The organism is Flavisericum labens (assembly GCF_045446075.1).
GTDB lineage: Bacteria > Bacteroidota > Bacteroidia > Flavobacteriales > Flavobacteriaceae > Flavisericum > Flavisericum labens.
Map to the genome: position 1 here is coordinate 57,672 of NZ_JBJJBQ010000004.1, position 57,671 is coordinate 115,342.

A 57,671-nucleotide genomic window follows, 5' to 3' on the forward strand; every position below is an offset into this window, starting at 1 on the left:
AATACCGTTTTTTATTCCTGCTTCGTTCCAACGGTTAGGCCAAGAGTGCGACACAATGTACACCATTGGCTCTTTTTCTTTGGAAACATAATTAGCGCGATACATGTAAAACGCATCGGTTGGCTCGCCCCAAATGGTAAAAAGGCCTTTATAGTTTACAGGACCAACTTTATCGATATCCCGATAGCCTTCACCATTTTGGGTACGCCCCGGGTTTTCGTGCGAATACAACAACCAATGGTACTGCCCTACAATTTTATCGCTTACCGATTCCGCCTCTCGGACTTTAATTTCCATAAGTTGGGCAAAACGGTTTTCACTGTATGCTCCTTTTTGACTGAACTCGCCTTCGGTATGCAAATCCAGCGAACGCCACGCGCCATATTCTCCGTTCAGCAATTGCTCGGTCATTTCCTCTCCGTAATTGTAGGGATCACCACCGTAAGTACCCGACCAGTTTTGAATAACGTTCCAATCGGTACCTTGCCCGCCGTTGCAGGTCGTAACAATACGCTGTTTAGCTGAAATGGGGTCGAGTTCCCGAATAATCTGTGTGCATTCTTCGGCAAACTCTTTTGGTATGGTACTTTCGTTTTGCAATCCCCACATCACAACGGACGGGTTATTTCTACGCTCTTTTATCCAGTCTCTTAAAAGCGTTTTAAAGTTTTCTTTAAACTCCGGTGTGTCGTACCAAATGTGCGCAGAAAACTGACTCCAAAACAAAATGCCTTCCTCATCTAAATGTTCCTGATAACGCAAGTTGTGCGGCTGGTGCCCTTCTCGAAAGGAATTGTAACCGGCGGCTTTAATTTGCTCAATTCTAGTTTTTACTTCTTTATCAGAAAACGAATGACTCTTACCTATTAAATGTTCGTATTCGCAAGTGCCGTTTATAAATACTGGCTTGTCGTTTAAAAAGAAACGGTTATCATCGCCTTCTCGCGTAACGGGCCAGCTTACCCAACGAATACCGTAAGGTGTAGTTAAGGCATCAATTAAATTTCCGTTTTCATAAATTTTTGTTGACAATTCATAGAGATACGGGTTTTCGGGCGACCATAATTCTGGATTGGAAAACTCGGGTAACGTTTGTTTGAATTCCTGTAAATCAGAAAGGTTTTTAACCTCTGTTTCCACTGAAGTGATTTCATCTCCATCACGGTTAAAAAGTGTATTTTCAACTGTGATATTTTTTGCGGAATTACTGTAATTTTTCAATTCGGTGGAAACATGAAGTAATGCTTTTTCCTTTGAAGTAGAATCGTCATTCCATACATGAACCCCAAACGGCTCAATTCTTACTTTGTTAGTAATTACTAGTGAGACTGGCCTAAAAATTCCCATAGGTTGTGACCCCTCAGAGAAACCCCATTCACCAGAACATCCACCGCAAACCCATGGTAAATCGGCGATAAACGCTGGGTGTTCTGCTTTTACTACTATAGTGTTTTCAGTATCAAAATTTACAGCGTCAGAAATATTCAGGGTAAACGTGGTTCTTCCGCCTTTATGGCTACCTACTTTTTGTCCGTTCACCCAAACAGTGGCATAACTTCCCACACCTTCAAAAAACAGGAAATGCTGTTTTTCTGAATTCGATTTATCGAGAGACAACGTTTTTTTATACCAAGCTGTTCCATGTAAGTTGCCATGCTTCATTCGGCGATAACCATAATATTGGTCCCAGTTGTGGGGCACCGAAACCGATTTCCAAACGCTATCGGTCTGTAAGTTTTTTACAAATTCCTCCTCAGGTTGGTTCAAACTGTCCAAATGAATGGTTTCCCAATTATCGTTTAATGAAATTTCTTTTCTAATAGTATTGGAGTCACTATTCGTTTGACAAGAAATTAAGCCTAGAATGGCTATTACAACTATGTATTTAAAACTTTGTTTCATTAAATAAAAATTCTATTTGTAAGATGCTGAAACGAGTTCAGCATGACAAGACAAATACCTTGTCAATAAAATAACCAATCGACGGCCATGCCGTCCTCAGTGTTGGTAATACCGGCATCGTGAATTACGATATCTTCATTACCATCAATAAATCCTAAAATTAAAACACGTCCTTTACCGAGCACCAATTTATGCTCTCCGGGTTCGTAACGGTAACTGTAAATATTTACGGAATACAACTCCGGAATTAACATGGCATTGGCAATTTTTATATCAGCCTGCCCTCTATCGTTGGCATAAGCGTTGGTTTCTAATGTGGGTGGCTCTAAAACGGTGTAACTGTTCGTATTAAAATATCCAACTAATATTTTTACAGGCTTTTCGGTTTTAAAATGTAAAACGGTCCCCGACTCTTGTTGTGTTTTATCTGAAAATTGAACTCCAGAAAGGTTTTTCAATTCTGGGGCAACTTCATCAATTATTGCGTCAGTATCAGTATAAACTTTTTCTCCTTTTTTCAATGGAAAACGTTTCGTGTTATTTAGAACAGTAACATGAGCGGGCACGAAAGCCTTATATGTTTTTGCAGTGTTACCATTATTACCTTCTGTTTTCAACATATCGACATTCCGTTTAAAAACATCCAATTCATTTTGGTAATGGGGCAATAGTTCTTCCCAAGTTTTGTTCTTTCCGTCACGTCCAGAAATGGGTATTCGGCGTTGTGCCGTTTGCATACTGTTGGCGTATAAATAGCTTTCTTTTGTAAGCTCGGTTAAATCGGTATAGTACGCGATGCTTTTTTCTAAATGCTGAATGGCTTTTTCGAGGTCAGCAATGTCATTGGAATACTTATAATTTAAAACCAACATGGCCGCCTTTACTTTTTCAGCAAAAAAGTTAGCAAAAGCGTCATAACAATACACATCGTTTTTTAAACGCTGAAACTCTTCCCTATTATTTCCAATAGAAGCCGAAGCATTATCTATAGCTTGAACGGCAAGTTTTCCGTGGGTAACCACCTCATCAATAATTTGCGGAGGCGTTTCGCCCACATGAGGCTCACCTTTCCATTCCTTCTCGGCATAATCGATAAGGATTTCACCAACGGGTCCGTTTGATGATAAAAAGTTCTTATAAACGTGATATTTAAACGGATTGACCAACTGCCCCATAAACATACCAAGTAACAAGGTTTGTCGGTTGCCATCGGAAATACCAAAGGTTCTTAAGAGTTTTGGAGCGATTTCACCGGTTTGCTCATAAGCCTCCAAAATATCTTTACCACTTTCACCGCAATCGTAATAAACTCCCAATTCATTTGACCAATAATCAACTTCATCACTTCTATCGCGCTCTGAGTTCCAAGCATATCTAGCCCAAGCTTGATACCACATCCAATCCCTATCAATTTGTTTAAGTCGTTCTGGAGTTTTATCAGCGGTATAGGGCCAATCCCAATACGATGATTGAGGATACAGGTGAAGTCCGTTAGCCCCTTGAATATTGTGCATCGCCTTTACACTTTTCTGGATAAATTCTGGCGAACTATATCTGAAAGGCTCCAAATTGGCCAAAACATGTACATTAGAAATATGTACCGACCCCAATTCACTCAACGCTTTTGGAATAGCTTCCCAAGCATCGCGTGGCTGATAAGTTGTTAGCGACTCGCCGTTATATTTAAAAGTGGTGTATAAATTTTTATAAATCGGCAAAGCTGCTTCCATAACACGCTCCGCATCGGTGTCGTGACCACGCAATACAATGGGGGGTTCGTTGGTTAATCCCAACTGTTCCAAGGCATCCTTTACACCGGGGATAATGGTTTCGGTAAACCATTTTACATCATCATCAATGGTGTGCATCGCTTCACCCAAAGTCACCAAAAACCCCACGTTGGGATATTTTTTAATGAATTCGGTAATGGATTTCTGGGTGTAATCAGCAATTAAAGGGGTTATCGGCCGACTCCGCTCTTGCGTTTTTATACCATGTTTTTCTGCAAAAGGTTTTGAAACAAGTATGTTGTAAAACATTTGAATGACCCAAATACCGCGTTTATCGGCTTGCTCGGTAATGAATTTGAAAATTTCTTCGTTCTTTTTAAACGTTTCCTCATCAACCTCAACAGCATAAGGATAATCATCTAACTTCACAAGCGATGCAAAAGGATGGCCATTCCATAAATATAGAGAGTTGTATCGATTTTCAACCATCATATCGAGATACTCTATCCAATGTTCCTTATCATAAAACCACGGAAAACTTTCTGGCGTATATGGATATTCATAAACGGTACGCCCCGGCAAATATTCGGTTTTTTGAAGTCCGATACAAGTACCCCTCAAAACCATTTCTGGTTTATCTTGGATATTTAAATTTGAAGGGATCTTGCCCGATGCTTTAATTCTAGCGGAAAGTTCCAAAGCACCGTACAAAGCTCCAGTAGCATCACTTCCTCCAATAGAAATAATATTTCCTGAAGTACTTATTTGGAAACCCTCTTTGTTATTTTCGTCTTTTTTTTCTGAAAGAATGATGACGTATCCTTTGGAACTTTCAGGTTTCATTGAATCTAAAACCACTTCAAAATTTAGTTCCAAAAGTGTTTCTGAAAGCTTCTGTTTGGCAAAGGCTATTCTTGAAACACTATCATCACCAACAATAACGGCGGATTTCTTTTCTGTGCAAGAAAACAGCAAAACCGTCGCTAAAAAGAAAACCAAATACCTCATTTACTCGCCCTTAAAAACCTCTTTTAAATATTTTACATTGGCACCGTAATTTTTAACCACATTGTGTACATTGGTAGTATCACGGGAACGCTCCACAATTAACCAACCTTTCCAATGCATTTTATCAAGCGTTTCTTTAATTTTCGGTAAATCGATAGCCGGGTCGTTTTCAATCCATTCACCGTCGGTGTTCGAAGCATGAATTTCACCAATATTATCACGCCCCAAGGTTTTTAATTCTTTAGAAATATCTCTGCCATTTTTAATGGCATTGGCAAAATTGAAAGCGATTTTAATATTTCTATTGCCAATTTCTTTTAATAATTCTTTTTCTTCGGCTGCAGATAAAGAAGTCTCCACAGCAATAACCCCGTTAATCTTATCCACCTGCTCACCTGCCCAACGTAAACGCTCTACAATAGCAGGACGCAGCTCTGGATTTTTGACCAAGTCACCCTGAGTTCCTAAGGGTAAATAGGCAACTTCAACATTAAATGTTTTCATGACTTCGATGCAATCTGAAACCATTTGTTTTACAGTTGGACGTTTAGCAAAAGACTGCGCGTAAAACCCCGACATAGCTACAGAACTGATTCCAACTCCTGTTTCTTCTGATTTTTGTTTAAATACTCTAACACTTGCGGTATCACCGTTTACAAATTTACTATCGAATGTTTTGCGGTCCCCTAAACCACCCATGTCCATTTCAATACCATCGGCACCAATTTCCTTCGCACGTTCAAAAGACCCTAATTTTTGGCGTTTTAAAATCATCCAATCGCAAACCGCTATTTTGTAGCGCTCTTTTTGTGGTCCTGGCCAAACCCCATCTTTAATTGGAAAAGTCACCAATTTTGAAGGGTCTATTTCTACATATTTAATTTTTTGGCGTCTCCACGTGTAAACACAATGCAACATACCATCGGAACCCTGAATGATTGATGGGTACGAATACTGACTGATTCGAGAATCTTCGAGTACCAAAGCAGCATTCCAATTGAAACCATCTTCTGAAACAGCAATATTTAACGGACTGCGGTAACTTTTGTTCATATCTTCATTTGGCCAGACGTGATTATAAATTAGTACGTGTTTGCCATTTTTCATGGTTACAGCATCAGTACCTGAACTGTTGTTGGGCATATTCAGTAATTCCAATGGCGACCAAGTTTTTCCGTTATCTTCAGACCAAGTGGTAAATAGTTGACGATTTCTGGTTCTTCCAATTTGTTGCAATTTTCCATTGCCATGGAATAGAATACTCGGTTGAATAGCATTGATATCCTGCGGCCCTTTTGGTAAGGTATCTTGCATATTGTGGGTTTTCCCAAAATCTGGCGTTGATTCCATGCGTAAATTCCAACCGTTTCCTTCCACACTAGACGGCAACAATAACGTACCGTCATCCAATAACTCTGGTTTATTTTTGATGGGACCTAAAAATCCATCTGGTAACTTTTCAGCATCCGACCATGTTTCACCACCATCAGACGAACGTTTTAACATACCCCACCAAGTTGAAGGATGCGGTCCTATTTTATAATACAATAGTAAATCGCCATCAGGAACTTGATACAAAACAGGGTTCCATGTTGGATATCTTAATGTATCATTTTGAACGCCATTGGCCACCTCAACAGGATTGGTCCATATTCCGTTTTTACGTTTACTCACATAAATACATACATCCGGATTACGCTCATGGGTGCCACCAAACCATGATGCTATCAAATCACCACCGGTAGTTTCAGCAATGGTTGCCGCGTGGCATGAAGGATAAGGTGCTTTATCATAAATAAATTCATCTACAACAATGCCCTCTCGCCACGTCTTGTCGGCCAAAGCGATTTCTTGTTCCTCCTGTTTTGGTTGCTGTTTGCAACTTCCTAAAACGACAACGCTTAAGAGTATTATAGTGGTTTGGATTAGTTTCATTTCTTTATGATTTGTTAGTTTGATTCTTTAATTTTCAATTGACTTGTATAGCGTATGTTCCAGATTTTAATTCTAAAACAACTTTTCCATCTATTGTTTCGAATTTTGAACGTATGGTTTCCAATTTGTCTTTATTCACTTTTACTTTTGAAGCCTCACTTGTTGGTAAATAGACCTTAGCGCTTGTATTGGGTGGAATAATGATATTCCAATCCAATTTATTTTTCTTCTTTATCCAGTGACTTTTTATATTGCCATAGCTTGATTCGTATAACGCCTTCACATAGCTTAATCCCGCCTCAAAATCGGGTTTCATGATAATCTCCTTAAATCCGGGATGCTCAGAACTGCTTTTAATTCCGGCCATATTTTCATAATACCAAATCATTAAATCGCCCAAAAGCATCACGTGGTTTTGTGAATTCATTTCGGGGTCTGCCGTATTTCCATTCCACAACTCCCAAATGGTTGTAGCACCATTTTCAACCATATAGCCCCAACTTGGGTAGGTTTTATTTGATGCTAATTTAAAAGCCAAATCACCTCTTCCAAAATCGGTTAAAGTGCGCATTAAAAATTGAATACCCACAACCCCTGTACTTACATGGCCATTTTTAACTACTTCCACTTGGTGTGCCATATTTTGAAACACCTTTTCTTCCAATTCCTTTGGAACCATCCCAAAAGCTAATGGTAGCAGGTTCGCTGTTACGGTATTATTGGCATAGCTAAATGATTCTCGGTTTAAATATTTGGAATTGAATGCCGTTTTAACACGTTCGGCCAATTCGTCGTAATAAGTGATATCGGTGGGATTGGCATCGGCTATTTTTGCGAACTTTTTCATTAATTGAAGCAAATGGTAATAGAATGCGCTCGATAGTACCTCACCATCCGTTAAACGAGTTGGGTCTTTTGAACGGATAATTTCCAAGGATTCCGGAGGAACGCACCAATCGCCATACTTATCCTTAGTCATTAAATCATTTTTCATGTATTGTTGTTCCATATACAACAACCATTTTCTCATAAACGGATAATGATTGACAATACCTTGTTTATCACCAAATTGCTCATAAAGCATATCGGCCACTTTTATATACGCACCTTGCCAAGTTACGCCATCGCCATAATAACGCCAAAATGCAGGTGCTACATCGGGAATACCACCATCTAGAGTTTGTGAAAACTTAATGTCGTCCAGCCATTTAGCGTATAAGGTCTGGTTATCAAATAAGAAGCTTTCGCCGTAAGCACCCGTCGTTCGGTCACCCAACCAAGGCTGACGCTCGTTGCGCTGCGGACAATCAATTGGCATGCCTTTGTAATTTCCACGAATTCCCCAAAAAGCATTTTTAAAAATTTGGTTCATTGTTTCATTAGAGCATTCAAAAGCACCTGTGGTTTTTAAATTGTCGTACACGACTTTTCCAACAAAATCGTTCAAACTGGGTTTGTATTTGTAGCCTTCAATTTCAACAAAACGAAATCCGTGATATACGAATTTAGGTTCCCAAACTTCTTCGCCTTTCCCTTTTAAAATATACTCGTCGGTTACTCGTGCGTCCCTTAAATTAGCGGTGTAGAGCGTTCCGTCATCTTTTAAAGATTCAGCAAATTTCATTTTTATAAGGTCACCCCGATTACCTTTCACTTTAATTTGTAACCAGCCCACCATGTTTTGCCCCATGTCTAAAATGTAAGTGCCTTTATCTGTTTCAGTAATTGAAATAGGCATTACCGAATCCATTACCTTCATATTAGGTGTCATCTGTGCTTCTTGAAATCCACCAGGTTCTTGAACCCACATCATATTTATCCAATCGTCATCGTCAAAACCTACTTTATTCCAGTTGGGCATTTCCATTGTAGCATTATAAACTTCACCATCGTATTCGTTATTGGCACGAATTGGTCCATGTGGCGTAAACTTCCAGCTTTCGTCAGTTTTTATGCGCTCTTTTGTACCATCTTCATATTCAACAAAAAGTTGTAATGCCATTTTTGGAAGGCCAAAACTTTTTATTTTATAAGGTTTGTATTCCTGTCGCATAGCGAAAAAACGACCATTTCCTAGAATGGTGCCAATCACATTTTCGCCTTTTTGAAGTTGTGAGGTCACATCAAAAACATTGTACTTAACGTTTTTGGTATAATCGGTAGGTACGGGAGCCAATACTTGTTCTCCTATTTTTTCGCCGTTAATGTAAAGTTCATAAAGCCCCATGCCCATCAAATAGACTTTGGCTTCCTTTACCTTTTTTTCTAAACTGATTTGCTTGCGAACGTAGCGCGCCGAAAGTCGTGAAAACTGCCCAATACTATCGCCTTCAAATAATTGGTTATAGCCAATCCATCGCGTAGATTTCCATTCGGCATAACTTAAAATACCCATGCTCCAATATGCGGTTTCGCTCCACTCGGTTTCGCCTTTGTTGGTCCATACTTTTACTTTCCAATGGGCTTCATTGCGGCTATCCAATTCATCACCTTTATAAACTACATTGATGGATGCGTTGCTTTCCACTTTACCCGAATCCCATAAATCGGCTTTGTTATTTTTTAATTTTTCTGCGGAAGACGCCACTAAAATATGGTAAGCGGTTTGTTTCACTTCAGATTGATTGGTATCAAACTGCCAACTTAATCGAGGTTGTAATACATCAATGCCCAAAGGGTTTGTTAACATTTCACATTGCAGATTCTTAAGCGCTATTTCATTTTGGGCTATCCCTGAAAATGAAATTAATAAAGTAAATGCTATTGATATTATCTTATTCATTTGTTTAGTTTTTGCATTTCTTTAAAATAAAATGATTTTTTCATCTTTTAATGAGAACCTGAAACAAGTTCAGGTTGACAAATCTTAGGTTATTCTGTAATCACCTTTTCCAACGTTACTGATGAAGCAATTTCTTCACCATTTCTGAACACGCGTAAACCTTGTCCACGATTGTATTTTTCTCCCGTTCTATCCCATAAAATGGTTAAAATATCACTGTGGTACAGCACGTTATCCAAACAGAACCAATCCCATTTGTCTTTAGGAACTAAAGGATTTACTTCTATTTTTTCATCGGTTCGCGGGCGTAACCCCACCAACCCGGTAATGATTAAATCGTTGAACGTAGAGTGGTTGTAGTAGCGGCTACGCTCTCTATCGCCCATAAGCCAATATCCTGTGGTTTCGTCCAAATACTCCCCAATATAGGGTCTGCCGCGGTAGTATTGCGACTCAACGTACAGATTCATTTGTTTGAAATAATCGTCTTTACCAACAACATTTTGGTCATAATTATTTAAAAGGTTGGCCAAGGCCGTAAGAGTTTGCGATGAGGCAAACGGCCAAACCGCGCCATCCCATTCGCAGGTTCCGGTACCGTGGCTTCTAAAACGCGGACTACGGCGCTCGGCCGTCGTTAATCCAAAAGGTGCCGCAAACCCTTCGTCGTCTTTGTATTGCTCCCAAGCTTTTTCAAAACCATTATTTTCTGATGGCAAATTAAAATACCAAGGAATAAACCCAATCGCTTCGCGTACATTTGCCGAGGTATCTTTTTCTGTTAATGTTTCAAAAAATGCGTCACCATCATTCCATAATTTAGTTTCAACTAAGTCTTTAAGCGTATTGGCTTTTGCATCAAAATACGCTGATTTTTCAGCATCACCTTTCATTTCTGCCATGGTCGACAAAGCTTCGGCGTTGGCATACATGTAACTGTTTATGGTTGGCCTTGCATTTTTCACATGGCGACCCCCACTAAGCGATTCTTCCATACCGTCCTTTACATCGTGCTGCCAAAATAATCCGTCGGGGCGTTGGCGCTCTTCTTCCCATTTGGCATAATCTTCAACCAAATCGGGGTACATATCCAATAAGTACGCTTCGTCTTTATTTACCAAATACCTATTGTAAAGGGCATCAGGCGTCCAACTACTAAATTTATGAAGTCTTCCCATGGGTTTTCCATCATTACCCCTATACCATAAATGTACATTTTGCTCTATATATTCCGGATTATGCACCCAACGGAATTCATAAATATGATGCCCCAAAGCACAGGCTATTAAATTGTATTTATCGGCATACGAACGTTCAACCAAAAATTCGGTAATACCATAACCCTGAGGCGTATCGGTAATATGCTTGCGTAAGCTCCACCAACGGTAATAGTACATTTCCTCAAAATTATCCTGCGGACATTCAAATAATGGAATGTTATTCTTCATCCAAGACCACGCACTATCATTCGGTACGGCTTTGGCAATATTTTCATCTTCCATTCGATTGAAATAATCTACATAATGCTTGTAGTCTTCAACGTTTAGAATTTGTGCGGAATGGTCATTTTTTGTTGAAGTTGAACCACAACCTACCAGAGCGATTGTAAAAATTATGAATAATAATTTGGTATAAATAGAATTAAACTTCATGGCTTTTTTTAAAATTTATTTTCCGTAAAATGTATAAGTTTCTCCAGCTTTCATTTGTACGTCGTACTCGTAATATTTTGGCAACTTTAGTTTTTCAATATCAATTTTATCTGAAATAATTGGCTGTTTAACTTCAACATTAAAAACCAAAGGATTTGAATTTTCTCCTTTGGCACGTTTTAACGATTTTCCGTTAGCACCTTTTAATTGGTTTTCTGAACGTAATCGGCAATTGCTATCAAATTTAGACGTGATTTTCAATACCGAAACTTTATTATTTTCCCACGATAAATCGATTTCATAACCACCGCGCGATTTGAGTCCGTTAATTTGCCCTTTCTTCCAAACACTCGGTAATGCAGGTAGCAAATGAATGGCATCTTCATGACTTTGCATCATCATTTCTGCTATACCTGCCGTACAACCAAAGTTTCCATCAATTTGAAATGGTTGGTGGGCATCGAGCATATTAGGATAGGTTCCACCTCCCTTTCGTTGGTCGGCAGTTACTAAATGCAATTGATCTTGAAGCAGTTTATAAGCATGGTTACCATCTAATAATCGTGCCCATAAATTCACTTTCCAACCCATGGACCACCCTGTTGACTCATCACCTCTGAACATTAAAGATGTTTTTGCAGCCTGAAACAATTCAGGTGTTCTAAACGGTGAAATTTGATTACTCGGAAATAGTCCATATAAATGCGATACGTGACGGTGATGGTCTTCTGGGTCGTCCCAATCGATTAACCATTCTTGTAACTGACCGTGCCTCCCAACTTGCATAGGAGCCATTTTTGACAAGGTTTCTTCTAGTTTTTTAGTAAAACTTTTATCCTCTCCAAGAATTTCTGTAGCCTTCATAATATTGGTAAACAAATCGAAAACCAACTGATTGTCCATGGTTGTTCCAGCAGTAATGGTTGATTTTCCATTTTCTCCCGCATGTGTGTTTTCTGGTGAATTTGAAGGCACAATGACCAAATATCCTGAATTCGGGTCTTTAATCATAAAGTCTAAAAAGAAAGTTGCTGCACCCTTCATAATTGGAAAAATGTCCTTCAGATAGTCTTTATTTCCAGTGTATAAATATCGTTCCCACAAATCTTGGCATAACCATGCACCACCTGTAGGCCACATCCCTGAGGCTGCCATATCAATGGGTCCTGTAATGCGCCATATATCGGTGTTGTGATGCAGCACCCAACCATCTGCATCGTACATGATTTTGGCCGTTTCCTTCCCTGTTTCGGCAACCTCTCTTGCCAACTGAATAAACGGCTCATGCATTTCGGTTAAATTGGTTAACTCCGCTGGCCAATAATTCATTTCAGCATTAATATTCATGGTGTATTTGCTTTCCCATGGTGGAAAAAGCATATCGTTCCAAATACCTTGCAAATTGGCAGGCTGACCACCAGGTTGTGAACAAGAAATCAGTAAATAACGTCCGAACTGAAAATACATCGCTGCCAAATGCGGGTCGAATTGACTATCGAATTTTTTAATACGTTCATCGGTAGTTTCTTTTGAAGCCTCCGTAATTCCTAAATCTAAAGTGACGCGGTTGAAGAATTTTTGATAATACTCTACATGCGACTTTTTTATGGTTTCAAAATCATTCTGAATTGCTCTATCTAAAATAGACTTGCTTTTTGATGCATAATCTTCAGATATGTCTTTATAATTTTTAAAATTGGTTGCAATGGAAATATATAAGATAACTTCATCGGCATTTTTAACACTTAAAATACCGTTTCTCACAGCCATCTTTCCACCTTTGTTTTTGGCAGTCATGCAGCCTTGAAACTTAATACGTCCTTTTTGACCTTCAACCGTACTTGAGACCCCAGAAAGGCTGATTTGACCGTCTTCGGTGATGGTTTTGGTTTTATCGAATGGACTATTCATAAACGCATTAAAAGTAACATGTCCCGGTTTATCTGAACTCAATCTTACTACCACCACGTCATCTTTAAAGGACGTCAAAATTTCACGGGTATATGTTACGTCATCCACGGTATACTTTACTGTAGCGGTGGCGTTTTCAATATTTAAATCGCGGTAATAATCAGTGTAATCTTGATGTTCAGGAAACGATAAAAACACACTTCCAAAGGTTTGGTATGGCATACCATTGTTGGTTTGGGAACGAATATCTGAGGTCGCCAACGCCTGAGCTTCGGCATATTTTCCATCGAAAATAAGTTGTCGTACTTTGGGCAATGCTTTTAAGGCTTTGGGATGAGCTATGCTATTTGGTGAACCTGCCCAAATCGTTTCTTCGTTAAGCTGAAGTCGTTCTATAGCCGGGTCGCCAAAAACCATCGCGCCCAAACGTCCGTTTCCTAATGGTAAGGCTTCGTTCCAAATTTCGGCTGGCTCGTCGTACCAAAGTTTTAAATCTTTTGATAATTGTGCCGAAAGCATTTGGCTTCCAATTACTAAAATGATTAAATATAAAAATAGATTACTCTTTTTCGTCATGTTCTCGTAAATTTTTCTCTCCGAATAATTCGTAAAGTTTATCGATATCTTTTATAGCATTTTTAGGTAAACCCTCACCTTCCTTCCCAAAGACATATAAATTTTCATAGGGTTCAATCTTACAGGTAGATTCGTCAACTTTTCCTTGTTTATTTTTAACTCTTTCTAAATCTAAATTTAGATGTTCAGCCATGAACCCATACATGGCCATCCGTTTTGAAAGGCCGTAATCATGACCTTCATTTTTAAAATGAGCATTTTGAACGGCATCCTTTTCACCGTAAAAACCATAAATTCTTTTAACAAAGGGATACTCTAAATCAGGTACGTTTTTCGTCCAGTCTTTTCCATCTGAAATAATAAGCTGAGGCTTTGGAGCCGCCATGGCCGTCACTTCTACATTGTTGGTGCCATTGCCACAAAGGTGGATTCCACGACCACTTTCGCAAGGACAGCCACCAGAATGATTGGCAGATACCATAACCACCGGGACCGAAACGGTAACCCTATCATCTAAAGCCGATAAAAACATGGTTTGCGAACCACCACCAGAGCCTCCTGTTACACCAATGCGAGTGGTGTCGGCATATTTTAGCGTTGTCGCATAATCCAGCAAACGCATACCGCTCAAGACCTGTATGGTGGATGCGATACTGTTACGATGCGCCCACGCCGGAAATTGCAATCGCGATTCTCCCCAGGCAAATAAATCGTAATTAAATACAATAGCACCCATTTTTGCCAACATGGCACAACGGATTTGTTCACTTTCACGGTATCTTCCGTTTCCGAAATGACCGTTTGGTGTAATCACAATCGCGGCATTTTCTTTTAATGGGTAAGGCTTGTAAATAGAGCCCGTAGTGTAAACTCCTGGAAGGATTTCCAATCCAATATTTTCAACACTGTAGCCATCATATATTCTTTCATTGGTTAAAATCGGTTTAGAATTAGGTGTTTGCGGTGCTTTATCCAAGCCAAAAGCCGATACCATACACGTTTTTAAATCAGTTTTTCTAGCTTCCCATTCCTCTTTGTTATGGTATAAATGCGATAAGTAGGATAAACGTTGTTCGGCCACATCTTCTGAAACTCGGTGCGCCTGGAACTTTCTTACTTCATATAAACCTTCTCCTTTTTTAAAGGCTACCAAATTGAAAGGCGCCAAAACATTTACTAAGGACACATCGAGATTATTTTGTTGAATACGCCAATCGCCATATTCCAGAACCTTTTCATCGAGTAAATGGTCGTTGTCTTCAATCTGAACATTGAAAATTGTCTCCATTTTTTTGATGGTTTCCGTTACCGGAACTTGAAAATTGGTATCTGAAGTTTGCGCCGCTATTTGTGCAAATGAGAAGATGAGCAATAACAGGTATGTAATATGTTTATTTCTTATTTGCATAGCGCTATTTTTTATATTGAACATTCTATGGTGTAAACTCCTGAACCTAGTTTTAAAGATGTTTTTCCTGCTTCTGAATAAACTTCATCAAAAGATGCACCATTTACTGTAACGCTTTCCGATTTTGTGGTTGGAAGGACAATCGTGCTCGTTGTGTTAGCAGGAATTTCTATGTTTAAAATAAATTTGTCCGCTTTCTTCTCCCAATCAGATACAATTTTTCCGTACACCGAATTGTAACTAGCTTTTACAAACGACAAATCGCCAACAACTTCTGGCTCGATGAAAAAATGTTTGAAACCCGGATTTTCGGTATCGGGTACTATTCCAGCCAAACTTCTATAAAACCATTCTTCAATTTGCCCCATCATAAAATGGTTCCATGAATTTCCTTTTCGAGGATCCCATTGTTCTGTTAAGGTGGTCAATCCAAATTTAATTTGAAAGCCATACCCAGGCGTATCGTAATGGTTGTTCATTTTGTACATGACTTCGTTTTCACCGTTTCTCGCCAATGTTTGAAACAAATAACGATTCCCCACATCACCAGTGGTCAAACGGTACCCTTTGTTCTCAATATCGCCTAATAGATTTCCCATAACGGCGTCTCTATACTGAGGCACTACAATTTCCATGAAAACAGCAACAGCATTACTAAATTGGCTATTGGTGCCATATTGCTTGGTTTCTTCATTAAAAAATTCATCATTAAATGACTTTTTTATGTTTAAAACCAGTTCGTTGTACTTCGAAGTGTCGTCAGTTTTATTTAAATGTTTTGCTGCTTTTGCAAACAATTTAGCAGCAAAATAATAATGGCTGGTTGCTGAAAGTGCAATCGGACTGTTTTTGGAATACCCCGCAGCGTGCTCGCCATAATCGTACCAATCACCTAAACCATAAGATACAATATAATTATCGGATTTTGAAGTGAGGTAATCCACATAGTCTTTCATGACATCATAGTAGGCTTCAATCAAGGAATCGTCACCATAATACTCATAATACATCCACGGCAGGATAACACCTGAAACACCCCATTCTGGTGAATCGGTAAAATCGCCACCAAAAATTACGTATTCTGGTGCGATGGTTGGAATCATGCCGTTTTCCCGCTGCGCATCTTTAATGTTTTCCATGATGCTCGGTATAAACGTTTCCATATTATAATTGAACATCAAACCTGGGCCATTTAAATGCGCTTCTTCCAGCCAACCCAACTTTTCACGATGTGGACAATCTGTCAATACTGCTTGAAAATTACTTTTTATGGCGTTATTGATTAATTCGTGTGCTTTGTTAAAAATCTCATTAGAACTTTCAAATGAACCAGCTTCACCCGCCGAATTGTAGATAAAATTTGAAGTCACTTCTAAAAGCGTAGGTAACTTCGTGTTTTTTTCTTCTTTGTAATTGATGCTATCCACCTGAATGTATTGATAACCGTAATAGCTGAATTTTGGTTGCCATTCTTCAACGCCATCGCCTTTTAAAGTGTATTCAAAATAATAGGGTTTTCCTGAACGCCCTTGACGGATGGTGCCATCATCTTTTAAACCTTCTGCCGTCCAAAGCTTAATTTTTTGCCCTTTTTCACCTTTTACTTTTATGGTGGGGAACCCTGACAAATTTTGTCCCATATTGAACACATAGGTGTTTTCGGTTGGTTGGTTCACTTCCTGAACTTCGTATTGTTTTTGAATCGTTACGGGCGGTGCAGATTGCGGTTTTAAAGTTCCCTTTGGTCCTTCTTGCATTACCACCGGTTTCCAGTTGGATGCATCAAAAGCAGGCGAATCCCATCCTATTTGTTCTAAATTGGCATTATAATCTTCGCCACCAAACATGCTATTAAAGGTTATCGGGCTGTTATGGTATTTCCAACTTTCATCAGAATCAATTAAGGTTTCGGAGCCATCCTCGTATGTTATTTTCAGCTTAAAAAATAAGGTAGGAGGTCCAAAACTCACAAAAAATTTAGCATAGCGTTTTTCGAGCATGTTGTAAAAACCATTCCCCAACATGACACCAATAACGTTGTTTCCGTTTTGTAAATCCTTTTCAGTTAGTTCGTAAATGTTGTAATTAACCGATTTATCGTAGTCGGTCCAAAGCGGAGCGAATTCACTATTGCCTATTTTATTTCCGTTTATGGTCAACGCGTAATGTCCTAATCCCGAAATATAAACTACTGCCTCTTTAATCGATTTCTCGATTAAAAATGGCTTTCGAAGCAAAATACTTTGGCGAGATAGCGGGTGCGAAGTATCGACAATTTCATGTCTTCTGGACTTTTTAAACGAAGCGGTATGGTAATGACGTCCTTCTGGCAGATTACTTTCAGCCTTTGTAATGGCTCCAATCCAAGTAGGACTTAAATTTTCGGTTTTAGCCTTCACTCTAAAAAAAGCCGTTTCACTCCAATTGGATTCTACATTATCTTGATTCCAAATTTTAACCTTCCAAAAATATTTTGTTTCATTTTTCAGTATTGCACCTTCATAATTTACTAAATGACTTTTATTGGATTCCGTTTTACCGCTATCCCAAATATCAGCTTCATTATTCTTCAATTTTTCTTCGGAAGAAGCCACCAAAACCTGATATGCTTTTTGCGAAACATCGAAACCATCCGATTGAATCTGCCAACTTAAACGCGGTGTTTCATTAACGGCTAATGGATTTATAGCCATTTCACAAGTTAAGTTAGAAACGGAAACGGAATTGGCGTTATCGGCAGATTTACATGACGAAAACACCAAAACAAAAATGAATATACTTTTAAGGATTTTCAATTTATAGCTTTTTTGTAATCAATGATTTTATATTAAACACCGCCTCAGGAATAGACGCTCCAGTAAAAGGTACGTCGTCATAATTAGGCGTATCAACTGGTGTATCTATGTTCGGATAAAAACGTTGTTCTCCTGTACGGAACATCACACGAGAAATACCATCGGTTGGCATAAAAAATATCCCTCTAACTTCTTTTTCATTATTGATATTTATATCGTATAATCTTGTGCTCGAATCAACCGTTAATTTGATGGTGTATTCTTTTCCAGCTTCATAAGGCATAATATTTCTTAAACGGTAACCCATTTTTTGTTTTAAATTTCCTTCCTCATCAAATATCAATCTTACCGAAGGCAATCCTTGTTTGTTTTGCAATTCTATCTGAAGCATACCGTGGTCGTTTTGCTCAGGTTTAACCGTAAACGTCACCTCCATTTTTTCCGCAAATGGCGTTACACGTTCTACACGTGGATAATCAAAAGGGTCTTGATCTCGAAGGGTTAACCATTTAGTACCACCTTTCTTCTCAATATTAGCAGTTGCCCATTGCAAATCGTAAGTATTCCAAAGTTTTAATTCTTCGCCGTCAAGCAAATTATTGAATACGTCATTTACATCATCTTCAACGGTACTTGTAACTGGAACAGGAACCGAAGCTACCCAAATATCTTCTTTGTTAACACTATAAGTTAACCACATATTACCGTCTGATGGTGTGCCATTGCCTGGTGTAATTCCTCGAATATATTGTGGTCCGTGCGATTTATAAGCGCCACCATAACGTATTCTAGATAGTTCGCCATGAACAAGCAATAAATCACTATAATTCAAACCATCATCACTGGTTGAAACTGCCAATGGCCAACGGAACTCCGAAGGGTTATAAACGGTGGCATAACGTCCGTCTGAAGTTTTTTGTCCCCATATTTTGGCATTACTATTTACAAAGCCTGGTGCTCTTAGAGCATCGTACTCCCAAGTTTTTCCTCCATCATTACTCATTGATGTTAACGCGTGTTTCCATAAACCTACCGTTCTACCATCTGGAATTTGGTAATAACTAAAAGCTTTATATTGCTTTTTTAACGGAATTAACGGGTCGTCTCTATCGGCCTCCTCAACCCATTGTTGCATTTGCAATGGTTGTGACATCAGTTCTTCACAAGCTTTTTTAAAGCCTCTATCTCTACTACTTTTATAAAATGGGTAATTGGTATTCGATTCATTCCAACCCTTATTATATCGAATGAAATAAATCGGCCCCAAACTACCATCTTTATAAATTTCACGGATAACACGACCAATGCCTTTTCCGTCGTTGGGGCTATCTTTTTCGTGCATCGAAATACCATAAAATGCTAAAGTAAAAAAGCGGTTATCAGACGATGTAAAAAAGCCCATACGTTGGTGCATAGTGGCTTTTAAGTTTTTTGCAACGCCTTCTACACCTTCCTTTTGGTAACCATCGGGAATACTATAAATAGGAAATGTTACCTGCGGAAAACTCCAATTCTCACCATCTATTGAGGTCAACATGAAAGTTTGACTCGGCGGAATATGCTCTCCAACAGGGTCGCTCAAATAATTAACAAAAAATGTATTATTCCAGTAAGCGATGTTTGGCGCGTGGTTATATGTCCAGCCAAAACCATCAGATGTATTGGGGTGCTCTCGACTTGCTCTCATAATCTGTGTAGCATGAACTCCAACTGCCGGACTTAACATGCCGTGATGGTAATCAATATTTGATAACGTATTACCAACATATTTAACGGTGTCTTGTTGGGCGCTTAACACAGATGAAATACAAAGCGTAGCTGATAATATTAATGATTTGAAAACTAGTCTCATATTTTTTGAATTTTACTTTACTTTTCTTTACTTTTTTCTATTAAAGTGTTCAAAACATCCTTAGGAATGGTTGTAATTGTGCCGTGTTTATGCCCTTCGGGAAGTGAAATTTCAGATGAAACGTCTTCAAAATTTTTAAAGTCTGAAGTACGAACCGCTTTATAATTTTTCTCTCCGTAATTGTCGTAATAAATCAAATATTTTCCATCTTGATGGACTACAGTGGGACCTTCAGAAAGGAAACCCGTATAGGGTTCTGAAATATTTTCAAAAGGGCCTAAAGGCGATTTTCCGAAGGCTACCTTTAAATTTCTGTTTGGTCTTGTATTGTCTTTAATTATCAAGGCATAATCGTCTTTGTCGCGTTTTACAATCACGCAATCAATCACACTAAAACCGGGTTCTAAAAACAATTTAGTGTCTGAAAAGGTTTTAAAATATTTTGTAGTAGTGTAATACATACGATGGTTATTTTTCTCCTCTTCTTCACCTTTTTCATAACGAAACGGAATGGTTGATGCCCAAATAATAATGTATCGGTCTTCATCTTCATCATAAAAAATTTCAGGAGCCCACACATTCACAACATCGGGTTCGTGTGCCATTACAGGAATAAATTGTTGTTCGCTCCAGTTTATCAAATCTTTAGAACTGGCATAGCCAAATCCGTTGCCACCACGCCAATCGGTCGTCCAAACCATATGGTACGTGTCATCTTTTCCACGAACAATCGACGGGTCGCGCATAATTTTACTTGCTCCAGCTTCAGGTTTTAAATATGGGCCTTTTAAATCTTTCCAGTGGTAACCGTCCTGGCTATATGCTAAATACAAACCTTCGGTTGCTGGTTCTCTAAACGACGTAAAAAGATACGCCTCCTTTTTTGAAGCACAGTTAAACAGACTTAACAAAAACGCAATGGCTAATATTTTTTTTATTTCCATAAAAATTGATTTTGTTACTCTTCCGTGACTTGGCTTTCTATTGAACTTGTTGTTTTTGAATGAAATACCACATTCTTGAATACGTTATTCTTAAGAAAAATATCTTCTGTTCTATCGCCTTCCACATGTAAAAATGTATTGGTTGGCACCATAGGGAAACAGTTACTTGTCAATGCCGTTTTAACATTTTTAAAATTAACAACAGGCTTATTATCAATTGGTTTTGATGTTCCTACGTTATCTAAAATGATTTGCTCGGTATCTTCAACCTCAAAAGCTGAACCTAAGGTCGTATTGATTTTTACATCGTGAAACTCAATGTTTTTTGCAGTATGGATGGAAAACCCTTCTTTGGCATCAATATCAACATCTGAAAACGTGATGTTGTGAATGGGCATTTCAGGGATACCTAGAATTCGACCGGCAGTATTGACATTGGTTGCCGTTACATTACTAATATGAATATTTCTAAAGATTGGTGTTTCTTCCGTAACGGGACCTTCAACAGTGTTTTTGTCGTAAAACAAATTCAGCATGAAAGCTTCCTTTTGAATGTTATTCATCACAATATTTGAAACTCTAATATCTTCAACCACACCACCACGACCGCGAGCCGCCTTTAAACGGATACCTCTATCGGTACCATCGAACACGCAATTGGAAATGGTAATTTTCTTTATACTACCAGACATTTCACTACCAATCACCACACCGCCATGACCACTTAACATCGTGCAATTGGTAATGGTTACATTTTCCGTTGGTATAGCCCATTTTCTGCCATCAGCATCACGACCTGATTTTATGGTGATACAGTCATCACCCACACTAATATGACAATTTGAGATACGAACGTTTTTACAAGATGTTGGGTTTATACCATCGGTATTTGGTGAATACGGATTGAAAATCGTCACATTATCAATGGTAATGTTGTCGCAAAATGCTGGGTTAATGGTCCAAAATGGTGAATTTTGAATGGTAACGCCCTCAATGGTAATATTTTTACATTGAAATGCTTGAAAAAGCGGAGGTCTATGAAATAAATAACTTCTGGTACGCTTGTAGTAATCAGCCGTTTTTACATCTTTATTAGCTTCCTGAGTCATTTTTTGATACTTGGTCAACTCTAATTTTTCCTTAGCCGATTCGATGCGCCAAATTTCTTTCCACCACCCTTCACCTTGCCCGTCAATGGTTCCTCTTCCAGTAATCGTAATGTTTTCGGCATCACGAGCATGCAACAACGGTTTAAATGTTTGAATTACAGTTCCTTCCCATCTAACTTCAGTAAATGGTAAATAATCATCGAAATTGGTTGAGAATTTTAAAAGAGCTCCAGCTTCGATGTGTAAAACAATGTTGTTTTTTAAGGTTAGTGCTCCTGTTAAATATTCACCCGCAGGAAAATAAATGGTACCTCCACCTTGGCTAGCCGCTTTATCGATAGCGCCTTGAATAGCTTCTGTACACAATTCACCTTTATTATTTCCGCCATGTTCCAAAACGTTCAACCATCCGTTTGTTGCTGAACTTACGGATGTACAAGCTAATGTTAATCCAATAAACAATATAAATATTATCTGTTTCATGATGCTTAAGATTTATTTGGAAGTTAAAATTAAAACCCAGTCGTTGCCGTCAACCTCTTCACCCGTGGGTTTAAAATCTTGAGTGCCTTCATTCTTAAAATTACCAATTTTTGAAGCTTTTCCATTTCTAGGGTTAAACCAGGATGCTTCAACTTCATCGCCCTCAATTTTACCCATATTTACAGAAATATTCTTTCCGTTATAAACATAAATCAGGGCATAATCGCTACCTCTAGTAGCTGCTTTATAATCATATTTTTCACCTTGATTTGCTACCAAGCTTTCATCTGGAACCCGTTCAAAATATGGAAAATCCAACATCAGATTTTTTAGATACTTAATTTGTCCAGCTCCAGGGTCATCCAAAGCTTTAACCCAATAGGTTTTACTTCCGTAGGCCTCTGGTTTGCTGTGGTTTTCATGCATTTGCATAATATGGTTGTTGCCATAAGTGAAGCCTGCAGCACCGGCAAAAACCGACCAATACGCATAACGACGTAAATCATTATCGTTCCAAAGTGGTTGCAAGGTATCATGCAATCCTTGTGGAATCCCTTCATAGGACGGCTCACCATCTAAAGTAGGTTTTGTCGGTTTTAAATTGAAATCAACCTGTACAAATTTGTAGTTATCTTCACCGTAATTACGTTCGGTATCATCTTGGTCGTAACGTCTGTGCCCCGACTGGAACATATTGAAATCCAACCAATTTTCATTATGGAAATCATCTGATGAATCAGTCCTTCCGCGTGGATGGAACGTAACCATTCGTTCTGGGTTTGCAAATTTTAATATGCTTCCAATCGCTTTCCATATTTCGGTGTTTTCATTTCCATAAGTATCACCTCCATTTAGCCATATAATATTATCTCGGTCTTTAAAACGTTCTGCCAAAAAGTTAGCGTATGCCTTAGCCTGCTCTAAATTTACCTTTCCTTCGCTTATCGGTGAACCCCAAACAGGCACCATGGCCAAATAAAGTCCCTCTTCTTTGGCTACATCTAAAGCATAATCAACGTGGTCCCAAAAATCGTATGCAATCGCATTATTAAAATCGTTTCCTTCTGTTACCAAAGGTTTGGATAAATCTTTAGCCACTAATGCCGAATCACCATAAACGTTTGCCACTCCAAGCGAATGAACAGTCATTATCTGAATAATATTGTATTCCTTTTGTTTTCTATCCTTAAAATATTTAGCCAACTCGTCTCTATCCAATTTATTGAAGGCCAACCAGCCCGTATCGGCCAACCAGAAAAATGGCTTACCATCTTCTGTTTGGAAATAATGTCCGTTTTCGGATACTTCAATTTTTGGTGTTCCAGTTTGTTCTGGATTTTCGATTTCGGACAGTTTTTTCTCTTTTTCTTTACAAGACACCAATGTCACAAGAATGGAAAGCGACATCAGAACCGAGAAAAGTTGCTTCGTTTGAATCATGTTTGTTTAGTTTTTCTTTTTAATAAATAAGACCGCTTTTTTACCTTTCGGACTTGAAAGCGTTGTTTTAGATTTTCCTTTAATCGTGGTTGTTGATATTAAACTACCGTCATTTGGGTTTATCCAATATGCTTGGAATTTGCCTTTATATTTTGATAAATCCAACTCAATAGAGTCTGTGTTTTTCAAATAAAATACATAAGTATTTCCATCATCTTTTAAAGCCCAATAATCACTTTTATACGTTAGGTCTCCTGAAAATTTCATATTTGGAATAGACTCATAAAACCCTAAAATATCAATCTTTGGAATATTAGCCAAAGAACCGCCTCCCATTAAAATTGCCCATCCAAATCTTGGTGCTGCGTGGGTAGAATAAAATACGACTTTTTCTGGATATTTTTGACGATATTCCTTAACGGCTCGATAAATTTGTTCTTCAGTTTCCTTACCTGTTTTCATTTTTCGAGCATGTTGGCGTGGTGCCAAGTTTTTTCCGCCTTCTGGGGCGTAAGCCGACCCTCTTTCTCTGTAATGCCAATATTTAATATCGATTAAATCGACAACATCTTTTCGTTTTGCGTCATTCAAAATAGCATCTTGAACATCTTTGGTGGCGCTTAAGCCAATAATGCCTTTTCCTGAGGTTTCGCTTTTATATTTTTTGACTTCATCTAACCAAAACTCCATAAAATGAAGTGGCCCTGTATATTCGGCACTAGTAAAATGAATGACGTTGCTGTTGTCTTTAAAATTTTCTAAGGACTGTCTGATAAATTGCTGATGAAGTTTTTTTCGATGTTCATGACTAACATCGTAAAACTGTTCAGCCATAAAAATACGCTTATCGCCTGCATATGGTACCGGTTCAGGGAAATCGGTATTATTTACGTTATTTGCTGAGCGCCATGGTGAACTCGACCAATGCGCACCAGCTTCAAGAATATTATGCTGAAAATATTGCTGCTGAATTAACAATTGTCCTTTGTTTTCGGCTAAATCGGCAAATTGACCTAAACGGCTCCAATACCATTTGTTGGGTTTAGTTAAATCGTATTTACTTATGTGGTCCCAAGCCAAATCTGTTCCAGTTCTGGCAAAAGGCTGTTCATAAAATGGTGCCCAAACATCGGCATCAATTCTGCGCACCCGCTCGTGGTCGTCCATTCTGCGTTCGTACCACAGTCCGTAATTATGGTCTAAAGCAGCGACGTTATTTTCACTAAATTCCTCAACAACTTCGTTCAAATTATCGGTGTAGCCTTTTCCTGCTTTTCCGGGCACAAACCTTGTAACATGCGCCGAGGCTTTATTAACATCATGGTCCCGCAAACTACCACGCCACCACATAACACTAGCTTTTTTTCCTGTGACAACTTTCCCATTATGGATTAGCCAACCATTCTTTATTTTGACTTTTGAATCAGTTTTAATTTTATTATTTCGATTACTTTCTCGGAAAGATTCATGTTTTAAATCGTGAACAGATTTTAGGTTTTTAGAATCGTTAGGGATTTCTATTTCCTTAGAAACTTTTTTAATCCATTCCTTCAAAGTTGTTTTTGGTGCAACAGCATCTTGTGTTAATTGCTCTGCTTGCTCAATGGTTGGACTCGATGTAGGACTGTTACCCATATCGTAAACAAACGGATTGAAAGGTAAATTCTCCAATCGGTTTTCTAGCTGAGCATAAAACAAGCTTACTGGTGATATGTGGTTGTTGACATCTTTCCAATGGCCATTACCAGTCATAATGCCTCCCCAAACACCAAAGGCCCAGTTTTGAGCTGTTGGAGGACTGTAACATGCTATTTTTGAAGCAGACGATTCCCAAATCACGCTATTTGCGGCCGTCCAACCTGCTCCTCTTCCGCCCTGCTCTCTATTATTGTAACTTAATGCAGCTCCATCAATGTACATATCGTCAAATAACACGCCTGTTGCCCAACTTCCTATGGCACCACTATTATTTTCGGAAAGATATGACTCACACTGAACAAAAGCATTTGGCCCGGTAGTTCCATATCCGCCAATGGCAAAATCGTTATAACCTTGTTCAGAATAACATCTTTGAAACAGAGTTTGCTGTCCTTCAGTGTAAAATGTGCGCCTTCTATGTCCAGCGATTTCCGAAATAGGTTCTATTGAAATACAATCCTCAACCGTAATTTGTTGCGCTGTTTTTAAAAGCCAAACCGCACCTCCTGCTAAATGTTTGAAATTAACTTGGCGCACCCAAGCATCCTTTACGTTTTCAAGGGTAATGCCTAACCAACGATGTTCTTCATCTTTTGGGTTAGACGCATCATAAGTGGATTGAATGCTTAAATTTTCAATTCCTACATTCTCAATTCTTCCTTGCCAAGCATATTTAATTATTTGAGCTTGATTGAAAGTATCACTAGCAATAAAAGTTAAAGGCGCATTTAGGGTGATTTGGTTTCCATCAATATTGCTAATTACCCTATTTGAAGTAATATCCCAATCTCTAGTTTTCCAACCAATCCAACCACTCTCTCCACCAAAATAATCTGTTTGTAATTCTATAATCCAGTTTTCGGTCAGTGGTTTTCTAATAATAATTTCATCTGAAACCTTTAATGATGTTACATCATTCAGCTTAAGTGTTTTAGTTCCAAGAGGCACATAATGGCTGCCAATTTCTAAGGTATCCAAATAGGTTCTATTGTCCTTCCCTAAAACTCGAATCATGGCTTCGCGCTTTATGCCCGTTCCATGAATTATCGTTCCTTTTTCTGAATTTCCGCTTCCGCGTAAAACCACGCCTGATTTTTCAAGATAAAGTGTTCCTTTGATTTTAAAAGTACCGACATCTAGAAGCACCGCTCCTTTAAAACCATTTTTATCAGGCTCTAAACTGCCCACATAATCTATTGCCTTTTGAATGGTACTTGTGGCATCTTCCTTTTGATACGGCACAAAAATTTTGGCATCAACAGCAGGTATAACGTTTTCCGAAGCCCTATAACCCGCATACGAAAAATCGGGAATTACATTTCCCAGACTATCAGCTACATGGATAATTTTTCCATTTTTGTCTTTAACAATATCAGAATATGCACCTTGAGAATACACATGACTTAAAGCAAAAATCAATGCGATGAATAATAAACCTATTTTTTTTATGTGAATATAGTCCATCATGATTACACATTAATCTTTGCCTATTGCAATAATCCGTTTTCTAGTTCGGCCAATGTATCGGTGTTATTCTCAGGGTTAGTCCAATCTACTTTCTTTGTAGGATCTATACCATTAAAATATGTTTCGATGTTGGTATAGCCATCGCCGTTTAAATCTGCATTTGCATCTAATGCATCATTAGGATTCAAGCCATATTTTTCTTCCCATTTATTTGGAATACCATCACCATCAGCATCTTTATAAGGTTTTCCTTTATAATCTGGATAACCCCCAGCTTGACTAGGATGCGTTAAAATCCCCTTTTTATAAGAATCATCAGGCAATCTTCTTTTCACAAACTCTTTTCCTATTGTGTTATCTAATCCATCTGGATAACTTATTTTACCAGTAAGTACTTGTTTAATCACACGTTTGTCAACCTCGTCGCGTTTTGGTAAGGTGGCGCCCACATTTTCTAAAACAAAACCGTAAGCTTTTTGGGTATCCATAATGATAACTGGTGCCATTTCAAAAGGCTCTTCTTGCTTTATGTATTGAAGCTTTTCTTCATCACCAACTTGCACTCCTCCATTCCAGTTATCCCCTGTTACTTCAGAGTTGGCTTCAGTAATGTTTCCTGATACATAAGCACGACCATAGCTTCTAGGTTCTAAATAACCTGTTTCTGGTTTTAAAACCCTATAACTTATAGGCTTATCGGCAGGCGTCATTGGTCCAGGCTTAAAATAATTATTAATGATGTTGAACATAGAACGGTAATCGCCCCCATCAATAGATCTGTTCCACCAATTGAACAATACGTTATTTACAAAATTAAAACTGCCATACATTCCAATTGAAGGATTTCTTGAAATATTGTTTGCCCAAAGGTTTCTGGCAAAGGTGCTATTTAGGCCTCCAATGGTGCTTCCAAAAGCATGATTATAGGTATCCAAACCTTCGGAAGAAATGGTGTTTTGAATCGTTATATTTACCGTTGGCAATTTTTCTCTTTTGGATTTTTCGTTAGCCTTAAACATATGCCTGTACAACGAAATATTTTCATCCAAGCCCCAACTTACCGAACAATGATCTATAATTATATTCCCTACGGCGTTTCCACCAAGGGCATCATCTCTTCTTGTAACATCTGTAGCGCCTCTTCGGAAACGCATATGACGGATAATTACATCGTGGGTATCAATAAGAATAGACTCTCCTGCAACACATACACCATCACCAGGTGCTGTTTGCCCAGCTATTGTTACGTAAGGCGCACGGATATTAATGGGTTTCTCCAATTGAATAATTCCAGCAACATTAAACACAATGATTCTTGCTCCAATAGCTTCTAAAGCCTCTCTTAATGTACCTTTACCACTATCTTCCAAACTTGTTACTACAAATATTTTACCGCCTCGTCCGCCAGGGGTAAAAGCCCCTCCTCCTTCGGCACCAGGAAATGCCGGGATATCTGCTTTTATCAAATCGTCCGGATATGCTGCCCAAGGAATATATGGTCTGCCCTGTTTTGTTTCTTCTAGAATTATGCTATAATTATCTTCCCATATTTTTTGCAAACGGACTTCCTCCTTAGCTAAAAAGGCATCTGTTTTGGCTTGAAGCTCATCTGGAATATCTGGATATTGTGCAAATACCAACTGACACGCCATAATCAAAGTGAATATTGGGAATAACCTTTTAAATAAATTAATACTTGAATTTTGCATGATGAGGGATTTTAAATATTGTAGCCTATCTTTTCTTAAAAACAACTGTTACTCAGACTTATTTTTTTGTTCTTCTATACGTTTGTACCATCCGTCTCTTTCTTTCTCTAAATCATACCCTCTAGCCGACAAATAGTTATTAATTCTTCCTTTGTATTTTCCAAACCAAGCGTGTTTTTCTTTTGATGAACCACCATCCATAGCGTGCTCTCTTGCTTCTTCGAGGTTTCGGTAAACATATTCTTTTTCCTCTTGGGTTAAAGTAGGTATCATTTCTAGAAAAGCGGTATAGGTTTTTGGTAAAACACCATAGGTCATACCATCTTTGACACCTTCAATTTTTTTTTCATTTAAATGAAGCGATAATTGCTTAAGATATGATTTATGCAATTTTCCAATAGATTTCTCGGCTTTCACTTTTGCCTTTTCTATTTTCTTTCCTTGTTTTTCCTCTGATAGATTCGCTTCTTTTAACACCGCAATTTTCGCATCCCTTTCTTCTTGAATTTTACTCAAGTTTTGATATTGCTTTGCAATAATATTTGTTACGGCTTGCTCCTTTTCGTAATCATTCAAATCAAGGCCTGATACTATTTTGGAACCACGCTCCTTGGTAACTTTAATATATTCTGGGTCTAAATACTGTTGTGCATTTACTTGACAATACACAAGTGTTATAAACAATATGCATAAACTTATTTTTTTTAATGACATCTTTTATTTTTTAATTAAAGAAACTTTATACACCTACTTTAGCAGGGGTTCAATAAGTGTTTCTTTATTGTTATTTAAGTCTTTCCAATCTACAGTTTGTGTTGGGTCAATTCCGTTTATATAACCTTCAATATTAGTATAGCCATCGTTGTTTGAATCTTCATTGGCATCAGTTGCATCTTTCGGATCAAATCCATAATTCTTTTCATAGTCGTCTGGCATACCATCGTTATCTGAATCGCGATAAGACTTTCCTTTATATTCTGGATAACCACCAACTTGTGCTATATCAGTTATTATTCCTTTTTTATAGGAATCTCTTGGTAATCGTCTGTGTTTAAAGTGATAAAAAGTTTCTGGATCTAAACCCTTAACATATTCTGGCTGACCAGTTTTTACAGTTCTTACTATACGTTCGTCAACAACATCTCTAACCGGTAATGTCGCCCCAACGTTTTTAACCACATAATCGAAAGCCTCATCGGCAGACATAATTTTACCAATGTGCGGCATAGGGAATGGCCGATCAGAATTCATAAAGCTGAAATAAGGTTTAGCCTCTTCAAAATCCATCAACTCACCATCTTTACCTTCCATTTGAACACCACCTGCCCAGTTATCGTTTGTGATTTTTGGATTATTATGAACAATATTTCCTTTTACATAAGCCCTACCAAAAACAACATGATCCAAATCACTTCTTCCTGATTCTGGTTTTAATATACGGTAGCTGATAGGTTGGCCTTCAGGTGTTAGGGGGCCTGGCTTATAATAATTATTTATGATGTTATATTTAGCAGTATAATCTCCTCCATCTATTGAGCGGTGAACCCAATTAAACATGACATTATTTACGAAATTGAATATACCATTCCATCCAATTGAAGGGTTTCTACCGGCATTATTGGCCCACATATTACGCATAAATGAACAATTCTCTCCACCTAAAGTACTACCGAAAGCATGATTATAGGTATCTAAAGCCTCTCCAAACAAACTGTTTTGAATAGTAATATTTACAGTTGGCAACTTTTTGTCTTTATAATTAGCACCGGGGCTGAACATGTGTCTGTAAATAGACATATTTTCATCAAGTCCCCAAGTTGCCGATACGTGGTCTATCATAATATTTCCAACCGGATTTCCTCCAATAGCATCATCACGACGACCAACAAAGGTATCTCCTCTTCTAAAACGCATATGGCGAATTACAACATCGTGCGTATCAATCCATACTGTTTCTCCTGCAACACATATACCATTACCAGGTGCTGTTTGTCCAGCAATTGTAATATAAGGCGCACGGATAATTAGCGGGGTTTTTAATTTTATAATCCCCGAAACATTAAAAACAATAATTCTGGCCCCACCTTTTTCACAAGCTTCACGCAAAGAACCTGGTCCATCATCCTCTAAACTAGTAACGGTATAGACTTTTCCACCTCTGCCACCATAAGAATACATGCCTCCTCCTTCTGCTCCTGGAAAAGACGGTATTTCTGCTTGTGGTAAATCTGTTGGACGTCCAGCCCATGGAATATAAGGCTTTCCTTCTCTAGCTTCTTTTTCTACAATTACCTTGGCTTTTTCCCAAACTTCATCAGAATGTTTATAAGCCTCTTCTATTATTTGTTTTTCCTTTGCTCTATCTTCATCTGTGAGTGATGGGTATTGAGCATAGCTATTACATATACCCAAAACTATTATAAATAAAATAGCTAAACTTAATTTTTTCATGTGATTACTTTTCAATATATTTTATTATTCCGCCTCAAGAAATATCCCTGAGGCAATTATCGGTAAGCGCATATCTTCTGGAAAAGAAGACCAATCAATAAATGTTTTTTTTACACTTATTTATTGGACTAGTGTTTTACCAGATGGTTTAATTAATTTTAAAAAAAAATTACCTGCGTTTAATAATCAAACACAGGTAATTAATTAACAATACTTAATTTATTAATTTAAAGGGTTGAACGAACCTCCCCACCCCTGTGTTTGTCGTAAGTATGGTGCCGATTCAAACAATTGTTGGTAAATACCAAAGAAATAATACTCATTATACCATTTGAAAGAGAAATCACTTGCATCAACATCATCTTTTACTCTAACTTCAAAATGATTGTCATATAGATAATCCACATACTCTTCATAGGTGTTTACACCATCAGGATAAGTAGTTGCATCCCTATTAATAAGAGGTGCTCCTGACCCTTTTAAAGGATCAAGACCAAGTCCATTTTCATAGATAGTATTTTCATCTAGTTTTACAAAAATAATATACCCCTGTCTTCTTGAACCTTCAATAGGTGTTTGGTTTAACCTTGTACACGTTCCAAAATCATCATTATAGAGCAACCATCGTCTTAAATCATGGAATCGCTTATTCTCATAAGCAAACTCCACTTTCCTTTCGTTAATAACCGCTTCAAAATGCTGGTCTCTTGTAGTTACCGAAGACAACCCATACTGACCATCGTTATTTAGTACACCTGCTCTTTCACGAATATCTTGAATATACCCTTTTCCTTCTGCTAAGCTATTGATACCAATTGCCGACTCAGCTAAATTTAATACCACCTCTGTAAAACGGATTTCCATATAATCAGCTCCACTATCACTAAAAGAATAAGTTCGACTTGAATTATCATTAGTAAACTTTCTTAAATAAATACCTGTTCTATTTGAGAAATTTGTGCCATTGGTTCTAATCTTTGGTTTATCTGGCCCTGCTTCTAGCGGATACCAATAATACGACCAATTTTTATAATTGGGGTTTTCTTTAAATGGCCAAATACTGCCGTTATAAGCAAAAGTATGATAGAAACGTGGGTCTCTATTTCTGTAAAATTCATTTAAATCTGCGTCGGGATTGTAAGGTGTACCATCGGCCATTGGAAAGGCATCAACAATATTCTTGGTTGGAGATATACTACCTTCACCATCTTGATCCCTTGATCTTGATCTATTCTCTGTTCCATTATTTTTCGGAACGCCATTGGAATTGGTTACAAAATTATTGAAACCGAAGCCAAAAATAGACTCCATACCATTATCAGTAAACCACATATTTTTCCAATCTGGATCTAAACCTTTTCCTGCAGCCAAACAATAATCATAAGCCTCTTTATTGGCATCGTAAGCACGTTGCCATCTCGCTTGATCGTCATTTCTGTTAAATTGTGGACTAGCCCAAGTCAACAATGCTCTACCTTTTAAAGCTACCGCAGCTGACGCCGTTATTCGTCCTGCTTCTTCAGCCGTATACGGTCTAGCATTTTCCAGCATGGTTTTTGCCATATCTAAATCTGAAACAATTTGATTAAAAACCTCCTCAGAAGTACTTCTAGGTGTTTGGTTTACAGGAGAATTAGCCGTTAACGGTTGCTCGCCTAAAACAATAGGCACTCCGCCGTACAACCTAACCAATTCAAAATATTGCCAAGCTCTCCAAAAATACAACTGGCCTTTTATTTGGTTCTTAAAATCCTCATCCAGACCTGAATATTTATCAACATTTGTCAGATATATGTTGCAGTAACGAATTCTGGTATAGGCATCATTTTGTTGATTAGTTTCAATAGGTTGTCCCAAAGTTTTTATACAATGATTATTTAATGGGGAAATATTTTCCCATTCATTATTGATATCTACTTCACCGTCAACTTCGTCTGTAGCTTTAGAAAAGAAAGCGGCGTCTCCTCTACCTGAAATATCTGCATTGTCGGTAGCCGACTTAGACCACATGGCCATATTCGCATCATCGCCTGGTAAAAAAAGAAAGTATATATTATTAACATACAAGGTTGCCAAGAACTCTTCCTGATAAATTTCAACATCAACTTGCTGAAAGTTTTTCTTTTCCTCGATAAAATCCGTATCACAACTATTTAACAACAAAGTAGCAACTAAGGGAATAAATAGTCTATTCAATTTTATATTTTTCATCTTCTTCATTTTAAATTTTAAAAACCAATATTTAAACCTAATGAATAGGTACGCAGTACTGGATAACTGTTATAACCGCCGTAAGGACTTAACCCGTAATCTTTATAGGGGTTAAATAAAATAAACGGGTTGATGCCTACCAAATTAAGTCTAAAATTTCTGACCCCCATTTTTTCCGTTAATGTTTTGGGTAACGAATAACTTAAATTAATGTTACGCATAACCAAACTAAAACTGCTCACTTGCCAGAACTTAGAGCTCACCGTATTAATTCCTCCGCCTGCATCATTGTCAGACCTGCTGTTTATTCTATCTTCGAGAATTGGTAATGTACCCGTAGGGTTTGTAAGTGGGTCGTACATATTGGCCCAAAATTCAGGTCTGTTTTCGTAGTTCTTTGTTATTTCGGTTGTTTCAAAAGGATCTTTTGCGCTACCAACTTCTCTATAACCGCCCCAGCCGACCTGTAAAACTGTATTTAATCTAAATTGTTTATATCGCAAATTAAGATTTGTGGCAAACCCTTGTGGCCCTTTAGGTGGTTTCTGCAGTTGTATTTGATCATTTGAATCAACAATACCATCCTTTTCTCCAAAGGTTCTGGTATCAGGATCCCAAGCGCCTCGTACATCTCTGTAATACAACATCCCAGGTCTTAATTCTGACGCAGTTATTCCAAATATTTGGGTAACTCCTGTTTCGTCTAAATAGCTATCTATATCGTCTTGCGTTCTAAACATCCCCATATAATCATACCCCCATGCACCACGATTAGGGTTGCCTGGCTGATTGGTTTCCCAGGGTCTCCAAAACATTTCATTTCTAAAATTAGCATCGATAAAATTCTGTTGGTACCAACTAATGTTAAAATTCGCTCCATAACTAAAATCGTCACCAATGTCATCATTCCAACCTAGGGAAATTTCCGTTCCCCATGTATCAGCTCTACCCGTATTTGATGCTGGCGATGACCCACCCACTGAAAAAGGTACTCCTGCATTTAAATTTAATAACAACTCAGTACCTATATTGTAAAATGTTTCGGCACTTGCCGATAACCTATTATCAAGAAACCTGGCTTCAAAACCAAAATTGGTTTTTAGTTCTCTACCCCAACGAATATCTGGGTTTGCCGCTCTACTTGGTGTTAAACCAGTTGATAAACCATTATTACCTCCAAAAACGGCGCCATTATAGTCTTCTGGGTCATACGCATAGTTTTGACGCCATTGCCACGCCCTAGTATCATCCTTACCCGTTATACCAACAGAGGCTCTAAACTTTAAAAAATCTATTGTGTTAGATTTAAAGAAATCCTCTTTAGAAATAATCCAACCCCCAGAAATTGTGTAAAAATTACCCCAGTAATTTCTTGGAGCAAATTTGGTGGACACATCACTTCTAAAAAGAAACTCGGCATAATATTTGGCATCATAATTATAATTTAATCTACCAACTAAACCTAAATCGGCAGATTCATACCTCCAATTATAAGTATTTTGTATGTCAAACCCTCCTGTAGTTTGCCAAATCATGCCATCGGCCCAATCCGGGACCCCAAATTTAATGATGCGTTCTTGAAACCCTTCTCTCTCCGATCTTTCGTATGCTAACAATGCGGACACGCTGTGCTTGCCAAAGTCTCTGTCATAACTCCCTTGTAATCGAATTTGTTCATTATTAGCACTAGTATTATCTAAAAGTAATCTATCGGCATTCTCTACAACATTTATTTGCTTAATATCATTCGTGCCCAACGGACCTTCTCCATTCTCATAGTAAACAAAAGTCCGCCCTTCGTCCTGATTTGCTAATTGATCAGCTCCAAAAAATTCATACAACTCATATTCGGTACCTATTTGGCTACCCCTTCCGCCAGATTCTTGACGCGCATAATTTGCCTTCAGTTTTAATCCTTTAACAAAAGGCACCTCATATTCTACATTTAAGTTAACAGCCACATTATTATCCCTGTTTTCTCTTAAATTTTGTAAGCGCTGTATTTCACCAAAATGATATCCAATTAATCCATCAGCATTAGAACCATTCTGAACGGCTGGCAAACCATTTATATACATAGGTAAAAATGGCGCGCGATTTTGTAATTGCCTAAAATCGTTTTCTTCATTAGAATTACCTACACTGCTTGTTGTTTTACTTTCTCCGGTAAAGTAACCCGATACTTGAAAATCCGCTTTAAAACCCTTAGCGAAATTAACACTAGTACCAGCTCTAAACGACCAACGATCATAATTTAGCGTCCCCAGATTACCGTCTTGCGTGTAATATGAAATACCACCAAAGTATGTCGCGTCTTCAGTACCCCCAGTCATATTGAGGTTATGCCTTTTGGTTGATGATGAAGTCCAATATTGATCTAGTGCATCATGAGAATTGGTTTTAAAATGTTCCAACTCGGTTGGAGAAAAGAACCTTACTGTATTTGGAAAGGGATCTGCCGGATCATATGCTTCGTTGCGCCCGTTGGGTCCGTTTATTGTGTTTATTACTCGTGCGTAATCGGAAGCATTTAGCATCTTGTGTCTGTAAGTTTCATCCGCAACCGAAAAATTACCAGAATACGAAAACTGTGCAGGTCCTTTTTTACCTCTTTTTGTTGTAACTAAAACTACACCTTGAGCAGCCCTAGCACCATAAATTGCAGCGGAAGCATCTTTTAAAAACGAAATACTCTCAATTTGAGACGCATCAAGGGTATTAAAAATAGTCGAATCACTCAAACCTGTGTTTGGATCAATCTGCATAACACCATCAATAACATATAACGGTTCTGTTGACAACCTATCTTTAGCCCTAATGTTATTTCCTGTAACAGGATTTCTTATTTGAATACGAGCTGGAGCACCAGGCCTTGACTCGCCACCTGATATACTAACCCCTAAAACACGCCCTACAAGCGCTGATGCTATATTACCTACTGGCAAATCTTCAATCTCTTCACCCTTAATACTCGCAACTGCACCCGTAACTGCTTCACGCTTTTGGTTACCATACCCAACTACAATCACTTCTTGTAAAGACTCAGTATCTTCCTGAAGCACTAAATCGATGGTTGTTTGATCGCCAACCAATTTCTCTTGCGTTTTCATTCCTATAAAGGAGAAAACAATCACGCTTTCCGATCCTACCTTAAGACTGTAGTTACCATCAAAATCTGTAACCACACCGTTATTTGTGCCTTTTTCAATTACGTTAACTCCAGGCAACGGTACTCCAGAATTATCTTTTACAACACCCGTAACAACTTTTTCATCACCTGTTCCTTGTGAAAAGCCTGAAAAGCTTACCACACTCAAGAGCAATAAAATCAAAGCATTAGAAATTGCTTTTTTCATACTTTTATATTTAGTTTATTAGTTTAGTTGGTGGCAATAACCACCTGTATTATTTAACGAAAGTTAATATTAAGCTAAATTCATGAAATTATCAATTATTTAATGTAATTTTTGAACGTCGATCAATTTTATAAAGTCTTTTCTTATTAATTGTGCAATTTTGACAAAGACGACGGTTATGGTTATATAAGATTTTAATCATATTCGTTTTATATTCACTAATTCACAACTTAACAAACAAAAAAATGGTAAATGGAATTATTCCTCCAATGGTAACACCATTATTATCAGATAATCTTTCTTTAGATATAAAAGGCGTTAACAAATTAATTAACCACATTTTGTCTGGTGGCGTACATGGATTATTTATTCTTGGGACTACAGGTGAAGCTACAAGTTTAAGCTACAAAACAAGAGAGCAACTTATTGTAGAAAGTTGCCAGGTTGTAAATGGAAGAGTTCCTGTATTTGTTGGTATATCAGACACTTCTATTGAAGAAAGCATTAAACTTGGTGAAGTTGCAAAAAAAGCTGAAGCTTCGGCATTGGTTGCTGCACCACCTTTTTATTATGGATTGGGTCAAATAGAACTATACAAATACTACTGGAATTTGGCCAATCAACTTCCTTTACCTCTCTTCTTATATAATATGCCATCGCATACCAAAATAAATATTGATATTGATACGGCATTAAAACTTTCTGAACACCCTAATATTATTGGTCTAAAGGATAGCTCGGCTAATATTGTTTACTTTCAAAAGCTATGTCATTTATTGAAGCATAAAGATTTCACACTTTTGGTTGGTCCAGAAGAAGTGACCGCGGAAACCGTATTAATGGGCGGAAATGGCGGCGTTAACGGTGGTGCCAATATGTTTCCCAAACTTTATGTTGAATTGTACAATGCAGCAATCGCAAAAGATTTTGACCGTATTTATCAATTACAGCATCTGGTTATGGAAATATCTACTAAAATTTACTCGTTAGGTTCTTTTGGCTCAAGCTATTTAAAAGGTATGAAGGCTGGGTTATCCACGCTCGGAATTATAGATGCCCATATTGCGCCACCTTTCCATAAATTTGATGAAAAAGAAATGAATGCGGTTATTAAAAACATAAACGACATTAAAGCTGAAATTGATAAGGTTCTGTAACCGGCTTTGCAGTTTTGCCTCCCCATTTTTATCAAACCAACCGACTAAACTAAATAACTACTATGAATACTATTGATATCATTGTTTTTTTTGTTTATATAGCGGGCATCGCTGTTTTTGGAGGGTCTTTCTTTAAAAAAAATAAAACGTCAACTTCTTACACTTTAGGAAATAACGATATACCTAGTTGGGTGGTAACCATGTCTATTTTTGCCACTTTTGTTAGTAGCATCAGTTATTTGGCTTTACCCGGAAACGCCTACCAAAGTAATTGGAATGCCCTAGTTTTTAGTTTATCATTACCTATTGCTACATTAATTGCCGTTAAATATTTTGTGCCTTTATATCGAAAAATTAATAGTCCGTCGGCATACACGTTTATGGAGCAACGCTTTGGACCCTGGGCACGCATTTATGTATCGGTTTGCTATTTACTAACACAACTCATGCGTATTGGCACCATATTGTATTTATTGGCGCTCACCCTTAATGCCATTACAGGTTGGGATATTGCAACCATTATTGTTTTTACCGGATTAATTGTTGCCGTATATTCCATGCTTGGCGGTATAAGTGCTGTACTTTGGACAGATGCTATACAAGGTATTATTTTAATAGTTGGCGCCATTGTTTGTATAGGTTTTATGTTTTTTAGCATGCCCGAAGGCCCTATGCAAATATTTGATATCGCTACTGAAAATGATAAATTTAGTTTAGGAAGCTTCGATTTGAATTTAACCGAACCTACGTTTTGGGTGGTTTTGGTTTATGGGGTATTCATCAACCTTCAAAACTTTGGTATTGACCAAAATTATGTACAGCGTTACATGGTTTTAAAATCGGATAAGGAAGCCCAACGTTCTGCGTTGATTGGTGGTTTGATTTATTTACCTATTTCGGCCTTGTTTTTATTTATAGGTACGTCACTTTTTGCATATTATAATTCTGCTGAAGTATTACCTGAAGCCTTGCAGGATATTACTAAAGCAGACCGTGTATTTCCTTATTTTATTGTGAATGCTTTGCCTGCTGGTATTACGGGGCTGTTGATTGCTTCAATTTTTGCTGCGGGAATGAGTACCATTTCAACCAGTTTTAATAGTTCGGCCACGGTATTTTTAACTGATTATTACAATAAATATTTTAAGCAGGATGCCTCAGAAAAAAAACGCATGCAAGTGCTTTATACCTCATCAATAATAATAAGTATAATAGGCATTATTATTGCCATTGCTATGATTAATGTAAAAAGCGCATTGGATGCTTGGTGGAAACTATCCTCTATTTTTAGCGGTGGTATGTTAGGACTGTTTCTATTAGGGATTTTTTCGAAAAGTAAAAACTCCATAGGAGCCATTATGGGTATGATTGCTGGAATTTTGGTTATTCTTTGGTTAACGCTTTCTGAACGTATTTTTGGTATTGATTCTGTTGGGGCTTCTTTCCATACTTATTTAACCATTGTTTTTGGGACTATTGCTATTTTCTTGATTGGATTTTTGGTGACTTCTTTGATGAAACCTAAATCCTAATCCTGATATTTCATGAATAAAAAAGCTCCTAAAATTTCCTTTAGGAGCTTAAATAATTGTTTGAATTCAGTCAATAGAATTCTAATACTATCCATAAAGTGCCTTATAGGTAGCGCAAGCCCGATAATCGGATGATTCCTTGTCCATTCCGAAAGAGGCCCACGCACTTGGCCTGAAAATTTTATCTTCTGAAACGTTATGCATATTCACCGGAATTCGCAACATAGAGGCCAATGTGATTAAATCGGCGCCAATGTGCCCGTAGGTAAAGGCGCCGTGGTTAGCTCCCCAATTTGCCATAACGCTATACACGTCTTTAAATGGACCGCTGCCCGTTAAATTAGGCACGAACCAAGTGGTTGGCCAAGTTGGGTTGGTACGCTCATTTAATGTATTATGCACTTCATCGGGTAATTCTATAGTTTGCCCTTCGGCAATTTGCAATACCGGGCCAATACCTTTTACAAGATTAATACGGCACATGGTAACGGGCATCCCGCCTTTGGTTTTAAAGGTTGAGGAATACCCCCCGCCCCTAAAATATTCCAACATGCCTGGTCCCCAAGTAGTCTGTTCCAAACATTTTTCAACTTCATTCTCAGTGATATCCCACCAAGGTTTCATAGCTGGTTTGCCTTCAATGGTTTGCTGCCCCGTACCGTCTAAAGCGGAGGCCCCAGAATTAATTAAATGAATAAATCCATTTGTAGCATCACCAGTCAGAGCATGCCCAGTAACGCGTTTTACGGCCTCTGGACTCCAATAAGTGCGAACATCACTAAAAATCTGTGCGGCTCCCGTAAGTAAATGTCCAAATAACATGGATATTCCATTAAGGCTATCGTTTTCGGTGGCCAACATAAACGGCTGGCGAATACCATTCCAGTCGAAAGACGAGGTTAAAATCGCTTCCATAAAATCCCCGTTCGGGAAATAGTCGGTCCATTGGCGCTGCCCTTGAAACCCAGCTGAAATCGCATTTTTCCCTTGTGCTTCTTCGGCGTAACCTATCTCTTTTAGTTTTGGATTTCCAATCATTAAATCGCGCCCAATCAATGCCATTTTCACAACAAATTCCCAGTCTTTATCAAGTTCTTCTCTTGACTTTAATTTTTCAGACGGATTATAGTTTTTTCCTTCCTTACATTTTTCTTTGGCCCAGGCGAGAGCTTTTTCGTATTCTTCTTTGTCGTAAATTTCCTGTTCTATTCTTCGAATGAATTCAGACATATCAATGTTTTCACAACGCATGCCCAAATAGCTTTCAAAGAAATCGGCATCAATAATAGATCCCGCAATTCCCATCGACACGGAACCCATTGATAAATAGGATTTACCTTTCATCGTAGCTACAGCTAAACCTGCTTGTCCAAATAGCAATAACTTTTCCTGAACATCGTCAGGAATCGTGGTGTCATCACTATCCTGAACATCTTTTCCGTAGATACTAAATGCAGGAATACCTTTTTGATTATGTCCAGCCAATGCTGCCATTAAATACACAGCCCCTGGTCGCTCCGTACCATTAAAACCCCAAATGGCTTTTGGCATGGTAGGGTCCATATCAATAGTTTCTGTACCATAGCACCAACATGGCGTTACCGTTAAACTGATGCCAACACCTTCTCGGGAAAATTTATCGGCAGAAGCGGCTGCCTCAGCTACTCCTCCAATACAGGTATCTGAAATAATACATTCTACAGGGCTTCCGTCAGCATGTCTTAAATTTTTAGACAGGAAAGCGGCTGCATTTTTTGCCATGTTCATCGTGGTGTCTTCAAGAGATTCACGAACACCATCCAATCGGCCATCGATAACAGGCCTGATTCCTATTTTTGGCAATTCGCCAATTAACGTTTTAAACTTCATACTTTTAGTTTTATAATTTAATAAGGCATCCAAACCGTCATTTCACCATCTGTTCTGTTCCCCCAAGAGAAATATGGCACCAATTGAATGTCTATTTGTTTTTTATCCTTGTTTAATGGTTTGTACAAGGCTTTTTTCCAATCGGTATTCTCAATAAATGCTTTGGCTTTTATTGCAGTAACCTCTCGCCCTTGAAGGTTGATTTTTTCTGTATTGAAAGCCGAATTAATATCCAAGGAAATATTATTGATGGTTGCTTTTACAGGAAGGTCTACCGTTTCCAAACAGTATACAATAGGCCCCCGTTTTACCGCTACCTGATTTTTAGTTTCTTCCACTAGCGGATTGGCCTGCATCAACTTTACAGGCATAGGAAAATCAATTTCAATAACATCGTCTTTTTTCCATTTTCTAGATATTTCTGAATAATTTCCAGATACTATTTCTCCACTGAATGATTCTCCGTTTATTTTTATGGTCGAACCTTCGCTCCAACCTGGTATTCTTACATAAATTGAAAACTCCTTTTTGGGTGTTTTTACAAGTTTAAGTGTTACGTTGCCTTCCCACGGGTAATTGGTTTGTTGCTCAAGTTCAATTTTATCTCCACCTACAGTTTCTGTTTTTAAATGGTTGCTTCCGAAAAGATTGACATGCAAACCTGCTTCTGAAATATTATAGGCGTAATTATTAACTTGAGCCAGAGTTCGGGTAACGTTTGGTGCACAGCAATTGGACCATGCAATGTACCCCTCGCGCTCATGACCCCAACGTTGCTTGAATGGTAAATCTTCCGAAACATTTAATGGGTTGTTATAGCAAAACTCGGTACCTTCCAAACTCACACCAGAAAGCACACTATTATAAAATGCCAATTCCATCACATCGGTATATTTGGCGTCTCCAGTAAGCTGAAGCATGCGCCAATTCCAAAGCACATTACCAATATTAGCACAGGTTTCTGTATGTGCCGTGGCGTTTGGCAGCTGATATGGTCTGCCGTATGCCTGATGTATTTTTTGAACAATAGAAGGGTCATAAACAGTCCCGTCTGGCGACACACCATCATACAAGGCTCCACAACCTCCCGTAATGTACATTTTTCTATAAACCACATCTTCCCAGATGGATATTAGGTTTTCCATGAGTTTTTCCTCACCGGTTTCAGCGTATAAATCGGCGATACCGGCATATAAGTAATTTGCACGAACGGCGTGACCCATCGCAGTAGTTTGCTGCCTAAACGGAATACGGTCTTGGTTGTCATCAGTACCATCGTTTGTAGTTCCACGAATATCGATTAAATTGTTTGCCAATTCTAAATACCGAGGGTCTTTAACGGTACGATACATTTCTACAATACCCATATAATGCGACGGACAAATAGCATTTCGTGCCAATTCGGGCGATGCTTTTTTGTAGAAATCGTATAGAAAATCGGCAACCCCTTTAGCTACGTTTAAAAAATTCTCTTTTCCAGTAGCACGGTAGTGTACGCAAGCAGCCGTCATTAAATGACCCATATTGTATTTTTCAAAACCTAATTGCTTTTTAAGCTCTTCCGGACCTAAAGTTCCCCAACGCTCTTCTATTAAAACTGGTGTATTAATGTAGCCATCAGCTCTTTGGACACTTCTAAACATGGCAATAGCTTCATCCATTTGCTTATCCAATTTCGGGTCTTTAGTAACAGCGTAGGCCGAAGCCATACCTTCCATAATTTTATAAAAATCACCATCGTGAAATGAAGGGCCTGCATGCTTACCTTTTTCTAAACCTGCTGCTATTTTAAAATTGGCGTAAGCATGACTCACACTATCGTTATGATAAAGCGCCCACATGTATGGCAATGTGTTTCGAGTTTCAACATCAAATTGTTCCTTCCAAAAACCATCAGTCCAAACCACATCCTGCAAGTCTAAACTTTTTAACTTGGTGTGCGGACTATCTGAATTTGCTGTAAGCCCTTTATTTTGTGCAAATGCGAAAACGCTAAACACTCCGAATATTGATATTAAAATTTTATTTTTCATTTGTTCCCTTTTAAATTTTGAATACATATTAAGTGCTATTAGATTCTGAAATAATCCCGATAGCCATCGGGACAGAATGACAGCAAAGCAATCATTTTATGAATACATTTATCAACCTTATCATACTATCTCCACTAGCATCTTTTACAGTAATATTGAACGATGCCAGACCTTTTTGCGACGGTTGAAATGCTAAATTATTTCCATTAAGTTTTACTTCTCCATTATTTACTACTGAAAAACTATATACTGGGTTATTGTCATAGCCTTTGAAATATTGTGCAACATCAAATGTTAATGTTTCGTTGTTTGATATAAAATAATGCGGTTGTGCCATCCAATTTAAATAATCTTCCAATTGAGTGAAACCATCTTTATCATCGTCATTATTAGAATCTGAAAAATCACCTAACTCTGAATTCATATTTAAACCATGTGCTTCTTCCCACCAATTGGGCAATCCATCATGGTCGGTATCCCAGTTCTCTGGTCGCATTTCACTAGTATAATCTGGAAATCCACCGGCATCAAGCTCTGTATCCACCATTCCGGGCAATCCACTTTTGCTTCCTTTGTGCGTATAAGTTCCTTTTAAAGTTTCTTCAATAATTCTTTTATCTTGGTCGTCCAGCTTTGGTTGAGTTGCTCCAACATCTGACAACACATTTTTATATGCCGCCTTAGCCGACTGTGTTTCTATAAACGATTCGAAAAATGGCTCATCCACAAAGGTTTCATATTCCACAATTTCGTTGTTTTTTATTTTTGACCTTCTTCCTTTTTCTTGGGTATCTACATCAAAATGCCCTGGCATTATATTTCCTTCGAAGAAATAACGCTGACTTCCTTTCCCCACACCTTCGTGGTCTGCCGTTAATGCAAAAAACAAATCGGTTGAAGGTCCGGGTTTGTAATAATTATTTACAAAATTCACTTCATGAGCACCACCGTCTGTTGTACGGTGTCCCCAATTATAAACTACATTATTCCTAATATCAAGTCTTCCTGAGTAATAACCATCGCCATTTAAGCCACCGCCCATACTCCAATTTCTTCCGTAGTTATGCGCCAATAAATTATGATGAAAACTTCCAATATCGCCACCAATAGTAGCTGCATAACCGTGCATTTTACCGCCTTCGTACTTATCGTGTCCTGCAACATTTAATGCTTCTGAAATTAATGTACGTTGCAAGGTAATATGGTGGGCACCACGTGAGCTAAATGATTCATCAATCGTCCAACTAATAGAACAATGGTCTATAATACTGAAGTTTGCTCCTGTAAGTCCCATGCCGTCAAAGGTGGTTCCTGAGCCAATTCTAACCCTTAAAAACCGAACAATACCATCGTCTCCTGTTAATCCTACCGGTGCTCTTGTAATTGTTATTCCGTCGCCCGGAGCCGTTTGCCCAGCTACCGTTATGTAAGGCTGACCGATTACCAATCTCGATTTTAGCTCGATATTTCCGGACACATTAAATACTACGGTTCTTGGACCGATATCTTTGGTTACCGCTTCACGGAAACTTCCTGGGCCGCTGTCATTTAAATTGGTCACTTCAACAACTTTTCCGCCGCGACCACCAATCGCGAAACGACCGTAGCCCTCTGCATCCGGAAAGGCTAATTGTGCCGGTCTGAAAGACCATACATTACCTTCGGTTATTTCGCCGTCAGCATCCACAACATCAACACGCCAATAGTATGCAGTCATACTGTATAAATCATTAACTTCAAAATTCTTTTCGGTCAACTTTCCTTTGTATTCTGCAGAATTCTCATCGGCATACCTAATCAACTGCTCATCCTCTCCAAAATATAAGTGATAAGCTTTAGTGCCTTCAGGTGCATCCCATTTTAAATTTAAGGGGCCATCTACCATAACATGTTCGTCAGCATTTTCTGGTTGAGGCGTATTGCTTTGTCTTTTGATATCTGGCGTATCAATCTCAAAGCCGTTAATTATCAATTGTTTATAATAAAAAGCATCATGCCATCCTTCTGAACCCAAATCCATTTTAAATTGAATGATCACATTTTCATTAGCCTTAGCATCAAACTTAATATAAGATGTACCCACTTCTACTTTAGAAAACGCTCTATTGCTTGGGTGAACTGAATTCACCAATTTTCCATTAATATAAATTTTATAGTCCGGAAAATCACGACCTTCAATTTTATCAAAGGTGTTATGAAAAGTTAAAAGCGAATGTTTTCCCGGTTTTAATCCGCTTATTATGAATTCTAAACTATCACTTACCACCAATCCGTCACTAATTAATTGTGCATAATGTGGTGAACTCATACCCAATTTAAACCATTTTGAATTAAAAGTACCTTTTAACTTAACCGTAACACCTTCAAATGATTTCTCATCTTCTTTGCCATCATTAATGAGCCATGATTTATAAAGTGGGTCGTGCACTTCGGAAAGTCTTCTTCCCGAGAAATCGAAATCTACTTTTATGGTCTGTTTTTCTGCTTTGATATTACTTTGACATTGTACATTAAATAATGCAAGTGCTAACAAAAATAAACAACTTAGGGTTTGCTTAATAAATCTCATTTTAGTCTAAATTTAATTTTTCTTTTAAAGTGTAGTATAACAAATTTTGAATGTCTTTTCTCCTAGATTCTGGAACTACTTTTATTATATTTAACTTTCCGTTTTCTAACTTCGCTTCAATAATTGTATTGTTTTTAGCATGAAGTTTAAAATGAACATTCCAGTTTTTTGGCCACGCTGGAAATAGTAATAATTTACCATCCACCTCCTGCAAAAGCATCTCTTGCATGCCAATCATTCCTGAGCCCCCCCAATTGTGGTCTGGCACCCAGTCAAAACCAGGTCCCCAAAATGCAGGGAAACGTCTTTCTGAGTTTGCCATTTTTAGCAAGGTGTATTTTGCAGCTTCTTCTGTTAAACCTAATCTCGCAGCCATAATATTATCTTGTTTCCAACCCATGTGACTCCTGAATCTCAATAAATCTCTATCTAAGAAATAGGTGTTTTGGGCTATTTTTAAATCGGGTTGTCCTAATCCGTATAATTTCCAAGGGTAAACCGGATATAAAGAGGCAGCTTCGGTATTGTTGATGCGTTCCCAAGTTTTTGCTGGCGATAACACCTTTTGATTATCAATTTCCCTAGAATTTAACGGCGGAATACGGGTTTGAAATTCCTCTAAATATTTTATTTCAGCTTCCGTTAATTCGTCTGAAGATGTTTTTAAGAGTTTTTCTGAAATAACTTTTAATGCAGAAATAGTACTATTCGCATTATAAGCCATTTTATAAGTTTCAACAGCCGAACCTGGATATAACACTAAATGGCCATTGGCATCTAAGGCTTTTCGACCTCTTTTTTTAGCCAGATATTGATAATGTTCATCAAAAAAACGAAGACAACTTAAAATAAAACCATTGTACTTTTTCACATTAATATTAGCGTACTCATTTTGTTCTAGCATCATTTTGCAGAACTCAAAAACGGTATCCCATTGATATTCTAGCCATGCATTATATTGCATACCGGGGTCGTACTCTTCTGGACGTTTCCAATCGTATTCAGCAGGGTTTGGTAAACCGAAATTCTCCAATTGCTCCGTAAATGCTGCTCCGTCATGGTTCCAATATACCTGACTGCGCAATTCAGCATTTTTTTGAAGGGTTAAATAGTAATCCAATTGTGATGGCAACATATCAAAATCACCGCTTTTCAACATAGAGAAATAGACCAGACGCTGGTTTTGTTGCGTCATGGTACCTCCACCCCAATTTCTAAAATCGGGTGTAAACGGATGGTCTTCTTTGGTGTAAATAGGGTCTACCGTAAACAAACCGCCATTAAATTTTGTTGGATACTTTCCATAGGCATTACAACCTAACATGTATCGAAACAACTGATAGTTTTGCCCAATTTGATAAACCGAATCGTTTTCTGATTTTGTGTAGATAAAACTTCTGTCCCAATAGTTATTCCACCAAGTTTTTGTATTTTCTTCCTTTGGTTTGTAATTCGTAATTAAGTCTTGTAATTCATCTTCCCATACAGCAATATCCTCATTTTGAACGGTGTTTAAATACACTGACAAATAATGCTTTTTACTAGGTTTTTTGCTTACCAAACTGAAGCCTTTAAAATCTGTATCTTGATAAACTCCAGTGTACGTTCCATCGGTTTTCATGTTTTTGCCTATCATGAATCCACCAAAAGTTAAATACTTTAACGGATTCATCATCTCATCTTTTACCGATTCCATTTGCTGCTGCTTCACTGTTACATCAAAAACAGTATGCTCACGGTTTTGATGGTAAAACTTAACGGTATTGTTTTCAAAATTGATGGAATCTTGATACGTAATAATATTACCTTGAGGTGCCCATTTATAAGAATTGGCGTTATTTGCTCTTCCTTTTACTTCACGGTTTTTATAGCGCCAACTTTCGTAAGAGGCTTTCATTTGCAACGCTTGTTCGCCTTTTACATCAACGTGAATAACCGGATGGAACACATCAACCCAAAGTTTAACTTCGGTATTGTCTTGATCGATTATTACATAACCGTCTTTTAAAACTAACTTCTGATGAAAACCGTTATTATCTTTAAACGGATTAGGTGTTAATTCCACTTTTACACGTCCCAACTTCAACAAGGTATTATGCTCATCAAACGTGCCGCTTCTTGAAAAATAGAAATACAAATCACCTTGTTCAACCCAAACATTTACACCAATATCTCCACCTCCTAATGGCATGGATTCAGAAGCATTTTTACTTTGAGTGGTCCAAATTTGGTTGTAGTTTTCAAGCACAGGTACTTGCGCTTCCATAAAAAGCGTAACCAATACAAGTATTTTAAGAACCTGATGCTTCATTTAAATTAGTCTTTGTACCAATCGTCTGTTCTAAAAGACGACATGGGCAATCCTCCAACACTAAAAACTTCAGCTTTTGTAAAATCTTTAAACAAATATCTAACCGCTACCGGTTTTTCAACTTGAGGAGACGACAGCATTACCGACTTTCTTCTAAGTACCGCCGTTGCAGGATAAAACACTTTATTTTCTCCTGCTATTTCAAAACCAAGTACGTCTTTATCATAAGATGTAATTCCGTTTGGAACATTGTTAAACGAGACTATTACAGTACTTCCTTTAATTTCCATAGCATTAAATTCTGGACTTGCATATTCAAAGCCATCAATACGATAAGTTTTTGCTAAGGCTAAATAAGCCAACCTGTTACCTCCAACTTTTTTATTAGCTGGATGAATATTGTCTTTTTCACCAATATCCATTAAAACCGCCATACCCGAATTTGGAATCTCATTTGAAGCTTTTAACTGAGCTTCTCTTAAATATGCCGAATTATACTTTTCTTTCCAATCATTCTTATGATATCTTGTATAATCAAACGGTGCAATTTGAGCAAAGTAAAAAGGAAATTCACCTTGATTCCATAGCGTTCTCCAGCTACTAACCATTTTTTTAAACAAGCTTTTGTACTGAAAAGGTCTATCGCGATTCGATTCGCCTTGATACCAAATAGCACCCTTTATACCATATCCAATGACCGGTGATAGCATACCATTAAATAACGTAGTAGCCTCGCGGTTTGGCGCTTCTACAAAATCTTCTTTCTTTTTGTGAATGGCGATAGTTTCAAAATCTTTTAGCATTTCTTCATTCATCCAAGCTTCAACGTTAGAACCGCCATAAGATACGTGAATCAATCCAACAGGCACTTGTAAAACTTCCTGAAGCAACGAACCAAAATACCAAGCAGTTGCACTAAAATCAGCTGTTGTTTTTGGTGATGCCACTTGCCAATTACCTTCAAAATCATCCTTAGGTTCTAAAACCGTAGACCTTGGAACACTTATAAAACGAATGTTATTGTTTGTTGAATACACTATCGTCTCATTTCCCTTATTTATAGGTTGCCCAGGAAATCCTTTTAAGGGCATTTCCATATTCGATTGCCCAGAACATAACCAAACTTCCCCTATTAAAACATTATTAATTGTTATCGTTTCAGAACCTTGTTTGATGGTGATTTGATACGTTCCGCCTGCGTTCGGTGTGCTTATTTTAGTTCGCCACGTACCATTTGTCTCAACTTTTACTTCATAAGTTTTAGCATCCCACGAGGTAGAAACTTGAAGTATCTCGTTTTTTACTCCCCAACCCCAAATTGGTACATCCATGTTTTGTTGAAGCATCATATTATCAGTAAATAATGCCGGTAATTTAATATCTGCATGAGTACTTAACACACTAAATAAGCACATAATAGCTATTACAACTTGTTTTTTCATCTGTCTATTTTTTATGTATTATTTGAATTTCTCCTAACAATCCAGATTTTACCATCATCGTGTCGTCTAATCTGTAAGGAGCGGTTGTCCAGGTTAAACGTTGTTCTTTTGGTAATTTTTCATCGCCTATTAAACGGTTCGCCCAAGTGTTGGTTACTTTTACTTCTAAACTATTTTCACCTGCTTTTATAGCTTTAGAAATATTAATGCGATACGGATACGTCCATAGAATACCGCAAGATTTTCCATTTACAGAAACCTCCGCAATACAGTTAATTCCATCAAACTGAAGCCATAAATCATCTGTTGAGCTTTTATCCCAATTAAATGATTTTGTATAGGTTGCCGTTCCTGAATAATATTTGATGCTATCATTAATTGATGTCGTCCAATCGAACAATTTGTCAATTTGAATCGGTTTTTCTGGTCCATGATATTTGGCATCAAACTGGAGTCTCCAGTTTTCATCTAAAGTTTTTACAGTTTTAAAATTTGACCAATTGGGTTTTCCTTTCGATGTTTCTTTGCTTGTTTCCTTATTAAAAATAATGAAGTAGGATTCGTTTGGTAAAAACTGTAAAGGGATAATAGTTCTTCCGTTTTCATTCTTCCAGTTTTCTAAAACAGTGGTTTCATCTAAAATCGGATGGTACAATTCTGGAACTTTTCCTGTTACTCTAAACGACACTTCTAATTCTCGTTTTTCTTCCTTTTGATTAGATAAGAAATAAATGGTTTCATCAGCAGTTTGACGTTGCGTCCATGCCATATTTTCATCAACAAGCACATTGGGTTCAACACCTAATTCTACAAAAGTCTCTCCTAAATATGGTAATTGAATCACTTTCCCTTTACCTAAAGTCCAGGGTTTTTGTCCTTTTCCTGACCAAAGTTCATCAATAACCGTTTGCCATTCTGTTTGGTTACTAATGAACTTAGCTTTTTCATCTGGTTTATGTCCAACAAGAATAGTTGCTCCGGCTTTTACCAATTCTACCATTTTTTGTGCAACTTCTAACGACATAATTTGAGTCGGCATCATTTTTCGGGCATCTGGAAACACCAAAAATTCATAGGTTAAGGCATCTTTAAACATCACTTTACCATCTTTTACTTTGGCACTTAGTAACACATCGCTATTAAATGAATCGTATTTATAACCGTTTAAAGCATTTACCCATTGGGATAAATCGGTGCTATTTTTAGTGTACTTAACTTCTTTTGGCATTGTTGCCGATGGCTGCCCTTCATTAGCCAATCGAACTTTTTCTGAAGCGACACGTTCCGCCCCGAATACGTTCGGAATAAACGGCACCAAACGGTCTGGTAATACTGAACGCGATGGAATCTCTTCACCAGTAAACACAGCAAAGTCTATAACTGGTTGTCCCTTCTGAAGTTGAAATTGTACATTCTTACAATACTCAAAAAAAGCACTTCCGGGTTCCCACCAAGTTTGGTCACGTTGAAAAAAAGTTCCAATAGGATCTAAAGTCATGCCCGGTTTTCTATCCAACCACGGGTTGTGCACAAACACATGATAGAAAAAGCGATTGATTCCCAAAGCATAATTCCTATCGGCCATGGTTTTTAAATTACCCGGATGCTCATCCCAATCCATACGAAGTTGGGTAAACGCCTCGGCTTGAATGATATCGCGTCCATAAATATGACCACCATTAATCGCATCTAGCATATCGTTGGGTTTATCGTGCGTAGGGCTTCTAAACCAAAACTCGCCACTTGGGTAATCCACATATTTAAAATGAAGTAAACCATCGCTAGTCATGGTCGGCGCTACATTTTCCGTACTGAACTTCACACCTGTTTTTATCGCTTCATCTTTTAATGTTCCAAAGAAATTCTCAGCAGTTAATTCAGCTATCGTTTTTCTAACATCGTATAATATCTGTTCTGACTTTTCTATATCATCTAACGGAATACCCGCCATAACCGGTAAAAAATCCACTATATCGTAACCACGACGGACTTTAAAAGCCTCTTGAAACACTGGCGACCAATTTTGACTACCACACTCCCAGCTGTCCATATGAAGAATCTCAACTACTTTTGAAGCCAATGCTTCTCCTGCTGTCCGACGCATCTCACCATACCAATGGTCTAACTGAAAACGTACCGCATCGGCATTAAACTTATCGACCTCCAATCCGCGGCCACCACCAGCAGTGGCATTTTCATGACCGGTTGACGTGTGTCCGAATCGTAAAATTCGCCAATTTCCCTGCGGTGCATCCCAATTTAAAATGCCGTTTTCATCAACAAATTCCGAAATATTCACCATGTTTTCAGTGTTCACGCAATCGGAATTTGGGATTTGTTTTTCTGTATTTCTCGAACTGATGCGCCAAACCGCACCCGACTTCCCTTGATAGTTATCAATTAAAGGTTCTTCGGAAAGAATAATTTTTGTGATTTTTAAATAGGAATTCCACTTGGCCATATCTAAGTCTTCCGCTCCTGGTTCCGATCCTTCTGGGTTATAAACAAACCGGAAATATTTTGCTTTTGCAGATACCTTATGGTTATAATTTACATCGGTATCTTGCCAGCCCGAACGCGGGGTTTCTAAACGGCCTAAGCTTTTAAAATTTTTACCATCGTCGCTTACTTCAACCAGTAATCGATGAGCTTGGTAATTGTTCCCCTTCGTTTCTATTTGAATGGATTTACAATCGAAAGGCTCATTAAATTCATATTGAATATAGCCAGGCTCTCGCATTCGGAACTGTGTTTGTTCTGCCGAATTATCCGTTAAAAAATCGGCATTTTCATCAATTGATGCACTCACTTTCGGCTTAACATCAATAGACGTTTTAAATGCTTTTTCAACAGGAATTGCAAATGTGGCAATATCTTTATAATAATCTTTGTAATGTTCCGATACTGGTAATTGCATGCCTTTAGTAACGTTTCCTTCCACAATCGTATCTGCCCAAACTACTTTTTGCATAGACATTTCAGGAGTAATCCAAGGACCACCAGCCACGGCAAAACCGTCGGCAGGATGGAAAGCGATTTTCAATCCCAATCGGTCGGCTTCTTGCAATGCCCAACGCACCAAACCCCAGAACTCTTTACTCAACTGAATGACGGGTGGATTCATTAGTGGCGCCTCACCCGGACCTTTTATGGTCATTAAATAAGCGCCTCGAATGCCAGCTTGCTTCATGGCTTCTAAGTCCGCCGTGATACCTTCTTTGGAATAGGCACTTTTCATCCAATACCAATACACCCATGGTTTCGCACTTTCTTCCGTAGGCTGAAAATAAGACACTTCCGTTTTTTGCTCCTGTTTGCAAGACAGAGCAATAAGCACAATAAAAAACAGAACGCTATGTTTTATTTTAAAACGCATTAATTATACATGAATTTTTTAAGTGCTTCATCTAATCCTGATGAATCCGAATTAAATGGCACAATATAAAAGCTGTACTCGTAATTTTTTGAGGGAATCTGGTATTTCTCCATGGGCGCTCCTATCGGTGACCAACTATCGTTTCCGCCAATTCCCATTTGTTTTAAATCAATATTTAGGGTTAAATATCCTGGATTTTTTAAATCGAATGTATGTTTGGCCTCATTGAAATTTTCTTCCGTATAAGGCCAAACGCTCATACTTAGCGGTTGGTTAACATTTACTACTAAAAACCCTTCATTTTTATTTGAAGTGGTAGCAGCCATCCAACGCACCTGCGTTCTGTTTCCGTTTTCTTGCGGCCTAACATACGGCTCTATAAAGTCATTTAAAGGCAAACTGTAACGTTCTACAAAAAAACCTTGGTTTCTATCTGCATAATTTTCTAATTCACCTTTTCCGAACCAAGAAATTTGCCTAAAATCATTTTTAATGCCCATGTGCATACCCACTTTTGGAATGTTAGGCAAATCGGTTGAAGCCTTTAATTCGTAATCGACTTTTATAACCCCATCGGGTTTGATATTGTACGTGATATCTACATTCGCACTATCTTTTAACATTTCGTATTTGGAAACCACAACAACATCATTGCCTGAAGTTTTATTACTAACCGAAAGTAATTTCGGTTCATTATCATACCACTGTTTTAGCTTCTTATGTGGTTTCCAACCTTTACTATCATTATCGGTAAACGGACGTGTAAAGTTTGCCAATAAGGGTGCAAAAACTTGTTCTTCGCCTTGATACACATATGAACTTAAAGCACCGTTTTCTTTGTTGATTTTAATATGGAAATCATCTCCAGAAACTTCAAATTGCTCATCGTTATCTGAAACTGATACCACCGTTTTATAATCACGAAATAAGTTCGGATTTTCTCTTTTGGTATAAGTTAAAAATTGGTCTCTAGCTACTGTAAAACCTTTTTTAGCCCATGGCATATCTTGGGAAAGTTGAAATTGAATATCAATAAAAATATCTGAGTTTGATTTAAATCTTGGGATATACTTATCTAAATCCAAAACAGTAGTTTCTCCTGCTTTTAAACTTAATGGGGTTAAAGGCATTTCGCTAAAAGCCTTTCCATCACTTGATATTGTTAATATAGCTACTAAATCTTTAAGTGATTTAGTAGCTCGTCTATTTTTTATTGTTAGTTGGAATCCTTTTAAACTACAAGTAACTGGTTGGTACACCCATTTATTTTCGTACATGGCTGCTTTTGGTCGCCCATCAGATGCTACGATACCATTAATGCAGAAATTGCCATCGTGTCTTACTTCTCCAAAATCGCCACCATAAGCGTAAAATTCCTCTCCAGTTTCTTCATCAACTTTTAACAAACCTTGGTCTTTATAATCCCAAATACAACCACCTATAATTCTTGGTAGTCTTCTAAATTCATCCCAAAGCTCTTTTAAATTTCCTGTTGAATTTCCCATAGAATGCGAATACTCGACAAACAAAATAGGTCGTGTATCGGCTTTCTTATCTACCAAAAATTGAGGTGTGAATACGCCAGGATAAAAACGACTTACCATATCCACATAAGGCTCATCCTGCGGGTTTTCGAATCGGTGCGAATGGTCGCCTGTTGAAGGATATCTTGGGTCTCTTTCATCTATATAACCATCCAATCGTGGGTTACCTTGTGCCGGTTCGTAATGAATGGGTCTGGTTATATCAAAATTATCTGTCCAACTGGCCATAGCAGCATGATTTGGACCTTTACCCGCTTCATTCCCTAAACTCCACATAATCACACTCGCGTGGTTTTTATCACGCTCTACCATGCGGCTCATACGCTCTAAATAGGCATGCGTCCATTGCGAATCGTTGCTCAATTTTCCTCCTAAACCGTGCGTTTCCAAATTAGCTTCATCCATAACCATGATGCCATATTCATCGCATAATTGGTAGAAATACGGGTCGTTAGGATAATGACTGGTGCGTATGGTATTAAAATTAAATTTTTTGATGGTTCTCACGTCCTGCTCTATATCTTCACGAGTTAACGCTTTTCCTCGAACTGGATGATGGTCGTGACGATTCACCCCATAGATGTATGTTTCTTTTCCGTTGATTAACAATTTCCCATTGTCCTTTGAAAATTCAATGGAACGGAAACCGACTTTACAGGATTTTACTTCGGAAATATTTCCGTTTTCATCCTTTAGAGTCATCACCAAAGTATATAAATTCGGTTCTTCCGAACTCCACTTATTCGGATTTTTAATGGTCTTTTCAAAAAATCCAAAACGGACATTATCCAAACGTGGATAACTTTCATTCACAATGGCTTTTGCCAAAGTATCGATGGGTTTTTCAAAAAGTGCTTCGTTATTATCATTGTACAATTGAAATTCGAATGAAGCATTTCTAATGGTATCACCTGTTAAGTTCTCTATCTCAGGACGTAATTGGAATACGGCATCTTTGTATTCTTTATCTAATTTGGTTTGATAAAAGAAATCCAGAATTCGTAATTTAGGTTCGGCCATGATAAACACTTCGCGCTGAATACCACTCATGCGCCAGTGGTCTTGGTCTTCTAGGTACGACCCATCGCTATAACGGATTACCTGAACCGACAAGACATTGTCACCTTCTTTTAAATACGTTGAGATATTAAACTCTGAAGGCAGAAAACTGTCTTCACCATAGCCCAAAAATTCACCATTCAACCACACTTGAAAAGCAGAACTCACCGCTCCAAAATGAAGCGTAACAGTCATATCCTTTTGCCATTCCTTTGGCACTTTAAATTTTCGTTGATATGAACCAATACCATTGGTATCTTTCGGAACATAAGGCGGATTGATTGGTCGAAACGGATATACCGCACTTTTATAAATAGGAATATCATAACCTTTTAATTCCCAGTTGGAAGGCACTTCAATTTTGTCCCAACCATCCACTTCATTCTTATAAAAATCTTTGGGAGCTTGGTCTAAATTAATCGAATAATTAAAATCCCAGTTACCGTTTAGCATCAATAACCTACTTTTTTCTCGGTTACCTTCCAGGGCATCTTCAACCGTTTTATAAGAATAAGAAGTCGCTCTTGCTGGCTGACGGTTAATACTCGTTACCAAAGGGTCTTCCCAAGGCGTATAAGCATATTTTTTAGGTGTTTCAGGAATTCCTGCAGGCTCACCGGTAACGGTTTGCGCCTGACTTATAAAAAAACAGCTTAAAAGTAATATGAACAGTAGTCTATTCATTTTCATCCTCTTCAAATTCTACAAAATTTAAATCGCTAGTTCCAATCTCTTTCGATGTTGCCAAGGCAATGCCCCTCTGCCCTGCTTTATTTACTGCACAATAATAATGATACACAATACCCTCATGCTTAACCACAAATGATTTGTGTGCAAACATATTATCGTAAGGTTCTGAAGATTCAATTAAATTGGTGCCTTCCCAATCTTTCCAATGAATTAAATCGTTCGATACCGCGAAACGGTTAAAAGCACCTTGGTCCCAGCCCGTCCAAAAGGCACCAAAATAAAACATCACCCAAGTATCATTAATACGCTGGATATAGGCATCGCCTGAAATCCCTTTATGGTGGTTAATCAATGGGGCATCACCATAACGTTCCCAGTTTTTCATATCGTTCGATACCGCCATAGCAATACGTTCTGCTCCTTTGGCAGGATTGATACTATCACCACGAGCGTTGTAATACATAATAAATTCGTGACCGGTTTCTTTCTCAACATCTCTAATAACAGAACTTTTGTACATGGTACTATTATCCCACCATTTAGCCTTGTCATCATTAGGTCTTAATACAGGCTCAGGCAAGCGTTTAAATTCGTGTGATGTTGTTGGTAACTCATCAGTATAGGCCATGCCCATAGATAAAATTCCGGCTTCATAACCTGTGGTGTTTCCTCCAAAATAGCTCATCCAATATTTATCATCGTAAGATTCCCATTTGTAAGAACCTCCCCAAGTAGGGTCTTGTAAAGCGATGTAACCCGCTTTTTGATTCACATCCCATTCGGTGGTATCTTTTGAAAACGACATCACTTTTCCCAAGTGATTCCAGTTTAATAAATCATCACTTTCGGCTAACCACGTTTCGTAACCTCTACCTTCAAAAATTAAATAAGTCATATACCATTTTCCATCTTTTCTAAAAATACTCGGGCAATCCATTTTATATGAATTGTCGGTTGGTACCATGACCAATCCATATTTATATGGCGTTTTAATTTCGTTATAGATTTCTTGCATCACTTCATCAGTGATTTCACGTTCTTTCAGTTTTGAATCTTTCGAAGAACATGAAATAATTGCAGCAAGCAAAATGATTGCTATTACAAACTGAAAGTGCTTTTTCATTTTTATTATAAATTTTAATTTGGCTAAATGAAGCCTTATTTTTACATCATTGCGAACAAAGTGAAGCAATCCCTTTTTTGTTGATGAGATTACTTCGTCGTTCATCCCGATAGCCATCGGGACTCTCTCCTCGTAATGACGTAATTCATTATTTTTATCAAGTTATTTTTTAAACTTTAAATAAACAGTACGTTTTTGTAAACCACTTAACCATTTTGGTTGTGACGAAGGCCCCACTAAATCGGTAGCATTCACCTTATTTCTAACTGGTGGAATAACATCCAACACGGCAATTCCTGTGTTTGGAATGGTGTACAGCAACGCATCGCGCCCATCACGTGGCGAATACACGCCTAAATAGGTATCTGTGCCTTTATTTTCGATATAAATCTGTCCTTCCTCAGTCGTAAACTCTGCCCATTGCCAATTATTGAAATAGCCTTTAAACTCCGGGTAATTAAATGATTCTCCCGGAATAGGGTCGTTATAATCGTTTTCCCAAATATCTAAAGTCGTTCCTTTTAAACGGTTTTGCCACACCCGGTAA

The 57,671-nt window shown here is 37.9% G+C and carries 29 protein-coding genes (2 of these 29 cut by a window edge); 2 read left to right on the plus strand and 27 right to left on the minus strand.

Features of this window, described 5'->3' with window-relative positions; genetic code table 11:
• The 18 genes from ACIEHO_RS08515 to ACIEHO_RS08600 form a co-directional block, all read right to left on the minus strand.
• A protein-coding gene (locus ACIEHO_RS08515) for a malectin domain-containing carbohydrate-binding protein (protein WP_406970652.1) crosses the window boundary here: on the minus strand, positions 1-1,902 show its 5' portion. It extends 1,611 nt beyond the left edge of the window; the window shows 1,902 of its 3,513 coding nt (coding positions 1-1,902); the start codon lies at positions 1,900-1,902; its stop codon lies off the left edge, out of view.
• Positions 1,903-1,964: 62 nt separating this feature from the next.
• Positions 1,965-4,640, minus strand: a complete 2,676-nt coding sequence (locus ACIEHO_RS08520) for an alpha-d-galacturonidase (RefSeq protein WP_406970654.1) — start codon at positions 4,638-4,640, stop codon at positions 1,965-1,967.
• Complete coding sequence (locus ACIEHO_RS08525; RefSeq protein WP_406970656.1) at positions 4,641-6,575, minus strand: exo-alpha-sialidase; 1,935 nt, start codon at positions 6,573-6,575, stop codon at positions 4,641-4,643.
• A gap of 34 nt (positions 6,576-6,609) precedes the next feature.
• Positions 6,610-9,357 (minus strand): alpha-L-rhamnosidase, encoded by a 2,748-nt coding sequence (locus ACIEHO_RS08530; RefSeq protein ID WP_406970658.1) that lies wholly within the window; start codon positions 9,355-9,357, stop codon positions 6,610-6,612.
• A gap of 89 nt (positions 9,358-9,446) precedes the next feature.
• A complete protein-coding gene (locus ACIEHO_RS08535; protein ID WP_406970660.1) occupies positions 9,447-11,009 on the minus strand; it encodes an MGH1-like glycoside hydrolase domain-containing protein in 1,563 nt (520 codons plus the stop codon).
• 15 nt (positions 11,010-11,024) lie between these two features.
• On the minus strand, positions 11,025-13,496 hold the full coding sequence (locus ACIEHO_RS08540) for a glycoside hydrolase family 95 protein (protein WP_406970662.1): 2,472 nt from the start codon (positions 13,494-13,496) through the stop codon (positions 11,025-11,027).
• Positions 13,480-14,904 carry an acetylxylan esterase gene (locus ACIEHO_RS08545; RefSeq protein WP_406970664.1) on the minus strand — a complete coding sequence of 475 codons (1,425 nt, stop codon included), beginning with the start codon at positions 14,902-14,904 and terminating at the stop codon, positions 13,480-13,482. The genes ACIEHO_RS08540 and ACIEHO_RS08545 overlap by 17 nt, the downstream gene beginning before the upstream one ends.
• 11 nt (positions 14,905-14,915) lie before the next feature.
• Positions 14,916-17,699 carry a glycoside hydrolase family 78 protein gene (locus ACIEHO_RS08550; protein WP_406970666.1) on the minus strand — a complete coding sequence of 928 codons (2,784 nt, stop codon included), beginning with the start codon at positions 17,697-17,699 and terminating at the stop codon, positions 14,916-14,918.
• Between the two features lies 1 nt (position 17,700).
• Entirely contained in the window at positions 17,701-19,551 is a 1,851-nt protein-coding gene (locus tag ACIEHO_RS08555; RefSeq protein WP_406970668.1) for an exo-alpha-sialidase, read from the minus strand.
• 17 nt (positions 19,552-19,568) lie between these two features.
• Positions 19,569-20,495, minus strand: a complete 927-nt coding sequence (locus ACIEHO_RS08560; protein ID WP_406970670.1) for a glycoside hydrolase family 43 protein — start codon at positions 20,493-20,495, stop codon at positions 19,569-19,571.
• A gap of 14 nt (positions 20,496-20,509) precedes the next feature.
• Complete coding sequence (locus tag ACIEHO_RS08565; protein WP_406970672.1) at positions 20,510-22,087, minus strand: glycoside hydrolase family 28 protein; 1,578 nt, start codon at positions 22,085-22,087, stop codon at positions 20,510-20,512.
• Between the two features lie 12 nt (positions 22,088-22,099).
• Positions 22,100-23,527, minus strand: coding sequence for a glycoside hydrolase family 140 protein (locus tag ACIEHO_RS08570; RefSeq protein ID WP_406970674.1), 1,428 nt, complete (start codon positions 23,525-23,527; stop codon positions 22,100-22,102).
• A gap of 6 nt (positions 23,528-23,533) precedes the next feature.
• The gene (locus tag ACIEHO_RS08575) at positions 23,534-26,692 is read right to left on the minus strand and encodes a DUF6298 domain-containing protein (RefSeq protein WP_406970676.1); all 3,159 of its coding nucleotides are present in this window, start codon (positions 26,690-26,692) and stop codon (positions 23,534-23,536) included.
• A gap of 20 nt (positions 26,693-26,712) precedes the next feature.
• The gene (locus tag ACIEHO_RS08580) at positions 26,713-28,401 is read right to left on the minus strand and encodes a pectate lyase family protein (protein WP_406970678.1); all 1,689 of its coding nucleotides are present in this window, start codon (positions 28,399-28,401) and stop codon (positions 26,713-26,715) included.
• 48 nt (positions 28,402-28,449) lie between these two features.
• Complete coding sequence (locus ACIEHO_RS08585) at positions 28,450-29,115, minus strand: DUF3826 domain-containing protein (RefSeq protein ID WP_406970680.1); 666 nt, start codon at positions 29,113-29,115, stop codon at positions 28,450-28,452.
• Between the two features lie 33 nt (positions 29,116-29,148).
• Entirely contained in the window at positions 29,149-30,852 is a 1,704-nt protein-coding gene (locus ACIEHO_RS08590; RefSeq protein WP_406970682.1) for a polysaccharide lyase, read from the minus strand.
• A gap of 222 nt (positions 30,853-31,074) precedes the next feature.
• Positions 31,075-33,063 carry a RagB/SusD family nutrient uptake outer membrane protein gene (locus tag ACIEHO_RS08595; RefSeq protein ID WP_406970684.1) on the minus strand — a complete coding sequence of 663 codons (1,989 nt, stop codon included), beginning with the start codon at positions 33,061-33,063 and terminating at the stop codon, positions 31,075-31,077.
• A 17-nt stretch (positions 33,064-33,080) separates the two neighbouring features.
• Positions 33,081-36,419 (minus strand): SusC/RagA family TonB-linked outer membrane protein, encoded by a 3,339-nt coding sequence (locus ACIEHO_RS08600; RefSeq protein WP_406970686.1) that lies wholly within the window; start codon positions 36,417-36,419, stop codon positions 33,081-33,083.
• A gap of 245 nt (positions 36,420-36,664) precedes the next feature.
• Between ACIEHO_RS08600 and ACIEHO_RS08605 the strand changes: the two genes are divergently transcribed.
• Both ACIEHO_RS08605 and ACIEHO_RS08610 read left to right on the plus strand, forming a co-directional pair.
• On the plus strand, positions 36,665-37,576 hold the full coding sequence (locus ACIEHO_RS08605; RefSeq protein ID WP_406970688.1) for a dihydrodipicolinate synthase family protein: 912 nt from the start codon (positions 36,665-36,667) through the stop codon (positions 37,574-37,576).
• A gap of 62 nt (positions 37,577-37,638) precedes the next feature.
• Entirely contained in the window at positions 37,639-39,108 is a 1,470-nt protein-coding gene (locus ACIEHO_RS08610) for a sodium:solute symporter (protein ID WP_406970690.1), read from the plus strand.
• 87 nt (positions 39,109-39,195) lie between these two features.
• On the opposite strand, the gene ACIEHO_RS08615 is transcribed toward ACIEHO_RS08610, so the two are convergent.
• From ACIEHO_RS08615 to ACIEHO_RS08655, 9 genes are all read right to left on the minus strand, one after another.
• Entirely contained in the window at positions 39,196-40,977 is a 1,782-nt protein-coding gene (locus ACIEHO_RS08615; protein WP_406970692.1) for an L-fucose isomerase, read from the minus strand.
• A 17-nt stretch (positions 40,978-40,994) separates the two neighbouring features.
• On the minus strand, positions 40,995-43,010 hold the full coding sequence (locus tag ACIEHO_RS08620) for an aceric acid hydrolase (RefSeq protein WP_406970694.1): 2,016 nt from the start codon (positions 43,008-43,010) through the stop codon (positions 40,995-40,997).
• Positions 43,011-43,101: 91 nt separating this feature from the next.
• Positions 43,102-45,579 carry a pectate lyase family protein gene (locus ACIEHO_RS08625; protein WP_406970696.1) on the minus strand — a complete coding sequence of 826 codons (2,478 nt, stop codon included), beginning with the start codon at positions 45,577-45,579 and terminating at the stop codon, positions 43,102-43,104.
• A 1-nt stretch (position 45,580) separates the two neighbouring features.
• Positions 45,581-47,890, minus strand: a complete 2,310-nt coding sequence (locus ACIEHO_RS08630) for a DUF5703 domain-containing protein (protein ID WP_406970698.1) — start codon at positions 47,888-47,890, stop codon at positions 45,581-45,583.
• Positions 47,891-47,895: 5 nt separating this feature from the next.
• Entirely contained in the window at positions 47,896-49,332 is a 1,437-nt protein-coding gene (locus ACIEHO_RS08635; protein WP_406970700.1) for a sialate O-acetylesterase, read from the minus strand.
• Between the two features lie 4 nt (positions 49,333-49,336).
• Positions 49,337-52,708, minus strand: coding sequence for a glycosyl hydrolase (locus tag ACIEHO_RS08640; protein ID WP_406970702.1), 3,372 nt, complete (start codon positions 52,706-52,708; stop codon positions 49,337-49,339).
• A complete protein-coding gene (locus ACIEHO_RS08645) occupies positions 52,708-55,995 on the minus strand; it encodes a glycoside hydrolase family 2 TIM barrel-domain containing protein (protein WP_406970704.1) in 3,288 nt (1,095 codons plus the stop codon). The genes ACIEHO_RS08640 and ACIEHO_RS08645 overlap by 1 nt, the downstream gene beginning before the upstream one ends.
• Entirely contained in the window at positions 55,988-57,124 is a 1,137-nt protein-coding gene (locus tag ACIEHO_RS08650) for a glycoside hydrolase family protein (protein ID WP_406970706.1), read from the minus strand. Before ACIEHO_RS08650 ends, ACIEHO_RS08645 begins: the two co-directional genes overlap by 8 nt.
• Before the next feature lie 162 nt (positions 57,125-57,286).
• Positions 57,287-57,671, minus strand: partial view of a glycoside hydrolase family 2 protein gene (locus ACIEHO_RS08655; RefSeq protein WP_406970708.1) — the final stretch only. 2,480 nt of this gene lie beyond the right edge of the window; 385 of the gene's 2,865 nt are visible here — the last part of the coding sequence; its start codon lies off the right edge, out of view; its stop codon occupies positions 57,287-57,289.

Coding starts and splice junctions, on each gene's coding strand:
- ACIEHO_RS08520 (WP_406970654.1), bottom strand. CDS start 4,640: ATGAGGTATTTGGTTTTCTTTTTAGCGACGGTTTTGCTGTTTTCTTGC.
- ACIEHO_RS08540 (WP_406970662.1), bottom strand. CDS start 13,496: ATGACGAAAAAGAGTAATCTATTTTTATATTTAATCATTTTAGTAATT.
- ACIEHO_RS08635 (WP_406970700.1), bottom strand. CDS start 49,332: ATGAAAAAACAAGTTGTAATAGCTATTATGTGCTTATTTAGTGTGTTA.
- ACIEHO_RS08580 (WP_406970678.1), bottom strand. CDS start 28,401: ATGCAAAATTCAAGTATTAATTTATTTAAAAGGTTATTCCCAATATTC.
- ACIEHO_RS08625 (WP_406970696.1), bottom strand. CDS start 45,579: ATGAGATTTATTAAGCAAACCCTAAGTTGTTTATTTTTGTTAGCACTT.
- ACIEHO_RS08645 (WP_406970704.1), bottom strand. CDS start 55,995: ATGAATAGACTACTGTTCATATTACTTTTAAGCTGTTTTTTTATAAGT.
- ACIEHO_RS08605 (WP_406970688.1), top strand. CDS start 36,665: ATGGTAAATGGAATTATTCCTCCAATGGTAACACCATTATTATCAGAT.
- ACIEHO_RS08615 (WP_406970692.1), bottom strand. CDS start 40,977: ATGAAGTTTAAAACGTTAATTGGCGAATTGCCAAAAATAGGAATCAGG.
- ACIEHO_RS08595 (WP_406970684.1), bottom strand. CDS start 33,063: ATGAAAAATATAAAATTGAATAGACTATTTATTCCCTTAGTTGCTACT.
- ACIEHO_RS08530 (WP_406970658.1), bottom strand. CDS start 9,357: ATGAATAAGATAATATCAATAGCATTTACTTTATTAATTTCATTTTCA.
- ACIEHO_RS08600 (WP_406970686.1), bottom strand. CDS start 36,419: ATGAAAAAAGCAATTTCTAATGCTTTGATTTTATTGCTCTTGAGTGTG.
- ACIEHO_RS08570 (WP_406970674.1), bottom strand. CDS start 23,527: ATGATTCAAACGAAGCAACTTTTCTCGGTTCTGATGTCGCTTTCCATT.
- ACIEHO_RS08560 (WP_406970670.1), bottom strand. CDS start 20,495: ATGGAAATAAAAAAAATATTAGCCATTGCGTTTTTGTTAAGTCTGTTT.
- ACIEHO_RS08575 (WP_406970676.1), bottom strand. CDS start 26,692: ATGATGGACTATATTCACATAAAAAAAATAGGTTTATTATTCATCGCA.
- ACIEHO_RS08640 (WP_406970702.1), bottom strand. CDS start 52,708: ATGCGTTTTAAAATAAAACATAGCGTTCTGTTTTTTATTGTGCTTATT.
- ACIEHO_RS08650 (WP_406970706.1), bottom strand. CDS start 57,124: ATGAAAAAGCACTTTCAGTTTGTAATAGCAATCATTTTGCTTGCTGCA.
- ACIEHO_RS08565 (WP_406970672.1), bottom strand. CDS start 22,087: ATGAAACAGATAATATTTATATTGTTTATTGGATTAACATTAGCTTGT.
- ACIEHO_RS08630 (WP_406970698.1), bottom strand. CDS start 47,890: ATGAAGCATCAGGTTCTTAAAATACTTGTATTGGTTACGCTTTTTATG.
- ACIEHO_RS08545 (WP_406970664.1), bottom strand. CDS start 14,904: ATGCAAATAAGAAATAAACATATTACATACCTGTTATTGCTCATCTTC.
- ACIEHO_RS08610 (WP_406970690.1), top strand. CDS start 37,639: ATGAATACTATTGATATCATTGTTTTTTTTGTTTATATAGCGGGCATC.
- ACIEHO_RS08585 (WP_406970680.1), bottom strand. CDS start 29,115: ATGTCATTAAAAAAAATAAGTTTATGCATATTGTTTATAACACTTGTG.
- ACIEHO_RS08590 (WP_406970682.1), bottom strand. CDS start 30,852: ATGAAAAAATTAAGTTTAGCTATTTTATTTATAATAGTTTTGGGTATA.
- ACIEHO_RS08620 (WP_406970694.1), bottom strand. CDS start 43,010: ATGAAAAATAAAATTTTAATATCAATATTCGGAGTGTTTAGCGTTTTC.
- ACIEHO_RS08555 (WP_406970668.1), bottom strand. CDS start 19,551: ATGAGACTAGTTTTCAAATCATTAATATTATCAGCTACGCTTTGTATT.
- ACIEHO_RS08535 (WP_406970660.1), bottom strand. CDS start 11,009: ATGAAGTTTAATTCTATTTATACCAAATTATTATTCATAATTTTTACA.
- ACIEHO_RS08525 (WP_406970656.1), bottom strand. CDS start 6,575: ATGAAACTAATCCAAACCACTATAATACTCTTAAGCGTTGTCGTTTTA.